This is a genomic window from Segatella copri (assembly GCF_015074785.1).
GTDB lineage: Bacteria > Bacteroidota > Bacteroidia > Bacteroidales > Bacteroidaceae > Prevotella.
Genome location: NZ_CP042464.1, coordinates 2,451,029 through 2,508,699 on the forward strand (window position 1 = coordinate 2,451,029; position 57,671 = coordinate 2,508,699).

At 44.9% G+C, this 57,671-nt stretch carries 32 protein-coding genes (1 of these 32 cut by a window edge); 12 read left to right on the forward strand and 20 right to left on the reverse strand.

Features of this window, described 5'->3' with window-relative positions:
- Positions 1-1,712 carry the 3' portion of an alpha-L-arabinofuranosidase C-terminal domain-containing protein gene (locus FO447_RS10440; RefSeq protein WP_200756240.1) on the forward strand. The gene continues 730 nt to the left of window position 1, outside the view, so the window shows 1,712 of its 2,442 coding nt (coding positions 731-2,442); the start codon falls outside the window, past its left edge; its stop codon occupies positions 1,710-1,712.
- A 143-nt stretch (positions 1,713-1,855) separates the two neighbouring features.
- On the opposite strand, the gene FO447_RS10445 is transcribed toward FO447_RS10440, so the two are convergent.
- Complete coding sequence (locus tag FO447_RS10445; protein ID WP_022121461.1) at positions 1,856-3,160, reverse strand: NCS2 family permease; 1,305 nt, start codon at positions 3,158-3,160, stop codon at positions 1,856-1,858.
- Between the two features lie 267 nt (positions 3,161-3,427).
- Here FO447_RS10445 and FO447_RS10450 point away from each other — a divergent pair, with 267 nt between their 5' ends.
- A complete protein-coding gene (locus FO447_RS10450; RefSeq protein ID WP_118079168.1) occupies positions 3,428-4,993 on the forward strand; it encodes an ATP-binding protein in 1,566 nt (521 codons plus the stop codon).
- Positions 4,994-5,414: 421 nt separating this feature from the next.
- Here the strand turns inward: FO447_RS10450 and FO447_RS10455 are convergent, their stop codons facing one another.
- On the reverse strand, positions 5,415-6,854 hold the full coding sequence (locus tag FO447_RS10455) for an AAA family ATPase (protein ID WP_200756241.1): 1,440 nt from the start codon (positions 6,852-6,854) through the stop codon (positions 5,415-5,417).
- Between the two features lie 438 nt (positions 6,855-7,292).
- On the opposite strand from FO447_RS10455, the gene FO447_RS10460 reads away from it, so the two are divergent.
- Entirely contained in the window at positions 7,293-8,183 is an 891-nt protein-coding gene (locus FO447_RS10460) for an Abi family protein (protein WP_234698984.1), read from the forward strand.
- Between the two features lie 581 nt (positions 8,184-8,764).
- Here FO447_RS10460 and FO447_RS10465 read toward each other — a convergent pair.
- From FO447_RS10465 to FO447_RS10535, 15 genes are all read right to left on the reverse strand, one after another.
- The gene (locus tag FO447_RS10465; protein ID WP_437182712.1) at positions 8,765-9,808 is read right to left on the reverse strand and encodes a family 43 glycosylhydrolase; all 1,044 of its coding nucleotides are present in this window, start codon (positions 9,806-9,808) and stop codon (positions 8,765-8,767) included.
- A 31-nt stretch (positions 9,809-9,839) separates the two neighbouring features.
- Positions 9,840-12,521 (reverse strand): glycoside hydrolase family 43 protein, encoded by a 2,682-nt coding sequence (locus FO447_RS10470; RefSeq protein ID WP_200756242.1) that lies wholly within the window; start codon positions 12,519-12,521, stop codon positions 9,840-9,842.
- Positions 12,522-12,621: 100 nt separating this feature from the next.
- Positions 12,622-14,448, reverse strand: a complete 1,827-nt coding sequence (locus FO447_RS10475) for a RagB/SusD family nutrient uptake outer membrane protein (RefSeq protein ID WP_200756243.1) — start codon at positions 14,446-14,448, stop codon at positions 12,622-12,624.
- A gap of 21 nt (positions 14,449-14,469) precedes the next feature.
- Entirely contained in the window at positions 14,470-17,721 is a 3,252-nt protein-coding gene (locus FO447_RS10480; protein WP_200756244.1) for a SusC/RagA family TonB-linked outer membrane protein, read from the reverse strand.
- Positions 17,722-17,742: 21 nt separating this feature from the next.
- The gene (locus tag FO447_RS10485; RefSeq protein ID WP_117695559.1) at positions 17,743-19,539 is read right to left on the reverse strand and encodes a RagB/SusD family nutrient uptake outer membrane protein; all 1,797 of its coding nucleotides are present in this window, start codon (positions 19,537-19,539) and stop codon (positions 17,743-17,745) included.
- Between the two features lie 27 nt (positions 19,540-19,566).
- Complete coding sequence (locus FO447_RS10490) at positions 19,567-22,656, reverse strand: SusC/RagA family TonB-linked outer membrane protein (protein WP_200756245.1); 3,090 nt, start codon at positions 22,654-22,656, stop codon at positions 19,567-19,569.
- 20 nt (positions 22,657-22,676) lie between these two features.
- Entirely contained in the window at positions 22,677-24,569 is a 1,893-nt protein-coding gene (locus tag FO447_RS10495; protein WP_147329730.1) for a hypothetical protein, read from the reverse strand.
- Between the two features lie 306 nt (positions 24,570-24,875).
- Positions 24,876-27,866 (reverse strand): two-component regulator propeller domain-containing protein, encoded by a 2,991-nt coding sequence (locus FO447_RS10500; RefSeq protein ID WP_200756246.1) that lies wholly within the window; start codon positions 27,864-27,866, stop codon positions 24,876-24,878.
- A 219-nt stretch (positions 27,867-28,085) separates the two neighbouring features.
- Positions 28,086-28,283: a DUF6722 family protein gene (locus FO447_RS10505; protein ID WP_118066256.1), complete on the reverse strand. Its 198-nt coding sequence runs from the start codon at positions 28,281-28,283 to the stop codon at positions 28,086-28,088.
- Positions 28,284-28,421: 138 nt separating this feature from the next.
- Positions 28,422-30,347, reverse strand: coding sequence for a glycoside hydrolase family 13 protein (locus tag FO447_RS10510; RefSeq protein ID WP_200756247.1), 1,926 nt, complete (start codon positions 30,345-30,347; stop codon positions 28,422-28,424).
- Between the two features lie 26 nt (positions 30,348-30,373).
- Complete coding sequence (gene pulA, locus FO447_RS10515; protein ID WP_200756248.1) at positions 30,374-32,344, reverse strand: type I pullulanase; 1,971 nt, start codon at positions 32,342-32,344, stop codon at positions 30,374-30,376.
- 131 nt (positions 32,345-32,475) lie between these two features.
- Positions 32,476-34,611, reverse strand: a complete 2,136-nt coding sequence (locus FO447_RS10520; RefSeq protein ID WP_200756249.1) for a glycoside hydrolase family 97 protein — start codon at positions 34,609-34,611, stop codon at positions 32,476-32,478.
- Positions 34,612-34,789: 178 nt separating this feature from the next.
- Complete coding sequence (locus FO447_RS10525; RefSeq protein WP_200756250.1) at positions 34,790-37,465, reverse strand: 4-alpha-glucanotransferase; 2,676 nt, start codon at positions 37,463-37,465, stop codon at positions 34,790-34,792.
- Between the two features lie 178 nt (positions 37,466-37,643).
- The gene (locus FO447_RS10530; RefSeq protein ID WP_200756251.1) at positions 37,644-38,978 is read right to left on the reverse strand and encodes an MFS transporter; all 1,335 of its coding nucleotides are present in this window, start codon (positions 38,976-38,978) and stop codon (positions 37,644-37,646) included.
- Between the two features lie 20 nt (positions 38,979-38,998).
- A complete protein-coding gene (locus FO447_RS10535; protein WP_200756252.1) occupies positions 38,999-40,024 on the reverse strand; it encodes a LacI family DNA-binding transcriptional regulator in 1,026 nt (341 codons plus the stop codon).
- A 343-nt stretch (positions 40,025-40,367) separates the two neighbouring features.
- Here FO447_RS10535 and FO447_RS10540 point away from each other — a divergent pair, with 343 nt between their 5' ends.
- The 8 genes from FO447_RS10540 (at position 40,368) to FO447_RS10575 (ending at position 53,144) form a co-directional block, all read left to right on the forward strand.
- Positions 40,368-43,415 carry a SusC/RagA family TonB-linked outer membrane protein gene (locus tag FO447_RS10540; protein WP_200758558.1) on the forward strand — a complete coding sequence of 1,016 codons (3,048 nt, stop codon included), beginning with the start codon at positions 40,368-40,370 and terminating at the stop codon, positions 43,413-43,415.
- A gap of 20 nt (positions 43,416-43,435) precedes the next feature.
- Positions 43,436-45,115 carry a starch-binding outer membrane lipoprotein SusD gene (gene susD / locus FO447_RS10545; protein WP_200756253.1) on the forward strand — a complete coding sequence of 560 codons (1,680 nt, stop codon included), beginning with the start codon at positions 43,436-43,438 and terminating at the stop codon, positions 45,113-45,115.
- Between the two features lie 38 nt (positions 45,116-45,153).
- Positions 45,154-46,347, forward strand: coding sequence for a SusF/SusE family outer membrane protein (locus FO447_RS10550; RefSeq protein WP_117695723.1), 1,194 nt, complete (start codon positions 45,154-45,156; stop codon positions 46,345-46,347).
- A 16-nt stretch (positions 46,348-46,363) separates the two neighbouring features.
- A complete protein-coding gene (locus FO447_RS16105; protein WP_234698985.1) occupies positions 46,364-47,764 on the forward strand; it encodes an Outer membrane protein SusF domain-containing protein in 1,401 nt (466 codons plus the stop codon).
- Positions 47,765-47,952: 188 nt separating this feature from the next.
- Complete coding sequence (locus FO447_RS10560) at positions 47,953-48,822, forward strand: Rpn family recombination-promoting nuclease/putative transposase (protein WP_200756254.1); 870 nt, start codon at positions 47,953-47,955, stop codon at positions 48,820-48,822.
- 223 nt (positions 48,823-49,045) lie between these two features.
- Positions 49,046-50,161, forward strand: a complete 1,116-nt coding sequence (locus FO447_RS10565) for a PDDEXK nuclease domain-containing protein (protein WP_200756255.1) — start codon at positions 49,046-49,048, stop codon at positions 50,159-50,161.
- A gap of 337 nt (positions 50,162-50,498) precedes the next feature.
- Positions 50,499-51,638 carry an AAA family ATPase gene (locus FO447_RS10570; protein ID WP_200756257.1) on the forward strand — a complete coding sequence of 380 codons (1,140 nt, stop codon included), beginning with the start codon at positions 50,499-50,501 and terminating at the stop codon, positions 51,636-51,638.
- Between the two features lie 363 nt (positions 51,639-52,001).
- Positions 52,002-53,144 carry an ISAs1 family transposase gene (locus tag FO447_RS10575; RefSeq protein WP_118139234.1) on the forward strand — a complete coding sequence of 381 codons (1,143 nt, stop codon included), beginning with the start codon at positions 52,002-52,004 and terminating at the stop codon, positions 53,142-53,144.
- 256 nt (positions 53,145-53,400) lie between these two features.
- On the opposite strand, the gene FO447_RS10580 is transcribed toward FO447_RS10575, so the two are convergent.
- The 3 genes from FO447_RS10580 to FO447_RS10590 form a co-directional block, all read right to left on the reverse strand.
- Positions 53,401-53,781 (reverse strand): Rpn family recombination-promoting nuclease/putative transposase, encoded by a 381-nt coding sequence (locus tag FO447_RS10580; RefSeq protein WP_262893215.1) that lies wholly within the window; start codon positions 53,779-53,781, stop codon positions 53,401-53,403.
- Positions 53,782-53,825: 44 nt separating this feature from the next.
- The gene (locus FO447_RS10585; protein WP_200756261.1) at positions 53,826-54,032 is read right to left on the reverse strand and encodes a hypothetical protein; all 207 of its coding nucleotides are present in this window, start codon (positions 54,030-54,032) and stop codon (positions 53,826-53,828) included.
- A gap of 250 nt (positions 54,033-54,282) precedes the next feature.
- Positions 54,283-55,776 (reverse strand): RNA-binding domain-containing protein, encoded by a 1,494-nt coding sequence (locus FO447_RS10590; protein WP_200756263.1) that lies wholly within the window; start codon positions 55,774-55,776, stop codon positions 54,283-54,285.
- A 582-nt stretch (positions 55,777-56,358) separates the two neighbouring features.
- Here FO447_RS10590 and FO447_RS10595 point away from each other — a divergent pair.
- Positions 56,359-57,501 carry an ISAs1 family transposase gene (locus FO447_RS10595; protein ID WP_118139234.1) on the forward strand — a complete coding sequence of 381 codons (1,143 nt, stop codon included), beginning with the start codon at positions 56,359-56,361 and terminating at the stop codon, positions 57,499-57,501.
- The last annotated feature ends 170 nt before the right edge of the window (positions 57,502-57,671 follow it).

Here is a 57,671-nt window from a genome sequence, read left to right on the forward strand (position 1 = left end):
ACGTAGAGGGACAGGAATCTCCAGAGAATGCATTCCACTGGGAGAAGACTATCGGTCCTATCGAGGAACGTCCGGGCCATAAGAACGTAAACTGGCGCTACCGTACCAGCGATGGTATGGGATTCGACGAGTATCTTCAGCTTGCCGAGGATCTGAACGCCAAGCCTCTCTATGTTGTAAACGTAGGTTTGTGGCACGGCGGTATGACTCCTGTAGACAGCATCCAGCCTTGGATTGACGAGTGCATGAATGCCCTGGAGTATGCCAACGGTCCTGTTACCTCTAAATATGGTGCGCTCCGAGCTAAGAACGGTCATCCGGAACCATACAATATCGAGTATCTGGAAATTGGTAATGAGAACAACCAGCCGGATCCTGCGGCTCAGAGCGACCATTACTACGAGCGCTTCAAGAAGTTCAAGGATGCTGTATTGGCGAAATATCCTAAGATGCACCTCATTGGTAACGTGGTGGCTTGGGGCGATGACAATCCTAAGTGGGAAAGCAACGAAAGCGTAGAACTCCTCGACGAGCACTACTACAGAAATCCTGCCTGGTTTGCCGAGAACTTCAACAAGTATGATAACTACGACCGTAAGGGCAGCGAGATTTATGTAGGTGAATATGCCGTAACCCAGGGCTTCGGCAATATGGGTTCGCTCGATGCAGCACTCGGTGAGGCTGTCTATATGATGGGCATCGAGAACAACTCTGACATCGTGACCATGGCATCCTACGCTCCTATCTTCGCCAACCTCAACAACCGTATGTGGGCACCGGATATGATTCAGTATACATCAGACAAGGTATTCGGAACTCCATCTTACTACGTTCAGAACGTGATGGCAAACAACATCGGTACTCGTGTACTGAAGGTGAACCAGGAGAATCCATACAAATATGAGCAGACTCAGGTGAAGCCAGCTATCTGCCGTGTAGGTATGGGAACATGGGGCACTCAGGTTTCTTTCGAGGACAAGGGATACAGCGATGAGAACGGAAAGGCGCTGCCGATGACCTTGCAGGAGTTGCCTACCGATATCCGTGGACAGTGGAAGACTGAGGGTAGCCTCATCAAGCAGACCAGCAACGAAGAAAGCTGCATCCGTCTGAACCCAGGCGAGATTACCAGCAACGGCTATATATATAAGGTACGCGCGAAGAAGGATGCCGGAAACGAAGGTTTCCTCATCATCTTTAACTACGTGGATAAGAACAACTACTGCTGGTTGAACCTTGGTGGCTGGAACAATACCCAGCACGGAGTAGAGTCTATCGTGAATGGTGCCAAGAGTCAGATTGCTACTACCCCAGGCGGCATCGAGACCGGCAAGTGGTATGACATCGAACTGAAAGTAGTAGGCGACAGCATCTTCGCCAAGTTGGATGGCAAGGAAGTATTCTCTACCAAGTTGAAGGCAAACACCCTTCCTGGCATCTTCTCTACAGCCACACTTGATGAGCAGACGGGCGAGGTAATCCTGAAGATTGCCAACACCAGCACCGAGCACACCACAGCGAAGATTAATCTTCAGGGCAAGGAAATCAAGAATGGCAAGCTCATCCGCCTTTCTGCCAAGAATGGTCTGGAGGAGAACACCATCGACAATCCTACCAATATCTATCCTGTAGAAAACTACGTAACTACAGAGAAGAACGGTGCAACGGTAGAGATTCCAGCCAGCTCGCTGAATATCATCCGTTTGAAATAACAGACTACATCCAGGGCAGGATGCCCTGGGATCCATATATAGGTAATAACATTTTGAATAGTTGATAAGAAAGTTAGTTAGAAAAGAGAAGGCGGCAACCTGCGTGATGCAGTTTGCCGCCTCGTTTTTTATCTGTCGTTTAATTAACCGAAAACATAATTGAAGAGCAGGAAGATGCTCAGGATATACAGCGTAGGATTCAGATCCTTGAACTTGCCCACCATCATCTTGATCAATACATAGCTCAGAATACCAAGGCAGATGCCATCGGCAATACTGTAGCAGAGTACCATCGTAATCATCGTGATAAAGGCAGGGAATGACTCGGAGATATCCTCCAACTCAATCTTCTTGAACGAATCAATCATCAATACACCCACCATTACCAGGGCCCCACTGGTGGCTGCGCTCGGAATCAGGAGGAAGATTGGAGCCAGGAAGATGCTCAGGATAAACATCAAACCCACAAAGAAAGATGTCAAGCCCGACTTACCACCCTCGGCAACGCCCGAAGCACTCTCCACATAAGTGGTAATGGTAGAGCTACCCAGCAATGCACCGGCTGTAGTACCGATGGCATCACTCATCATCGCCTCCTTCACACCCGGAATCTCGCCCTTCTCATTCTCCTTGACACCGAGTTTGGAAACCAATCCCAGAACTGTTCCGATGGTATCGAAGATGTTGACAAGCAACAGGGAGAAAACCACCATGAACATCTTTGGGGTAAAGAAGCCCGTGAAATCAAACTGGCAGAAGATAGGAGCTATGCTGTGAGGGGTAGATACCGGCATCCAGTTGTCAGAGAACTGGGTTACGCCCATCGGAATACCGATCAATGTAGAGATGATGATGGCGATGAACAGGGAGCCCTTCACTCTTCTCGCCATCAGACAGCCGCAGAGCAGGATGCTGATGAGACCCAGGATGCTGACTGGTGTAAACTTGCCGAGCTGCACGAAAGTATCCGCATTGGCAGTAATGATGCCCGCATTCTTCAAACCGATAAAAGCGATAAACATACCGATACCGGCAGAAATGGCGAATCGGAGATTCTTCGGAATACACTCCAATATCTTGTCACGGATATTGAGGAAGGTGATGGCTAGGAAGATGATACCCTCTACGAGCAACACCGCCAAAGCCTGCTGCCAGGTCAAGCCCATAGCCTGACAAAGGGTGAAGGCGAAGAAGGCATTCAGTCCCATACTAGGAGCCTGGGCGAAAGGCAACTTTGCCATGAAAGCCAGCAGGAAGGTGGCGATGGCTGAAGCGATGGCTGTGGCAGTAAAGAGAGCTCCCTTGTCCATACCCGTAGTGGCGAGAATGGTAGGGTTTACTGCCAGGATGTAACACATGGTCAGGAAGGTAGTCATACCAGCTATCAACTCCGTCTTGACCGTAGTAGTCTTTGGGTCGAAACCCAATAATGCTTTTAATTTGTTCATTTCTTATATTTAAATTTATCTCTATTTTCTCTTTCCCCCTTTCCACAACCCAATCCCGTTGTTTTTTCAGGGCGAACAAAGATAAGAAAAAATAATGAGGAATGCATTATTTTACATGTTTTTAACTCATCAGAGTGCCTTATTTTATATGTTTCGGGGTATTCAGAACGCCTTATTTTACAAAGCATTTTATTTTTAACCATTATGCTTGGTTAATTCGGATTTTCTTTGTAACTTAGCAGCGCAAAACGTAAAGCATGTAGGATTATGGCAAAAATAGTAAATAAATATCCTGTAGGAATTCAGACTTTTGAAGAAATTCGCGAGAAAGGTTATCTCTATGTAGATAAGACCAAATACATCGTGGATTTCAGAGAAAAAGGTATGAAGTATATCTTTCTGAGCCGTCCAAGACGATTCGGAAAATCGCTCTTTGCATCTACCCTTCAGGCCTATTTCGAGGGAAGAAAGGAACTGTTCGAGGGATTGGCTATTGCTGAATACGAGAAGGAATGGGTGAAGCATCCTGTGCTCCACTTCGATATGAGCGGTGCCAAACATTTTGATGCAGATGGCTTGAACAATTATCTGAATCTGCAGCTTTTGCCTTACGAGAAACTTTATGGTAAAGGAGAAGGGGAAATTTACCCTAACGAAAGGTTGGATGGTATCGTAAAGCGTGCTTATGAGCAGACGGGCGAAAAGGCTGTTGTCATCATCGACGAATACGATGCCCCATTGCTGGATGTGGTACATGAAAAGGAAAACCTGCAACCGCTCCGCCGCATTATGCAGAACTTCTACAGTCCTCTGAAAAAACTCGATCCTTACCTGGAGTTCACCTTCATCACGGGCATCACCAAGTTCTCGCAGCTCAGCATCTTCAGCGAACTCAACAACCTCGACAATATCAGTCTGTTCGACCAGTACTCAGCCATCTGCGGCATCAGCAAAACCGAGCTTACCACGCAGATGAAACCAGATATTGAGGCTATGGGCGAGGCACTGAACATGACGTATGAGGAGTGCCTGAAAGAGCTGACGCAATTCTACGACGGTTATCATTTCAGCGAGAAATCAGAAGATATTTTCAATCCGTTCAGTCTTGTAAAGGCAATGAATGCAGGCAAGATTGCTCCTTACTGGTTTGGTTCCGGCACTCCATCCTTCCTCTTGAAACTCTTGGATAAGTATCATGTCAATCTTTCTACTTTAGAGAGTCAAGAGACAGTATTGAGTTCCTTCGACCAATCAACAGAGGAAATGACAGAAGCCTTGCCATTGCTTTACCAGAGCGGCTATCTGACCATCAAGAAATATGAACCGATGTTTCAGGAATATACGCTGGGCATCCCAAACAAGGAGGTACGCGACGGACTGCTCAACTCATTGATTCCTCATTATGTGAACCCTCGCCGTTCTGACAACAATGCCTTCCTCTTGGGATTCTGCAAGGCGGTTTATAGAAATGACATAGAGGCGGCACTGGAGCACATGCGCACCTATATGGCTACGATACCATATGATTTGGAGAATCACAGCGAGAAGCATTATCAGACTATCTTCTATCTGATGTTCAGTTTCCTCAACATCTATATCCGCACAGAGGTGAAGAGTGCCATCGGCAGGGCTGATGCCGTGATGCACATGCCAGATACAATCTACGTCTTCGAACTGAAGGTAGATAAGAGTGCTGATGAGGCTTTGGCACAAATAGACGAAAAAGGCTATATGCTGCCATATCATACAGAGGGCAAGCGACTGATAAAAATCGGTATCAGTTTTGACAGCACCCAGCGCACTATCAGCGATTGGAAGATTAAGGAAGAATAAAGAAAAAATCCGAAACAGAAGCTTACCAAGTTATCTGTTTCGGATTTTTTGATGCTTATTTCGTTTGGATAAGCCAAGGGTTTCAAACCATCTTGAATTGTTAAAAAAAATAAGTCATAGTTTTCTCCCCCACAACTCATAGTTTCTTTCATCATAACTCATAGGTTTCTTCCCAGCATCTCATAGGTTTCGGCATCATATCCCAAGGTTTTCAAGCCAAAAAGGGCTAAAAAAAACAAACGGACAAATTGAATTTGTCCGGACAAATTGCCCGCAGCCTCACAAGATTCTTATTTTCAAGAACTTACAAGCTACCGGACAAAAGAGCCGGACAAATTCAATTTGTCCGTGTTTTAAAAATCGAGGCTATTCCAGCGTCAGCCATTACCACAAAGTATAGTTTTAGAACCAGACAAACTCATTAAATAAACAAATCATCTAGTGTTACTGAAGCCCTGAATATATCGGAGTATTCATTACTCACCAGTTCTGAATTTCCCACATACGTAAGGAGGAATGTCTTGGCAGGGTTCTTTTCTTCCAAAGCCTGTAAGCGGCTATTCAGCACCTGAGCATAGCCCTTGGTAACGGCATAAGGAGCCTTATAGAATTTCATCTCGCAAACATTCACCGCATCATCAGCCCTGTCGATCAGCAAGTCTATCTGCATGCCATCAGTCTCCTCGCTTCCCTTCACTATGAGCGAAGATTCCAGCGAAGACACAGCACCAATATGAAGAGCATATTTTATCTGTGAAATATGCTGCAAACAAACCTCCTCGAAAGCAATACCACGCCATGAGGCAACATCGCTTTCCTTCAAATGCTGTTGCCAGTAATCAGTTTGATTTACAGCCTTCTTCTCCTTAAAATGAAGCCAGAACCAGCAAAAGGAATCAATAAGCTTATAATACTCCTCTCGCTGACTGAAACCGAAAGGAGTATATTTCACCACAAAATCACTTCCCAACAAGGCTTTCAGCATCTTGGTAAAATCACCATTCGGATTCAAACCGGTATGCTCTGCTATCTCCTTACGGGTGAAACCAGCATGGCGGGTACCCAAAAAGCGAACTATCTTCATACAGTCTTCGGCATTATCAAACACAGAATTGAAAAGCCTGTCAAACTCATCCCCCAACTTCGCATGACGGGCAAAGAACAAGGCATCTATATTCTGAGCCAGACTATAGGAAGGGTTAAAGAAATTCATATAGAAAGGAATTCCGCCCATAATCATATAGGCCTGCGTAATATTATAACGGGACATCTTGATGCCACGGCTCTGATAAAACTCCTCACATTCTTTCAAAGTAAACGGTGACAGTTTAATCTCGCCAGTCAAACGACCGTATAATCCACCTTTATTACTGATTAGATTATCAAGCATCCAGGAGGTGGCAGAACCACAGACTACGAGCAACAGATTGTGGCGCATATTGCCCCAACCATTCCAGAAAGCCTCTAATGCCGTAAGAAAACCGGAACGAGCCGTATCCATCCAGGGCAACTCATCGATAAATACCACCTGTCGGGACCCATTATCGCAAGTTTCCAAAAAACGTTCCAGCAAAAAGAAAGCCTCCATCCACGACTTAGGCTGCGCGATATCCTCCATACCATGACGAAGAAGCGAGAAATAGAAATTCTGCAACTGGTCTTTCAAGGTTACCTTCCGACGACGGTCGTAAGGCGACAATCCTGTATGATGAAACACCATATCATCATGAAACACCTCATCAATCAAGAATGTTTTACCGACACGGCGACGACCATACACAGCCACAAACTCAGCTCTACCACTTTCGTAGTAACGCTTCAATTCTGCTATTTCCTTTTTTCTACCTATTATTTCACACATAATCATACCCAATGGTTCGCTGCAAATATACGACTAATTTCGGAAATAGCGAAAGAAAATAGCGTTTATTTCGCTACGAAACCATTTTTTTGCCGTTCGTAGCGGAATAAACGCTATTTTAACTCCATTTTAACACTTCAGTTCCTTACTCATAGAGTATTTAGAGCCTACTTGATTTGTTTACAAACCTAAGCCGTTCCAGTTTGGCCTTTGCTTGAATATCAAGAAACTGGGCGTTTGCCTATATAATAGTAGGTAACAATCTGGAAACGAGCGAACTTAATTTAGAACTTTTTGCGTTAAATTTTCTATCTTATAAACAGATTTCTCTGAAAACATTTGGAGAATTCAAATTAAAAGCGTATCTTTGCAGCACTAGAATCCGCCACGCTTCCCATAGAACAGCGTACCAGGGCGGAACTTTTTGTTTATATGCGTATGGAATATATTAATCCACCACTTGGTACAGCAACCCTTTTAGCCAATCTTCAAAATGAGGGATTAGTGATTATGGATGAGAGAAAAGCATTTGCTTTCCTTGAGAATGTCAGCTACTTTAGATTTGCAGCATATTTGCGTCCTTTCAAGGCATTGGATAAACATGGCTATAAGGAAAATGCTACCTTTGAGAAAGCTGTGAGACTTTATGAGTTTGATGTCAAACTTAGAACCCTACTATTTTCCGCTATTCAAAAGATTGAGATTTCTTTGCGGGCAAAGGTTATCAACCAGTTTTCTTTGAATTATGGAGCTTTTTGGTTTATCAATCCCGATTTAGCTGTTGACAAGCATAAGTTTGCAGAGAATCTTTCCTCTTTGGATAGAGAACTGCAGCGTTCCAAGGATGATTTTATTAAAGAGCATTATGTAAAGTATGGCAAGGAAGATTTTCCACCAGCTTGGAAACTAATAGATTTGACATCGTTTGGCTGCTTGACAAAATTGTATTTCAATTTCGCCAATGGTGCTGCCAAAAAGAAAATAGCTCGTTCCTATAACGTTCCTCAACAAGAGATACTCGAAAGTTGGATGAAATCCATCAATGCGCTTCGCAACTGTTGTGCCCATCACGGGCGTGTATGGAATCGTGTGATGCCTGTAATGCCCCAACTTCCGATGAAATTAAAACAAGCATGGATAATGAATAAGCCAGAAGTTGCTAATCGACTATATTCCGTTCTTTGCTGCTTGTTATATTGGCTCAATGCCATTGATCCACGAAATGAATTATGTGCTAAGTTCAAGGACTTATTGTCACAATATCCAGAAGTCGACACGAATGCCATGGGATTTCCTAAGCATTGGCAAGATGAGCCATTGTGGAGATAGCAGTTTGGTATTCGGACTAACTTATCCGAATACCTGCTGCCATAAAGTTTTGTTGCTAATGATGATTCTTACATCTGCTTACATATACTTTTGTAATACAGACTCTCTGCTATTCCCTTGTGTATGAATCGTAGCTGTTGCCACAAAATAGTTGCCATCTTCCTTATGTACAAGCTTGGTACTAGGCTGCTTTAGAGCTTTATGTTAAAAAAACTAAGTCATAGTTTTCTCCCTCACAACTCATGGTTTCTTTCATCATAACTCATAGGTTTCTTTCCAGCATCTCATAGGTTTCGGCACCATATCCCATGGTTTTCAAGCAAAAAAGGGCTAAAAAAACAACACGGACAAATTGAATTTGTCCGAACAAATTATCCACAGTCTTATAAATTACTTATTTTCAACAACTTACAAGCTACCAGACAAATGAGCCGGACAAATTCAATTTGTCCGTGTTTTAAAAATAAAGCGTAAGCGTCTCCACTTGCCGATGTTCCCGAAATTACGTCACGACGTAACATCTGAGGCGTCACGACGTAGCAATCGACGCGTCACGACGTAGCGACAGATACGTCGCGACGTTATTCCAGCGTCAGCCACCCATCTTCCGTCCAGTTGATTTTCTTCTGAACCAGGATGCTGGCACCATTCTTGGCTACACTGTAACCATGACAGAAGAAGAAATCGCCATCAGAGAAAGAGTAGGCAGAACAATGACCCATCGCCTCATATTCCTTCTTATCGCCTTCCAGAATCAGCGTACCACCGCCATTGCGCATGTCTCTGCCTGCCTTATCCAAATAAGGACCAGCCACCTTCTTGCTTCTGCCCACGGCAACACGATAGTTGCTCTTGATGCCACGGCAGCAGTAATCCCAGCTCACGAAGAGATAGTAATAATCACCATGTTTCATGATGAAAGGAGCCTCGATGGCATTGGTGCCGGCAAACTTAGAAGTAGGATTCGGCTCTACAGAAGTATCGCCCACGGCATGACGACGGGCGATGGTCTGAGGCTTGGCACCCTTCTTGACATGCATCGTCTTCTTATCCAACTTAATCATCTGGATACCATCCCAGAAAGAGCCCCAGGTAAGCCAAGGGGTTCCCTTCTCATCAACGATGAAATTCGGGTCGATGGCATTCCAGTTGTCTCTATCACCCTTGGAGGCGACGAGGCAGCCCTCATCCTTCCATCCATCCTTATCAGATAAGGAAGTATTGCTCAGCAAGCCGATGGCAGATGTGTTCTTGCCAAAGGTAGAACAGGAATAAGCCAGATACCACTTGTTCTTGAATCGGATAACATCCGGTGCCCAGATATGCGTGGTAAAACCCGGCACACTATCATGCGTCCATGCCGGAATCTCGCTGTTCTTGAGCACGCCCTGAGGAACGATGGTCCAATGCTTGCGGTCGGTGGAAGTCATCTGCGTGATGCCATGACCTGTGCAGTAGAGATAGTACTTGCCATTCTCATACGCCATCACGGGGTCGTGGACAAAAGGAGTATCTACCACAATCGGTTCCTGCGGAGCATTCTGTGCCATCATCTGGCAACCACCTTTTACAACAGGAGCAGCAATGAACATTGCTGCTCCCAATAGTATTTTAGAAATCTTCATATAATTACACCTTATTATATATATAAGAGAATTACTTGTTCACAAATTTCTTTCCGTTCACAATCACTACACCCTTGTATCTCTTGTCTACCTGCTGACCGGAGAGGTTGAACCACTTGCCGTCATTCTTCTTCTGAATGATGATAGGGTTCGAGATGCCTGTAGAAAGGCTTGAGCCGTCGATGTAAGAGTTCTCACCGGTAAAGAACACGTTAATCTCAGACGGCTTATCTGTAATAGTCTTTGTATATGAATAATGATACACCTTATTATCCGTTGTGGTAATCACAGCAGTCATCTTGAATGCGCCTGTAGCTGCATATTCCACGGTCATATCTACCAAAGAACCATTCATATCCTTCGCAAATGTATCCCAGTTGTAATCGCTGACACATCCTTTGTTGCTCCAGGCAATATTTTCAAAGTTGTCATTGCGTAACATAACATACTCCTTATAGCCAACAGCGCCATGAGCTACGTTAGAAACACCCAATACCCAACTCTTGTAAAATTCTGCACCCACAGTATAGTTATAGAACTTAAACTGTGCCTTATTGCCAGCCTTCACAGTATAATCCTGGCTCAGGTTAGTAGCATAGGCATTCGTTGTATTCTTTTGTGCAGAAACAGGATAGTAAACCGGAGTCGTTTCCTCTGCCTCAGCATCGATGTTCAGGGTATAATCCTTAGTATATTCATAACCGTCCTTGCTGACAGTCATGGTCATGGTGACCTTACCCTTGCCTTTTACTACGCCCTCATCGGTCAGAATAGAAGGATTGCTTGACTTCCATGAAATGGTAGCACCGAGATGCCCCTCTGTTGGGAGGTTTGGCATAGAATTCAAAGTTGCACCATCTGCGAAAGGAACGCTGGTCTTATCCAATGTATATTTGATAGCCGCCTTGGCATCAGCCTTGCTTCCCCAGATACTCAAGCCGCGAGTCTGCAAACTGGCACCACCCGATGTAGCCAAACCGTCAGAAGAACTGAGGGCTGTAAAGCAGAGCGCCTTGATATTGGTATAATCAATGGTCTGCTTGGTAAGCACACCCTTGAACTTCACCTCAGCATTGGCTGTAGCAACACCCTTCAAGGTAAGATTGATGTAGCTTGTACCGCTCACCAGTTCCCATTTTCCGGTATACTCGCCTGAGATAGAACCATCTGCATTGAGATGTATGGTAACAGGCTTCTCATAATCCATTGCTGCCGTATTCTGACGGTAAGGATGAGCTATTATCTGATAATCACCCTCTACCTTTGTTGCATCATAGAGCTGCTGGGTAGCAATATCATTATCAGTATAAGTTTCGCCGCTAAACTCGTAAGGAGCAGCAACCAGCCAACCGTCCTGGTTAACGAAGAGCTGATGTACACGAACCTCATGCTCCTCATCTCTGTTCATGAAGCGGGTATGGTAAACGATGAGTGCTCGTCCCTTATGGTCTACAATGGCTGAGTTATGTCCCTGAGCCAGTTCGGCATTAGGCATGGTTTCCCACTGGTAGTTGCCGAAGAGTTTCACACCCTCGTCGCGCTTGGCATCGCTACCGAAGTTGAGAATATACTTGCCATACATGGCATCAATGCCCGTTGAAGTAAGACAGTCCTTATAAGGTCCGTCAGGCTTCTCTGAACGGAAAACACGAATCTGATAGCCACCGGCAGCCGTCAAGCCGCCATAGCTCATAAAGAGATAATAGTACTTACCTACCTTCTGGATATAGCTAGCCTCGCCGGAAACACCCCAGCCACCAGCTATCTTCTTGCCGAAATAGGGGTCGCTGGTAGCATTTGCATTTGCCGCTCCCGCTGTAGTTGTTACTCCCTTCACCTGGTATGGGTAGGTATAAGTATAGTCACGAAGACCATTCTCCTTGTCAAGTTTAATCATGAAGATGCCTGCAAACCATGAGCCATAGCTCATCCAGAGATTGTCATCGTCATCATAGAACACGCATGGGTCGATACAGTTGGGACCATAAGGATTCCATTCGTCCGTGTTGTATCGCTGAGGCAGGGATGTGCAACCTGTAGCAATCGCCAAGTCGGTATTCTTCCAGTCACCTGAGGCTGCGAAACCATTGTGGGCATATCTTCCCGAAAAGCCTGAGCATACCACTGGTCCCTGATAAATCCAAGGTCCCTCGAGGTCGTCGGATATAAAGCACACGATGGTAGAGCACCAGTTGTCGCCATTCAGACTCATATACATACACCATTTCTTCATGGTCTTGTTGTAGATGACGTCTGGTGCCCACTGCATGCCTTTCACATTATTGCCTTTCGCCTGCCAGGCATGGGCATCGAAGTTAGGAAAATCGACTTCCTCGCCCTTATAGTTCTTCACCTTCTTCACCATTTGGGTAGAATAAGCGTCCTTAAAGTTCACTAGTTTACCATTCACGTCAGCAAAAAGACTGTTGCTGGTTCCGGCATTCTCCTCACCCGTCTTAAAGGTGTTCCATATCTGATAGTTGCCCGTAGCATAAGTCTTGGCTCTGCCAAGATGCGAACCGTAGATATAATATTTAGGGGTAGTGGTAGAGCCCGTAACATCCATCACGATAGAAGGGTCATGCACCGCGATGCGCCCTGTTATCGTTTGGGTAGCGTATGCATTAGCCAGATCATTATCGCCGACAGCCGTCTGAGCCATAGCTCCGTTCATCGCCATCAGACTCATGATAGAAAGTAATAACTTCTTCATACGATTTCAAGTTTAAGATATGATTTTTTTAAACCAAGGAAGGTCTATGGTGTTTTCGCCATAGACCTCACCTAAAATATATAATGTATATTGACAAAGATTACTTACCGGTTGTTTCACCCTCAGTAGTCTCGCCACCTTCAGTGGTGTCGTCCTTCTTAGGAGCATCAGAGAGTTCCCAACCTGCATTCTGTCCTAAGTTAGGATTCTTCTTGTAAGTGTCATCAGGCACTGGGAAGTAATAATTCTTAGGAATAGAGAACGCACGAGTAGGATGGGTATTATCGTTGCGATAAGTATATACCTGGCTCTCATTAGGAGTTACAACAACGCTATAGATGTTGTAAACCTGCTTGTAGCGTGGCTCACTCTTCTCTGTAGCAGCACTCTTGCCATCAAACAATTTCCAGCGGCGCTCATCGAAGAAACGGTGATCCTCGAAAGCCAACTCGATGCGGCGCTCGTTGCGGATACGCTCACGAAGCTGTTCCTTGGTCATACCCTTGTAAGCAGGCATACCCACACGGGCACGAACCTGGTTTACATAGTCGTAGGCAGCCTCAGGACCCTTTGCCTCGTTCAAAGCCTCAGCAGCATTGAGCAGAATCTCCGCATAGCGGAAGATAGGGCAAGCGGTAACGTATGTGGTAGGGTTCTTGAAGCTCATATTGTGAACGAACTTCTTAGAGTAGTAACCGGTAGTGGTACCACCATGAAGATCCTGGTAGTCTTTGCCACCTACAGATACATCCACGGCACGCTCCTCGTCCTGACTCTTGTCTCCCCAGATACTTCCCTGGTGGAAGATGGTCTGCTCCAGACGTGGGTCACGGTTCTTGTATGGATCCTGGTCGTTGTAAGAAGGATCCTGATCGATAGGAAGACCATTGATGGTCTCGTAAGAATCAACCAGATTCTGTGTAGGGTTTACGCGACCGGTAGAGTTCACATTACCGGAGAAACCACAAGGAGTGTTGAACATCTCAATTTCTCGTGTATTCCACTCACTGCGGCTGAGGATATACTCAGGGTTCAGGTGAGGGGTACTGGTGAAGCACTCATAATAGTTCTTGTTAGGGTTGTTATCGCTTGTAGTGTACAGACGATAAGGATTGGCAGAACTCTTATTGGCATTGATGAAAGCGAGGGCTGCATCAGCAGCTTCCTGCCACCAGGTAACATCATTTGTAGGATTGTTCAGTGCAGAAGCACGATAGAGCAATGCTCTTGACTTCAATGCATAGACAGCAGCACCATTGATACGTCCCCAGTTCTCATTTTCATTGCTGTAACGGAATGGGAGCGCACCGCTCTGGATGATGGCATCGCATTCATCAGCTACCCATTTCAATGCTTCAGGAGCTGGAGTACGGGCAATAGAAGCAGCCTCTGCATTATCCAACACATGATCCTCGATAGGCACTGCACCGAAATAGCCAATCATATCGAAATGAAGGATGGCACGGATGAAACGCGCCTCTGCCTTGTAACGGTCGCAGAGTTTGTTGTCGTCACCGCTCTTCTCTGCATTTCCGATGACACTCTCACGTGCCTTTGAAATGAAGTCGTTGCAGACACGGATGCCCTTCAGATCGTTGCTCCAATAATTCTCAGCAAACCAGTGGTTCTTGGCATCATATGAATCGTTCAACACACTGTGATAGTAATGCACATTCCAGTAAGAGATGGCATTATCGGTCATACAGTCACGAGAAGCAGCACGGAACTGACCATCGGTATATCCCGCAAAGGCATCAGGCAAATAGGTATAGGCATTTGCCAAGACACCACGGGTACGGTCGTAGTTGCTGTAGATGTTCTCGTCAGTATAAGTCAAGTCGACTTCCTTATCGAGGATGTCGCTGCAGGAGGTCATACCTCCTACAGCCAGCATCGCCAATGATATATTAACTAATATCTTTTTCATATTCGTTTTTGATAAAATTGATTAGAAACCAATGTTAATACCAAATGTAAATGACTTTGTCTTTGGATACCACCAGCAGTAGCTCAATGGCTTCTCTGGGTCTACATCATCTGGCAGACTGCTAAAGGTAGCAATATTGTAAGCGCTGAAGTAAACGCGGCACTTAGTCATCCACAACTTAGAAATCAACTTAGCAGGCAAAGAGTATCCTACCTCAATATTACGGATAGACCAGAAGTTACCATTGCGTACCCAAATATTGTTCTGGTAAGAACCTGTAGCACGGTCTGAATCAACTGCATCGAATCCATTATAAACAGGACGTGGATAAGTAGCATTCACGTTGCGAGGATCAGAAGGGTCATCAGTATAGTAACCCCAAGCCTTTGTTACCTCATGGGTACCCATGTTACTCCAACCACTGTAGCTGATAGCTGGTGAAAGGAATACAGAGCGACGGAGATAAGCATTCACAATCATGCGGGCATCGAAGCCCTTGTACTCGAAACCGAAGTTGAAGGTAGGAATCATCTCAGGAATGATGGTGTATGAATCTGGCACCATATCCTTTGAGTCAATCACGCGGTCACCATTGATATCCTTGAACACCGCTGTACCCAACTGCTGTGCTCCATTAGAGAAGCTGTTGTATGGATACTTTTCCGGATGGTCGATAGCATCCTGCTGAGAGGTTGCAATCAGGTTTGGATCTGAAGCCCACTGGTCGAACTTATAGATGTTCCATCCACCCACACGGTTGGTACCTGTCTGAGCCTGCTCATAGAGTTCGGCTACCGAAGTATTGTCATAGATTCTATGACCTGCCTTGCGCTGCCACTCTACATCTGGTGCAGTTTCATCGATATCGGTAATCTTGTTGGTATTGAAGGTAAGCTGCCCCTCGATGAAGTACTTGAAGTCCTTGCCGATATTGCCACGATGTCCGAGAACGAGTTCGTAACCGCGGCTTTCAACCTTACCATATGAATCCTGTGCTACAGGCACACCAAGTATGGTTTCTGGCACGGTTGAACGGGATACCAGGATGTTAGAACGCCACTCCTTGAAGATATCGAAGCTACCATAGAGTTTGCTGTTCCAGAGGTTCCAGTCAACACCGAGGTTTACCATCTTGGAGATTTCCCACTTACTGTTGGCATTACCGGTCTTGCTCTCAGCATAGCCATTCACAAGAGTTCCGTTATAACCGAAACCATAACCGGTAGCTGAGCCATAGATACTCTGATATGGGTAACGGCCTGCACCAGTAGAAGACTGACCAGCCTCACCATAAGAAGCACGGAGCTTGAGAAGATTGACAAAGCCAAGTTTCTTCATCCAGGATTCCTCAGAGAGTACCCATCCTGCTGATGCCCCCCAGAAGGTTCCCCAACGGTCGTCTGGTGAGAAGTTATCACATCCCATACGAGAGAGGTTGACTGAGGCAATATACTTGTTGGCATAGTCGTATGTTCCCTGGAAGTTGTATGCCAGATAGCGGTTTGAAGATGCACTCTGCTGGGTAGAGTAATCTGAACCTGCTTCCTCATTACGGTAGTAACGGGCAAAGGCACGGGCATCTACATTGTGCTTACCGAAACTGTTCTTATAACTTACACCACCAAACAGATTCAGGTTGTAGTAGTAACCACGCTGATTAGCTGATGGGTTGCTCAAAGCTGCCTTGGTTGTATATTTGGTATACTTGAACTGGCTGACATCGGTAACCGCCAGGTTATCGTAGTCGTAGTTCCATGAATCCATCTGAGCAGTCTGTGTTGACTCGAAAGTCTCGTATGCATCGAAGCTGACTGTACCGAACAAGCCTAAGCCCTTCAATACAGGACTCAAATCGTACTTGGCATTCAAGGTAGAATACAAGTTACGGCGGCGATTCTTCTCCAAACCGGAACCACCCAGGTAACGTACCGGGTTGTTGGCTGTAGATGAAGAATAGATACTTCCGTCAGGGTTATGGGTAGGAGCCATAGGGTTTGCCTCAATTACACCGAAGGTAACGAGGTTGAACACGCCCTCAGTAGGCTGAGAGATGTTATCTATACGTCCACCCAAGTCGAGAGATACATTCAGATACTTGGATACATCGATATCGATGTTAGAACGGAGATTCCAGCGGTTCAGTACGTGCTGAGTGCTGTAACCATCATTCATTTCAGTACCCTCGGTATTCCACATACCCTCCTGGCGCAGGTAAGAGAAGCTTACATAGTAGCGGGCACGCTGGTTACCGCCACTAATCTGCAGGTTGGTGCGATACTGCGGTGCAGCTTCACGATACAACTGGTCTGCCCAAGATGTATTGAAGTACTGATACTTGCGGATATCATCGTCAGCAAACTTTCCACCATTGCATACATACTTGTAGTTGTCGAGCTGCTCCTGGGTGTACATCGGATCCATACCGCTCAGATAGCGTACCTGGTTACGGGTCATCGCCATGTTGTAAGAGTTCTGAACCTCCATCTTGTTGGCGAGGGTCTGGAAACCGACTTCCTGAGTGAAATCAATCTTAGTCTTACCGGCATTACCGCGCTTGGTAGTAACCATAATCACACCATTGGCACCACGCATACCATAGATAGAAGAAGCGGCAGCATCCTTCAATACGGTGATGCTCTCGATAGGATAAGCATCGAGGAAGGAGAGGTCACGCTCTACGTTATCCACGATGATCAGTGGAGAACGGGCACTCTGGTTGGTGGTACGGATACCACGGATAAAGAGGAAACTCTCCGACCATCCTGGCTCAGAAGACCACTCGTAGGTCTGCACACCATTCAGTGTTGAGGTGAAGGCATTCTGAAGAATAGTAACAGGATGCTTCTGCAATTCCTCGCCTGAAACAACCGAACGGGAATCTGTCAAGATTTTCTTTTTCTGCTCGCCGAAAGGAACAGGAGCGAGATGCTCATACTCGTCTGCATCATCTTCCATCTTGATGACGTATGTGCCGTCAAAAGTGGTCACCTTCTCCTGAGCATTCTTGTAACCTACGCTACTAACGCAGATTTCATCGCTAGGAGTTACCTTCTTCAATGTAAAGTAACCATCCTTGTCGGTCAGGGCAATGCGGCTTTCCTCTGCCACGTTGACAACAGCTCCAGGGATTGGTTCACCCTGGCTGTTGACGATTCGGCCTTTGAGCACCTGCTCCTGTGCCAAGACTGAGCTTGAAGCACAGAGAAGTGCACTCAGCATCAAGACTTTGCTTGATGAAGATACCTTATTATATATATTCTGAATATTATTCATACGATTCTATCATTAAAAGAGTTATTCTTTCCAACCATCGTTCTGGAAGTCCTGACCAATCTTCCAAACCTCAGCCTCTGGGATTGGATAGAGGTAGAACTTGTCTTGCCACTTGCGCTTCTGGGCTACCTTACGGGTAATGGTGCCATCTGCTGCCACGTTTACACCGTAGATATCACGGCCGAGCGCATCGCCTGCTACGTTCCAGCGACGTACATCCCACCAGCGGTGCTCCTCGAAAGCAAGTTCGATGGTACGCTCCTTGTGGATGAAATTGCGCATAGCTGTCTGGGAATTCAAGTCTGCACGGTCGGCTACATTACCGATGATACCGCCACGATGACGAATCTGGTCGAGCAGGTTGCAAACCTGTGTCTTGTTGCCTGCATAATCAGCCTCGTTCAATGCCTCAGCATAGTTCAGAAGCAGTTCACTATAGGTAAAGATCTTCCAGAGGCGCTTGGCTGTACCGCTGTGGTTACTGCTCAGGATGGTCTCAGGAATATACTTGCGTACATAGTAACCTGTTGGAGTAGCATTCTGGTTACCGATAGGATTATCGCGATGACCATAAACAACATCAATGACATTGGTCTTGGTGCTGGTAGCCTGACCCCACTCACAACCATTGTAAAGAATGGTAGCTGCGAGGCGTGGATCACGGTTCTTCCACATCTTCTGCTCTGTATAACCGCTCTCTTCGTTGATGACAGGCTTGCCGTTTACATAAACCGGAGCACCTGTTGCATCATACTGCTTGAAAGGAGCTGAACCATCTTCCATATCATACATATCTACGAGGTTCTGGCTTGGGCAAAGACCACCCTGTCCACCTTCACCTACAGGAGTATCGGTAGAAATACCGCTCCAACCGATAGCTACATCGTTGCGGAAGAAGATAACCTCAGGGTTCTTGTCGGTATAAGTGTTGAGCAACCAGGCATTGTTGTAGGCTGCTACACCACCATTGGTACGATCTTCCAACTTATAGTTCTCACCATAGTCAGCGATGAAGCCCGCAGCTGCGTCTGCAGCCTGCTGCCAGGTAACACCGCTCTGTGCTGAGTAGCGTGGACTTGCCATGTAGAGCATCATGCGAACATAGAGGGCACGTGCTGTAGGCTGGTTTACCTCACCTGCATAGGTAGCATCGCTGGTCTCTGCGTAAGTCTTCAAACTGCTCTCGCATTCCTTCACCTCCTTGAAGAGATAATCCATGAAGGTCTTGAGGTCAGGGCGCTCTGTATAACCTGTCATCAGGTCACCGTTAGGGTCGAGCTCGGTTGTAACCAATGGCACCGGACCATAGCGGAGAAACAGTTCCCAGTAGAAATAGGCACGGAGGAAACGGGCCTCTGCAATATAGTTTGCCTTACGTGAATTGTAAAGTTCTACGTCAACATCTGCAGGGCGAAGCTTGTTCTCAGTGTCCTGCTCCAATGTGTTGATGGTGATATTGCACTTGCGGATACCACGATAGCGGCTCTCCCAAGGAGAAGTCAGCTCTGCTGCACCGCCACCACCATAATAGTTACCGATATTGAATGTGGTACGTGTACCTGATGTACCAATACTTGACTCAGCCAGATCGGTAGCAGCATCCATCCATGAGTTGTTCACGCGGTTGGCACCGTGAAGCAGGAAGTTGTAAGTATCATTGTGGTTCTCTTCCAACAGAGTGAAGTTACCCAACACCTCAGCTTTTGTCAACTCATTGCTTGGCTGCTTGTCGAGGAAATTGCCAAAGGCGTCTTCGCAAGAGGTGAGCGTCATTGCTCCCATAACGAGCGCCAAAGCAAATATACTATATTTCTTCATTTTCGATTCTTTTTGAATGTTCTTGAATTAGAATACGACATTGAAACCTACGTTGACGGTCTTCAAGAGTAGATAACGGTTTGAACCGTTACTCTCCGGGTCAACCAAGTCGTCGAGATGATCCCATGTAAAGAGGTTGTTGGCATTGATGTAGAAGCGGACATTGCTCATACCGACATGCTTAATCAACTCCTTAGGGAATGTATAGCTCAACTCGATGTTCTTCAGACGGACGAATGAACCGTTCTTCAGGAAGAATGAGTTCTGGCGCTGGTTGTGGTCACCGTTGCTTCCGTAATGGAGCAATGGATAGGTAGCAGTAGCCAGGTTCTCTGCCTCGCTCTTTGCAGGGTTCCAGCGGTTCAGGTGGATATCCTTTACCTTACCGTTGTTTTGGAAGGCGAACATCGCATCGCTGTCGTAGTAACGGGATACATGATCTACACCCTGGAACATTACTTCGAAACCGATGCCCTTATAGTTGGCGCCGAGTGTCAGAGCGTATGTGTTCTCTGGAATATCGCTGTAGCCGATGAATGTCTCATCACGGTCATCGATGAAGCCATCGTTATTCATATCCTTGTACTTCAGGTCACCAACCTTTACGTTTCCGTAGGTTGATACAGGGAAGTTAGGATTATCCAAGTCGGCCTGTGTTACGAAGCCCTCGCATACCAGACCGAAGTACTGGTTGATTGGGTGACCTTCGCGCTTGCGATAAGCGGTCTTGTAAGCAGGCTCATCCATATTCTTGATCTTGTTGGCTGCATGAGAGAAGGTTGCACCGATATTATAGGTGAAGTCCTTGCCGATGTGATTGAAGTGATGGAGTTCCAACTCGTAACCCTTGTTCTGGGTCTTACCGAGGTTTCCGGCTGCCATGGTTACACCTACCCACTGTGGACGGCTCAAGTACTCGGTCAGGATATCGTTACGGTTCTCAACGAAGTAGTCGAAGTTACCAGTCAGCATACCGTTGAACAAGCCGAACTCAAGACCTACGTTGAACTTCTTGGCACGCTCCCATGTTACACCATAGTTAGGATACTGGCTCTCGAAAATACCGGTTTTACCAGTATTACCGAAGTAGTAATCGTTGGAAATCTGGTTCCACTTCTCCTCATAGAGGAAGCGCTGAGCCACACCACCTACGGTATATACGTCGTTACCAACCTCACCGTAAGATGCACGGATCTTCAGGTTGTTCAACCAGTTTTCTGTTGGCTTCATAAACTCTTCCTGAGTTACACGCCAACCGAGTGAGAATGCTGGGAAGAAACCGAAGCGTTTGCCCTTGAGGAAGTTCTCTGATCCGTTGTAACCAACGTTAACCTCAGCCAAATACTTGTCATCATAACCGTAAGTTACACGACCTACGAGACCCTGATAGCGCTTAGCCAGGTCTGAGTTGTAACGGTAGTCATTCTGGTTGTAAAGTACCATACCTGTAACATCGTGCTTACCAAACTTGCGGGCGTAGTTGATCTGACCCTCCATATAGAGCTTGTAAGTAGTAGAAGAGCCCTTAGAGTAAGCCAGGTCGCCATCTACATTATATTTGGTATAAGCATCTGCACTTGTAAAGTTGTTACGGTCGTTCAATTCGTAAGTTGCAAAAGCAGCTCCGAATGTCTTCTTGTAATATGAGTCGTAGTCGAACGAAACCATACCGCGGGCAGAAAGACCAGGAGTCAACCAGTCCATCTTGTAATCAGCAATGAAGTTGGTCTCATTGATGGTATTGGTTCCGCGATAGTATCCACCCTTGGCAAGGGCAGCCACTACGTTGTCCTGATATACGGCTGTACCACCATAGAGAGTCTTGGTTGTCTCACCATTCTGTACCTCATAAGATACAGGGAAGATCCAACCTGGAGTATGGTTGATACGTGCGAAGATATCATAGTTGGTAGAACTCTCGTTAGTGTTTGAACCATGACGGTTCTCGAAACGAGTACCGAAGTTTACGCTGAATGTCAAATCCTTAGAGAGGAAGAAGTCCATGTTGGCACGGAAAGCGTAACGGTTGTAGCCTGGGCTTGAAGAGTTACCGTAGGTATCCTGGCTGAGGTTCTTGATCAGAGAACCCTGGTTGTAGATTTCACCAGAGACATAGTAGCGCATACGTTTCGTACCACCACGTACACTTACATTGTAGCGCTGAGAAGGAGCCCAGTTGTTGAGCACCTCATCATACCAGTCTACATTAGGATAGAGAAGCGCATCAGCACCAGTCAACTCGCCGGCGCAGCTCTTGCGGTACATCTCGATATCAGAAGCTGAATACTGTGATGGAAGACCATCATTCTTCAAAGCCTCCTCGAGGAGAGTAACAGAGTCATAAGAGTTCAGATAGTGAGGCTTACGGGTTGGGGTACCCCACATGAAATTGCTTGTCAAGCTAACCTCTGGCTTCATATCCTTACCACGCTTGGTAGTAACAAGGATGACACCATTCGCACCACGCACACCATAAACGGCTGTAGCAGAAGCATCCTTCAATACAGAGATGCTCTCGATATCATCAGGAGCCACCTGAGAGAAAGCACGCTCTACACCATCTACCATGACCAATGGAGCACCGTCGCCAGCGAAGGTTGCACGACCACGGATGTTGATGGTAGCGTCATCGGCACCAGGAGCACCAGAAACCTGAGTTGTTACGACACCAGGAATCTTACCGGCAATAGCCTGCGTAACGTTGGCTGTAGGAGTATTCAAGAGGTCGTCTGAACTAACCTGAGAGATAGCACCTACGACACTCTCTTTCTTCTGATGACCGTAACCAACGACTACGACCTCATTGATTTTCTGACTTTCGTCCTTGAGAACCACCTTGATATTACGCTGATTGCCTACACGGATGTTCTGAGCAACCATACCGATATAAGAGATTTTCAAAGTAGCGTTCTCGTTCTTCACCTGAATCTTGAAGTTACCGTCGAAATCAGTAACAACACCATTGGTTGTCAATGCTTCCATAACAGTAGCACCGATGATAGGCTCACCCGATTCATCTGACACATTACCTGATACGGTAACCTGTGCTGATGCTCCTAAAGTAAGGAGCACCAGTGTCAGGGTCAAGAATAACTTATGCAATATGTTATTGTTCATTGTTTATTCTATTTTGGTTATTATTCTGCAAAGTTAGTATTGAACCATGGATATGTTCTAACCTGCTTGATAACTTGATAAGACTTTTCATTTGTCAAGAAGACATAAAGCGGTTTACCCTCAAGTCCATCAACAAAGAAAGACATCTGAGGCAAAGACTCTCCCTGAGCTGTCACAACATCAGCTGTCATATCAACTCTATCACCAACACGTTTGAAATCAAGAGTAACAGTAGCACCATTAATATCTGTCTTCCAAGTATCCCAATTGTAGGTAGCTGTTACATTATCTCCATTCGTTGGTATATTAGCTCCCCATGTCCAAGCATCTGCTCTACAAACTGCATACTCTAAATATCCAGCCTCACCAAAAGGAGTGTTTGTGAATGCAACTACATAATTTTCCCAATTCTCTCCACCTGCAGTTGTATTGACAAATTGAATTGTCAAACGTGAACGCTCTGCAGAAAGGTCATACATTTCAGATTTCTTATCAAAGAATGCTGAAGAATTATCATCAGAACCGATTGTATATGCACCATCTTTATAATTAACAGATGTATAAGTCTCGGCCTTTTCAAATGTCAAGAATGACTTTTCTAGAGTTACAAAAGTACCCCATTCTTCTGTAGGAGCTTCCTTTTGAGTATCAAATGTACAAACTGGTAGTTTAGAACCACTTGCAGTTGTCACATATTGTTCAACATGGAACATTTTACCAGTACGAGTAACATAAAGGTCTACTGTTGCTCCCTTCATATCAGCAATCCATGAATCCCAATTATAACTTGCAGAAACGCCTTGAGCATCGCCATCGAGGAGTGAACCCCAACTCCAAGCATCACCACGACATATCTCATATTCAATATATCCATTATCGCCAAAAGCTACACCATTTGTTATGGCAAGAACCCATGTTTCATAATTTTTTGCAGCATTATTATTGCAAGTAAAACGGTAATGAACAGTACCATTACCTTTCATTTGAATATTTGGAGTTTTAGGATCAAAGAATCCGGAACTAAAATCTTCATTACCGATAGATTCTTGTTCTTTCCAAATGAAACCGCTACCTCCATTACCTCCAATGGTCTTGTTCCAGTCTTTCTCTTCCATCATGTTACGGATCAGGGTAACATTGTCGATAGATACGGTGTTGGTCTCTTCGGCTGTCAACTTGCTGTCTCCACCTATATATATATAAGGTAAAGAGTTGATGGAATCAACCAAAGTCTTGTACTTGAAAGAAGTAGCACTTGATGATGTCTGATAACCGGAAAGGCTCTTCTTACCATCTACGTAGAGCTGGTAACCTTCAGTAGAAAGCTGAAGGGCTACGAAATGCCACTCATTAGGAGAGAGAATACCTGTCTTCACAGAAGCAGGATCATTCTCATTCAGGTTCAAACTCTGCAACTGGGTAGGCTTGTTGTAAACCACCTGACCATTGGCAGTGATATAGAAGTGAGCACTGATATCATTACCAGCAGCATCCTTCTCATCTGAACCAAATGAGACAAGAGGTCGGGTCAAGTCAACATCTGCGACTGTTCCGTCCTCAGCTACGGCTGCATCAATCTTTACAGCGAAAGTGATGGCAGCGCCATTTTGCAACTTCACACCATTGAAAGGATTGGCAATCTTGGCACCACCCTTACCATTGATGTGCAATACATTACTTGCGAGGGTCTCATCATTGGTCACCTCACATGACTCATCGTGACTTATCATGTCTGAATACTCAGGTTTCTCTTCTGAATACTCAAAGTCATAAGTTGCCACTGTTGCCTTAGATGGGTAAATCTGTCCGCCAGCAGGATCGTCCTGTCGGCCCCAGTCATCACCACAAGCAGTGAAACTTAATGCCACCATGATAGCACAAGCAAACGAAAGTAAAGTTTTTCTTAACTTCATAACTTAACGCCTTTAGGTTGTTTGTTTACTATTCAAATAGGTTATTTAAAATTCTTAAATCCTTTTTCAGTGGCAAAAGTACAATTAATCGGATTATATAGGGTGGACAATTGGGTTTTATAGGTGGACAAAACACATAAACAGTGGATTTTTAAGGATATTACGTGCTTATCCACCAGTTGTGTACCCACACACACAAAACAAGGGGTTACTTGACTTATATCAAGTAACCCCTCGGTTTTATTTTATTTGCTTAACAAATTATCACATCCAGGAACATTATTTCTCCGAAGAATCCAAGGAGAACTATCCCATATCTGAACCCTGAGAATCCAACTGATCCTTATATGCAGTCGGCGAGATGCCAAACTGCTTGGTGAAGCAACGGGTGAAATACTTCGGATCGTTGAAGCCTACACGGTAGGCTATCTCCGTGATATTTCGGTTGGAAGTTTTATCAGCCATCATCTTGCGCGAGATGTCGAGACGGTAGTTGCGGATAAACTGGGCTGTTGGCAAACCTGTCTCCTTGGAGAGATTCTTGCTCAGTACACTGCGTGATATACCCAAGGCATCTGCCAGTTCCTGAACTCCGAACTCAGAATTATCGTAATTCTTCTCCATCACATCCATCACTTCTTCCATGAATGGACGCGTATTCTCCTCTACCATCTTCCTGTCAGCCTCAATGCTCTTTATCTGACTGTCCTGATAACGCTTCTGGTTCTGCAGAATCATCTGGATGCGACTCTGCAGCTTTTCTGGTTCATCACTTTCCTTCATCGCTGCCTCGATAGGACGGTACAAAGCCTCAACTTCCTCTTCGCGCATCTTGTTGAGACGGCGCACATAAGCATATTGGAGCAAGGCAATGATACCTATTATAATAAGGGTAACAAACCACCAGCTCTTCCAGAAATAAGGAGTAATCTGAACTTCTACAGAGATCACCTGCTCCTTGTCGGAATTGATAGATGGGATATATTTCACCTCAAACTTATAGTCTCCAGCCGGCAGAGTGGAATAACGCACACTATGCTGACCAGCCTTGAGCTGAACCCACTCATTCTCGTATCCCTTCATGCGATAAAGGTACACGCCCTGTGTCTCGCTGCCATAATTGAGCGCTGAGAAAAAGAGGGTAAACGACTTATCACTCTCATGGATACGTAACTTTCTGGCGACAGAAATGTCTTCTTCCAGATAATCGCTGCCGGCAAAGACAGGCTGGTTATCTACCAAAAGTTCGGTAAAGCACAACTTACCCGTCTGGTGCACAGAACGGTTTATGCCCTTTACAGCCATCATACCCGCATCGGTGCCCAGGAATATCTCGCCCTTGGCATTGCGGATGGCTCCATTGAAATAGAACTGCGAACTGATCAGACCGTCTTCACGGGAGAAACTGCAGAATGCCTCGGTCTTCGGATTGAAGATAGAGAGTCCGTTATCGGTAGCTATCCACAGCATACCCTGGTTATCCTCTACAATACCCTTCACGATATTGTTGGCAAGTCCGTTATTGGTGGTATACGACTTCACTTGAGTCTTTCCGTGTTTATCGCTGGTATAGCAATACAGACCGTAGCCGTTACTGCCCATCCATATCTTTCCATCCTTAGCCTGGCAGAAAGACAATATCTTATCGAAGACTCCACTCTTCGGATTGTCGAGTTTATACTGATGATACGTCACAGCGAAATCGCCCTTGCCATGAGCACGCGACTTGAGATCGACCTCTACCATTCCCTGCACGCACCCCATCAGGAGTTTGCCCTTTCGGGTTATCAGAGAACCGATGCAGCCGCGCACATTCAGGCATCCCTTGAAAGGTTCAATGAGTTGGCGGCGCTTCATATCATAGAAGAAGAGACCGTCATTGGTTCCGAGCCACATACCATCATTGATAGGATCGTAAGCCAAAGCACCGGCAAAGTTAAGTAAATGCTGATGCTTAGCATCTATCACCAGAGGAATAATCTTGTCCGGCTGACTGAGATTCATCACAGCAAAGCCCCTTCCCCAGGTACCAATCCAGAGCTGATTGCGGTTATCGGCTGCAAGAACCGAGACGGTATTATGCGGCAAACCGGAATTTGCCACCGTATAATGAACAAAGTTCATGCTGCCTGGAGTCAAGGCATTGAGACCTCCCTCTACTGTTCCTACCCACAGGGTTCCGTCGGCTGCCGCATACATGGCATTGACCGCATTAGGAGAGATACTGCCCGGGGTGGCGGGGTCGTGACGGTAGAATTCCAAATTCAGCTGACGTGGAGCCAACTTGATAACACCACCTGTCTCGGAACCTACCCATATCTGTCCGTTCTTAGAGAAAAGACTGTTGATAAAGTTGCTGCTCAGCGGATTCACAGCCGTAGCAGTGTTCCAATGTTCTATCTCTCCGGTCTTATCATTGAAGATATCTACGCCACAGAGCGTTCCTACCAGAAGTTTGTCATCTGGAGAAACGGCAAGGCTCGTCACTACTTCGTGCTGGAGCGAATGGTCGGTAGCAGAACAATGGAATTCCTGCTTACCACTATTAAACAATCCGCGATTCGTACCCATCCATATCTTGCCATGATAATAAATAAGCGCCCCCCCATACCGACCTTCGAGCGGAGGGAACAGGGATGAGATATTCTTTGCTACAAGCTGATTGTTCTTCACAGAAAACTCGCTCACTACTCCATTGTTGCATAATACAACCGTTCCTCTGCGATAGACATCACAGATTCCGAGGTCGGGAGCATTATAAGGATAGGATGTGGACAAGACGCTGCTCACCTCGCCCTTTTCGTTAAAGCCGAAACGGGTAAGCTGATTGACAGACAGCATCCATATATTGCCCTTTGCATCACAATATATTCGGGTGCAAAGGTTCTTGAATACTTTGTTGAGTTGTGCCTCTACCCGGCTGTTCTCACAAAGTGGAACAACAGGTTGCATGGTATTGAGGTCGAGTACCTGCGGACCTTCCTCGAAAGCTATCCAAAGGCGCTTGAACGGATCTTCGCAGACATTACGGCAACTGTTGCTTCGCAGACTGATTCCTACAGACCCCAAACCGAAGTTCATAAAGTTGAAACCATCGTAGCGCACCAGTCCACCACCATGCGTACTGATCCATACGAAGCCGTAGGAATCCTGAAAGATATCATCAGCAAAATTATTCGGCATACCTGCAGCCATATTGAGATAGCTTACATTATAGCGACTAGGCAGCCCACCTTGCGCCCAACTGCTCAAGGTTATGAAGAGAATGCTTATTATAGAAAGAATGTATCTAATCATTAACTATTCTTTTGCTCTTTTCTGTTCTTTGCGATCATCAATTTTGGCATAAATAAATATTCCTGCTGCCAAAAGCACCAAAAAGCCATACATAATAAACAATCCTGTATCCATACTTATTTCTCCTGTCTTTTTCTATCAGACATTTTAGAATAAATAACTAATCCTGTTGCGAACACAGCAAGGAAAATATACATTGCTAATAATCCATTACTCATTTTACTTCCCTTTCTTATTTTTATCTTTTCCTTTTTTAATTAAATAATATCCCAATGCAAACAATAGAACAGCCAATAAGACTGCACCAATAAATGACCACCAGGAATCATTATCTTTACCAAACATTTGCGATAAGATATAAGCAGTAATTATATACTTGGATATATCTAATAGCCATTTGCCTATTTCTTCATCCATTTTTATTAAGTTTTTAAACTTCTGCTTGCAAAAGTACGAAGAAAAAATGAAACGAAAGAATTTTTATCAAGAAAAAAACGTTCCTAGAAGTGTAAATTTACAACTCTAGGAACGTTCATATAGGAATATACTTGCGTTTTAGAACTCAAGAATCATGCTCTGGCGAGGACGGAGCTTCACGTTCTTGTTGATAAGAACGGTGCGACCATTTGTAACATCCGTAGCCTTATCATGAGAACCGATAATCTCTGCATAACGGGAAACATTCAGCTCGTTTGCCTCGTTCTTGCCGTTGATAACCGTCATCACATTCTTACCCTTATACTGGCGGGCAATGACATACACACCCTTCTGTGGACAGAACTGGGTCTGCTTGCCCTTGGTGATAACCTCGTTGCCCTGGCGCCAATGCAATAATCGGCTGAGCCAGTTGAACATCTGGTTTTCTGCCTGTGTTCTACCCTCTGCTGTAAAGGCATTGTGCTTATCACCAGCCCAACCGCCAGGGAAGTCCTTGCGTACATTGCCATCGGTCACGCTCTTGGTACCGTTCATCAGCACCTCTGTACCATAATAGAGCTGAGGAGTGCGATTGATGGTAAGAAGCAATGACAGCGCCTGCTTCAAAGCCAGGGTATCCTTGCCTTCACCCAGGAAGCGGTCGGTATCATGATTCTCGATGAATGCCATTACGCTCTTTGGATTAGGATAGAGATAGTCGTAGCAGAACACGTTGTAGAGACGGTTCATACCATTCCACCAGTCATCGGTCTCCTCTTTCTTTGCACTATTGATGCGGTCGAAGAAGGCGAAATCCATAACGGTTGGCAGATAGCTGTTCTTCTCTGAAAGTTTGCTGTCCTTCTGCCAGGCTGCAGTATAGGCAGGTTCGGTTACCCAAGTCTCGCCTACGGTATTGAAGTGAGGATACTCCTCGCCCAGCACCTTCATCCAGTGTGCCATCGCATCGCGGTCGGCATAAGGATAGGTATCCATACGGATGCCGTCGATACCTGCGCTCTCTATCCACCACTCACTGTTCTGAATCAGATACTTGATAACGTGTGGGTTACGCTGGTTGAGGTCAGGCATAGTTGGAACAAACCAGCCATCTACGGTTTCTGTGAGATCAACCTTGCTGGCGTATGGGTCAAGTACCGGAGTCAGTTTATAACTGGTCTGCAGATACTTATCGTTCACCTTAGCAGCGCCATCCACCGTACCGATGTTCTTCTGATGCTCGGCAGTCTGATTTTCAGGAGCCAGCCATTCTGGTTTATTAAACCAGTCCTTTGAAGGCATATCGGCAACCCAAGGATGTTCGAAGCCGCAATGGTTAAAAATCATATCCATCACAATCTTCAAACCTTTCTTGTGAGCCTCATCTATCAGCTGCTTATAATCGGCATTGGTTCCGAAACGTGGGTCTACACGATAATAATTGGTGGTAGCATAGCCATGATAGCTGCTGTTCTTGCCGTTACTTGGACTGTCGTTCTCCAAAACCGGGGTAAACCACAGAGCGGTTACACCCAACTGGTTAAAATAATCCAAGTGCTGGCGGATTCCCTCCAGGTCGCCACCATGTCGCAGACTAGGCTCTGCACGGTTGCAGGTCTTATCACGCATCGTCTTAAAGGCATCATTCTTCAGATTGCCGTTGGCAAAACGGTCTGGCATCAGCATATAGAGCACATCCTCGTTAGAGAAACCGATGCGCTTGTCGCCCGCCATCTCACGGTTCTTCAACACATACTTCACCTTCTTCGACTGTTTGCCCTGCTTGAAGTTGAGGGTCATCTCACCAGCCTTTGCCCCATTGAGGTTAAGATAAACCAGGAGATAATTAGGAGAATCAAGGCGGGCGATGCTGTCTACCTTCACACCCGGATAGTTTACCGTTACATCGGCATTCTTGATATCCTTGCCATACACCATCAGCTGGAGCGAAGCATCTTTCATGCCCACATACCAGTCGGTAGGTTCAATGCGGCTTACGTTAACTGCCGCGTTCATACTTATTGCGCTACCCATAAGCACTAATGAAGCTATTATCTTTTTCATATTACACCTTATTATAAATATATAAACTATTTCTGATAAAGAATCAAGGCTGACTGAGGGGCAATCTCAGCTTCCTTTCCCGAAACAAAGCCTAAGCCTTCCTCGTTAATCACGCCGTTGCAGCAAGCCACAGTATAGCTACCCTCAGGAATCTGCATCTTCTTTGCCTCCTTATTGAAGTTATAGATCACGATGATGTTCTTCCAGGCATCAATGCCCTCCAGGTTCTTAAGCTGGAAACCTACGAGGCAAGTCTGCTTGTTGCCATTGGCATCCTGACAAGGCAGGAACTCCAGATGCTGACGTACCTTATCGCCTGTTGAAAGACGGAAGGCTGGATGATTCTTGCGGAGCTGGATCAGACTTTTGTAATAAGCAAACGCCTGCGGATACTTCTGCAGATTGGTCCAGGTAAACTGGTTGATGCTGTCAGGAGAATTATAACTATTGTGTACTCCCTTCTTGTCGCGAAGCATCTCCTCGCCGGCAAGGATGAAAGGAACACCCTGGGAAGTGAAGACGCAGGTCTGCGCAAGCTTATCGATGCGGAGCAACTCGGCTGTACGCATTGCTTCAGGGATATTCTTGTCGGTAAGAGATGCGATGCTTGCCTTCAGACGGTCTACCAGACACATATCGTCGTGGCAGCTTACATAACTGATCTGCTCGGTAGGATTGTTGGTCCAAGGCTTCTTGTCATAGTTCACCTTTGTCATATCCACCTGCGGATGAGCAATGCCACCCACAATACCGAACTTCAGGCTCTCCTCCTGACCTGTAAGACCAGCCAAAAGCGCACCCTGATGGTCATCAGAGAAAGGACCACGGAGCGCATCGCGCATATCATCGCTGAAAGCACCAATGCCCTTGAGCTGCTGGGTATTCGCCTTCACCGCCAGTTTTTCGGTAGGATAAGCACAGCTGCCTGCACTCCATCCCTCACCATAAATATAGATGCTAGGATCGATGCGGTTTACCATCTCACGGATAGCCTGCATGGTTTCGATGTCATGAACGCCCATCAGGTCGAAACGGAAACCATCGATATGATATTCGTCTATCCAGTATTTCACGCTCTCCAGCATAAACTGGCGCATGAGAGGCTTCTCTGAAGCAGTCTCGTTGCCACAGCCAGAACCGTCAGAATACTTACCATCCTTGGTCTTACGATAATAATAATCAGGATAGGTACGCTGGAAATTGCTGCCGTTGATATCGAAAGTATGGTTATATACGGCATCGAAAATCACTCGGATGCCTGCCTTATGCAGCGCCATCACCATCTCCTTGAACTCCTTGATGCGGGTTGCTGGAGAATAAGGGTCGGTAGCGTAACTGCCTTCCGGCACATTATAGTTCTTCGGATCATAACCCCAGTTGAACTGTGGTTTGTCGAGTCGGGTCTCATCTATAGAAGCGAAATCGAATACAGGCTGGAAGTGGATGGCGTTGATGCCCAGATTCTTGAGATATTCGATGGCCTTAGGCTCGGTGAGGGCGAGATATTTACCCTTATATTTCAAGCCGGATGTAGGAGAAATGGAGAAATCACGCACGTGAAGCTCGTAGACAACGAGATCGGCTGGCGATTTCAGGGCAGGACGCACGTCCTTATCCCATCCAGATGGATCAGTATCATACAAATCTACGATGGCGCCACGGTTTCCGTTCACACCTACTGCTTTGGCAAATGTACCTGGTGTTTCACCCTTGCCAATATCAAAGGTATAGAACTTTCCCTTGAGGTCGCCCTTTACGGTAGCCTCCCAGCGTTCATCACCCAACTTCTTCATTTTCAGCGTTTTATAAGCCTTTCCTCCCTGACCTTGCTTATAAAGTCGGAGGGTTACAGAAGACTTTTGGGCTGTTGGAGCATTCAGGATAAACATGGTTTTCTCCTTGGAATACATCATCTCATTGAATGTCTGTTGGGCATTCAATGAAGTTGGTAAAACGGTTGCTGTCAATGCTGCAATTATTAGTTTTTGGATATTCATATTGTTAAGTTATTGTTATACAGGACATTAAAGCGAACTGAGCGAAGAAAACTGTGACAGATTATCTACGCTCATTTTTAGCGTATTTCCGACCAACCGGACAGTTGGACGGAAATACGGAAATTATAGGCTTATTTAGCGAGCAAAGAGATGGCGAAACCACCACCACGTGCTTCTTTAATCTTCAATACATCACCCTTCTTCACAGTCTTGTGAATGATCTGGTAAGATTTAGGGTTCTTCTCGTAGTCAGCATTCTTGCCGTCCTGATAGATAGCGCAAGCATACTTCTTGCCCTTATCCAGGAAGTCGAGTTTTACTACGGCTGTGCGGGCTGCATCAGTCTTACCGCCTACAAACCAGTTATCGGTACCCTTAGCCTTGCGGGCTACGGTGATATACTTGGCTGGCTCTGCCTCCAGATACTTGGAGTCATCCCAGTCGCAAGCTACGTCGCGGATAAACTGGAAGGCATCGTCGTACTTCTCATAATGCTCAGGAAGATCGGCAGCCATCTGCAGCGGACTGTACATTACGAGATAGAGAGAAAGCTGACCACAGAGAGTGGTATGAACATAACTCTTATTGTTGCTCCACTCAGAAAGCTTGGTCTCGAAGATACCAGGAGTGTAATCCATCGGACCACCCTGCAGACGGGTGAATGGCAACATCACAGTATGATAAGACTTGTTACCGCCAAATGCCTCATATTCTGTACCACGTGCACTCTCGTTACCAACCAGGTTAGGCCAGGTGCGGCAGATACCTGTAGGACGGGTTGCCTCGTGGGCATTCACCATGATATGATGCTTGGCAGCGGTCTCGATGACACGCTGGTAGTGATTGTTCATCAACTGGCTGTAGTGATACTCACCTCTTGGGATGATATCACCTACATAACCGGTCTTCACGGCATCATAACCATATTTGTTCATCAGGTTGAAGGCATCTTCCAGGTGGCGCTCGTAGTTGAGAGCTGCAGAAGATGTCTCGTGGTGCATCATCAGTTTCACACCCTTAGAGTGAGCATATTCGTTGAGCATCTTGATATCGAAGTCAGGATATGGAGTCACGAAGTCGAAGACATCGAGCTTCTGATGACCGAACCAGTCTTCCCAACCTTCGTTCCAGCCTTCTACCAATACTTCCTGCAAACCGTTCTTGGCTGCAAAGTCGATGTAGCGCTTTACTTCCTCGTTGGTTGCACCATGAGTACCGTTAGGCTTGCACTTGCTGTAATCAGTTACACCGAGGCGAACAGATGGCAGGTCGTTGGTATAGCTCCAGGTCTTGGTGCCTACAATCATATTCCACCATACACCGCAGTACTTGGTAGGATGAATCCAGGATGTATCCTTAATCTTGCAAGGCTCGTTAAGGTTCAATGTCAACTTGCATGAAAGCATATCACGTGCATCATCACTTACCATCACGGTACGCCAAGGGGTATTGAATGGAGTCTGGATAAATCCCTTTCTGCCTACAGCATCAGGAGTAAGCCAAGACTCGAAGGTCAATGTTTTCTCATCCAGATTGAGGTGCATGGTAGGATAATCCAGGCAGGCTGCCTCGTGGATGTTGATATAGAGTCCATCCTGGGTCTTCATCTGGAGAGAGGTCTGAACGCCGGTATCAGAGAAGACGGTAGTAGATGAATTGCTCTTGTAAGCTTCACGGTTTTTCGCAATAATTGGACGGATACCTGTCAACGGAGTAATGTTGTAATCATACTCCTGTGTATCATAATCACCAGGAATCCAGTAAGCAGTATGATCGCCTGCCATGGCAAACTGGGTATGCTCCTCCTGGATGACAAAATAGTTCAGACTTTCCTGTTGTGGGAACTCATAGCGCAAGCCCATACCATAATCATATACACGGAAACGGATGGTGATGTTGCGCTTAGAAGAAGCCTGGTTCAGGTTTACCTCCATCTCGTTATAATGGTTGCGGATGGTAGCGGTTTCGCCCCATACCGGCTTCCAGGTTTCGTCGAAAGTCGATGTCTTGCTACCAGTTTCAGTAAAACCATCCATAAGGCTGGTTTCCTCCATACCCTTAGAGGCATGTTTATCCTTAGCCAGTTCCAATCCTAAGTGGGATGGCTTGCATACAGTCTTTCCCTTATAGCTCATCTCATAGGTAGGCTGTCCCTTTTCGGTCAAAGAGAAAGTTACCGAGACGTTGCCGTTAGGTGATTTAACGGTCTGGGCTGCTGCCAACATAGGAAGCAAGAGGCCCATCACTAATACATTCAGTTTTTTCATACTGTTCAGTCGTTGTTTATTCTTGTTTTTGAATCTTCGTTAGTTTATCTCAATAATTATCTGTTTATTCTTAAGATAGTGCAAAGATACAAAAAACAAAAATACCCTCCACATTTGGGAGGGTATTTTTCTGCAAATGAGTGTGCAAACGTTTGCACTGTATATATAATCATGTTAGTTAGACTCTTCCAGACTGCGAAATCATCTCTGTGATATTCTGCACGAAACGCTTGTCAGCAGCCAGATCCTCTATGTTGAGGTGCATGCGGTAACGCCAGTAATGCTTAGGGTTAGCCGGGATATTGATACGCTCGGCATCGGCAGACGGCAGACGGAGAGCCTCATCGGTAGCCAGCCAGTCCTGGATGCTCAATATGCAGAGCATGGATGGAGAGGTGAGATGGCGGCTGATGATGTCACTAGCCAACCAGCCTGGGAGTGGATGAGGTGCTGGTCCCTGACGGTAGAGCATCGTATTGTAATACTCCTGGGTACGCTGGATATTCTCATCCCACCACATGCGCAGAGTAGGCATATCGTGGCTCGAAATAGTACATACCGAGCGGTATGGGTTACGGCTCAGATATCCGAACTTAACCGATGGATCCTTGGGCATGCTCTGGAGTTCCAGACTCAAAATCTTCAGTTCATCCATCACCCATGGCACACAATCAGGCACCATACCGAGGTCTTCTGCACAAACCAGCATGCGGGTAGCCTGAACCAGCTTAGGCAACTTCTTCATCGCCTCCTGATACCAGAACTGGTTGTTGCGGCGATAGAAATAGTCGTTGTAAAGGCGGTTGAACGCAGCCTTGTCATTATCATAGAGCGACTCGTAGATAAAGTCAAGCTGGGCTGAGATACGTGGATGGAAGACGCCAGGGTTGGTATGATCACGTACGAAGAGTACATCGCTGATCAGGGCATACAAGCCATCACGCAGCCAAAGTTCCTTCTCATCTGTTGCATCAGCAAAAAGAGCCTCTACCTTGCGCTGGGTATCTACCTCAGGCTTCATCTGATAACGCTCGTCATCCAGACGGTCGAGATACTTTTCCTTTACCTCGCCGGCACGCTCATGGAACACACGGTCCAATACCCAATCGGTAATGAACGGACGGGTAAAACGGTCATCCTGGAAGTGCAAACCATAGCTTTCTATCTCTTCACGGCTCATGGCGAGCGCAGGTGCAAACTGTCCGAGCAGACCATGCACGCTGCTTACCGGAATCTCCCAGATACGGAAGAAGCCCAATACGTGGTCGATGCGGTAAGCATCAAAATATCTTGCCATGTTCTGGAAACGGCGGTTCCACCACTGGCAGCCATCCTTCAGCATCTCAAACCAGTTATAGGTAGGGAATCCCCAGTTCTGACCATTGGCAGAGAAGTCATCAGGTGGAGCACCCGCCTGACCATTGAGGTTGAAGTATTTTGGTTCCATCCATACATCGCAACCATTGCGGTTTACGCCGATTGGAATATCACCCTTCAAAATAACGCCCTTAGCCTTGGCATGCTCGTGAGCCTCCTGCATCTGGCGGTCCAGTACGAACTGTACGAAATAGAAGAACGCCACGTTCTTGTAAGCTGCAGTCTTAGGGTCGGTAAGTGCCTTGCGCTCAGCCTCATCCCATACCTGATGATCTGGCCACTGGTTGAAATCAGCCGTACCATTCTTATCACGCAGGTATGAATACTGTGCGTAAGGAACCAACCACAGTTCAGTATCCTGAAAGAAAGCCTTATATTCGGCTGTCTTCATCATCTTTCCACCTTCCTGATTGAAGATTTGGCGCAAGTAATTTATCTTGAAATCATTTACCTTTTCGTAGTCTATCTTATCCAGTGCGTTCAACTCAGCACGTGTCTTCTCAGCCTCAGCACGAGCCTTTGCATCCTTCAACTCAGGAAGAGCATGAAGGTTGGCATACTGCGGATGAATGGCGAAGACGCTGATGCAGCTATATGGATAACTGTCGGTCCATGTATGAGTGATGGTGGTATCATTGATAGGAAGGAGCTGGAGCACCTTCTGACCGGTAGAAGCCACAAAATCTATCATGGTCTTCAGATCACCGAAGTCACCGATACCGGCACTCTTTCTGGTACGCAATGAGAACACAGGCACCAGCGTTCCGGCAAGTTTGCGGTTATACAGAGCGAAGAAAGCCTGGTCGAGTTCATAAGATACCAACTCACCTGCCTTCATCTCCGGCAAATCCACGGTTCTGTTCATGCTGGTTTCCCAGAGAAGCTCGTTCTTTGCATTTCTGAAAGCCACGAACTTAAACTCCAGATGACTGCCCTCAAGATGAGCCGCATCAATATCAGCCACCCATTCATTATAGGTATGCTGAGTCATCGGAAGAATCTTCTGCACATCCCAAGCGCCCAATGCTTTATCTGCACCCAATACACCCAGACGCTCACCATCACGAAGCTGAGGAGCACGGACTATCAGACGCACAATCTTGCTGCCCGTTTCCGGCTTCATCTCCTGTGGAGCCTGATGATTGATACAATCGGTAAAGGCGCTGCTGTAGAGGAAAGCATCCTCAGGCATAGCCTTCCAATGATCGTAAAGGGTATAAACCGCAGCCTTCCTGGCATTTACATCGAGCTGATGCTTAATCATAAGCCATTCGGTCTTGACTGCTCTTCCTTCACGTTCTACACTATAATAATAGGTATACGATTTCTCTGGTGATTCTACACACCAGTCGCATGCCCATCTTTCACCATCTGTTGTCTCGAGAGGAAGTTTCAGTTCACCTTCCTCCGTCTGAATGTTTACGACGATTTGTTCGCCGAACATTACTTTATACTTAATATTAAACTGTACTGTCATAAGACTCTTAAAGGCTCTTGAAAATGTTATAATTTATATTTGCTGCTACAAAGGTAAGAAAAACGTATGAAAAACGTATCAGAAATTTGCATTTTTTTCTCACACAAACCTTGCAAACGTTTGCACATTTTCCACTCCGCAGAAACAATCAATTAATCGTTTACTCTGCTACTTACACCTATTTCTTATCCTTGATGATGCTTACAGACAGCGCACCCGCAATCAGCAGAATACCTGCCACAATCATCATATCGCTCTGATGAGAACCCACCAGACTCAGGACAGTTCCACCGCAGATGGCAGCCACAATTTGAGGAATACAGATGGTTCCGTTAAACAGACCGAGATAAGCACCCATGTGACCATATCCCTGCAAAGCATTGGTAACAAAGGTGAAAGGCATCGCCAGCATGGCAGCCCAACCGGCACCAATCATCAGGAATGGGATAAACTGCAAGTACTGGTCATGCAGGAATGGAATGAGAGCAAAGCCCACGCCACCAATAATCAAGCTGACAGCGTATGCCACCTTCGTATTCTTAAACTGAGGGAGAACGACAGCCCAGATAACACTACCTACAGCCTGAACTGCAAAGAGAATGCCCACCCAGTTGCCTGCCTCCTGGAATGCTTCAGAAGCAGGGTCGGTAGTATTCCATACGGTTTCAGCGATGGCTCCCGTAGAATAATTCCAGAGATAAAGGAAACCAGCCCAGCAGAAGAACTGAACCAGTCCCACCTTCCAGAAGGTAGATGGCGCCTTGCGCAGCAAAGTAATCCAACCAGCCTTGTCTTCAGAAGCCTCAGCATTAGAATTCTTCACTCCTCCCTCTTCACTCTTCGCTTCATTATAGTCCGCATACTGCTGTGGATTCCACTCCTTCACCTTCATCGTGGTGTAGATAACACAGAGAATCAGGATAGCCGCACCGATATAGAACGACCAGATGACAGAATCAGGAACCACACCCTTCTCAGCATAATTCTTGATACCGAGGAAGGTAAAGAGGAATGGGAAGATATATCCGGCTACAGAACCGGCATTGCAGAGGAAACTCTGGATAGAGTAAGCCTTTGCCTTCTGTTTTTCATTTACCATATCGCCTACCAGCATCTTGAACGGCTGCATCGCCATGTTGATGCTCGTATCGAGGAACATCAGCGCTATCAGTCCGAAGAGCATCGCACCGCTCACGGTCAGTCCGAGCGAACCGGCATTCGGCAGCAGGCACATCACCAGGACGGCAATCGTAGCACCCACAAAGAGATAAGGGATGCGGCGACCGAAGCGGCACCACGTCTTATCGCTCAACGTGCCCACGATAGGCTGAACCAGGATTCCCATCAGAGGAGGGAGAATCCAGAAATAACTCAAGTTGTGTGGGTCAGCACCCAACGTTGCAAAGATTCGGGAGATGTTGGCGCTCTGTAGGGCGTAGGCAATCTGTACTCCGAAAAATCCGAAGCTCAAGTTCCAGAGCTTCCAGAAACTTAAATCAGGTTTTTGTTTCATATTGTTATGCTTTTATATTTTTATCTTGTTGTTCCTCTCACCACGAGTCGTGTTCTCACCACTCGTTTCTCCACCTCATCTCTAGGAATGGAGCCTTCCACCTGACCAATCAGGATATTGGCAGCTTCCTCGCCTACGGCAACACCTCGCTGCTCAACCGTAGTAAGCATCGGGTCGCACGCCTTGGCACGGTCACCATTGGTGAATCCGCAGATACTGATTTCTTCAGGCACCTTGAGCCCCATCCGCTTGGCGGTATAGAGAATGCCGATTGCCGTATCATCATTGATGGCGAAGAACGCATCCGGACGATCTTCCCCTATCAGAATATCCGGCGTTATTGCTTCGGCACTGGCACGGTCATCGCAGATCTTCACCCAGTCAGGGTTCTCCGTCAAACCATGCTTTACCAGCGCATCATGATAACCGTTATATCGGTTCTTGGAGATTTCCAGATTCATCGGCGAGCCGTAGAAGGCAATCTTCTTGCAGCCCGTATCAATCATGTGGGTAACGGCAGTAAAGGCACCCATATAGTCATCTACCACCACTCGCGAGCAGTTCACGCCCGTACATATTCTATCATAGAAGATGAGCGGCACCCCATTCTGCAGCAGTTTTTCGAAATGATCATACTGCTTGGTATCCTTCGCCTGTGAAACGATGATGCCACAAACCTTGTTCTGATAGAAGTCTTCACAGATGGCCACCTCCTTATCGTAACGCTCGTTACTCTGCGCCACCATCACACGGTAACCTCTGGCTCTAGCCTCTTCCTCTATACCCGAAAGCACCGACATGAAGTAATAGTGCACCACCTGAGGTACAATAACTCCAATCACCTTCATCGGCTTCACCTTATTATGTCTTAAAGCTTCACCCAGGAAGTTAGGGAAGAAGTTATTTTCACGCGCGTATTTCTGAATACGCTCCTTTTGGGCAGTACTGATACGAGAACTGTCCTTCAATGCTCGGCTCACCGTGGCAACACTTACGCCCAGATCGCGAGCTATATCTTTCATTGTTATTGTTTCTTTATCGCCCATTGCTATTAGTTGTGCTGCAAAATTACGAAATATCCTTAATATCAGTTCAAAGTTCTTGACTTAAATCAAGTAATTTCTGTGCAAACGTTTGCACAAAATAAATAACGGAATTAACATAAAAATAGTACAACATAAGAGAAAAGAACTTAATTTTGCACACAGAAACGACAAGTTTATGGGCAAACGCCCCATTCCTACCTTATATAATATAAGCAAGATGCCAGAAAGACCCCGAAAAGAGCCAGAGCGGTATTTTAGAGTAGGAACGATGACAACTTAAGCCGAAAAGAACGAAAAAGTAAATAATTTAATATAATACATTAACTTAAAAATCAAGCAAATGATGAAGCAGGTAAAAATTAAATTGCCTCTCAGAGCGTTGACCCTAGCAAGCGGTCTGCTTCTGACGGTGAGTTCCTTTGCGCAGAGTAATGCAATTAAGGGACATGTGAAGGATGCTTCTGGTGAGCCTATCATGGGTGCTACCATTACAGTTAACGGTAAGGCAGTGGGCATTACCGACATGGATGGTAACTTCTCAGTTGATGCAGCGCCAGGTGCTAATCTTACTTTCACTTATCTGGGAATGACTCCAAAAACAATCAAAGCAACATCTAACATGATGATTACCTTGGTTGACGACCAGAAGTCTTTGAACGAGGTCGTTGTCATTGGTTATGGTCGCGCTAAGAAGAACGACTTGACTGGTTCTGTTACAGCTATCAAGCCAGATGAGATGTCAAAGGGTATCACAAGCAGTGCCTCTGATATGTTGGTAGGTAAGATTGCCGGTGTAGATGTACAGACTGGTGGCGGTCAGCCTGGTACCGGTGCACAGATTCGTATCCGTGGTGGTGCTTCTCTGAGTGCTTCTAATGACCCTCTCTACGTAATCGATGGTTTGGCTATTGACAACAATACCAACAAGGGTATGAGTAACGTCTTAGCCATGATTAACCCTAACGATATCGAGAGCTTCACTGTATTGAAAGATGCTTCTGCTACAGCAATTTACGGTTCCCGTGCTTCTAATGGTGTCATCATCATTACAACCAAGAAGGGACGTTCTGGTCAGAAGCCTTCTGTTACTTATAATGGCAACGTAACACTGTCAACCATCCAGAAGAAATATGATGTGATGAATGCCAGCGAGTACAAGCAGGCTCTTACCTCTCTTGGTATCGACACAAGCACATTAGGCAGTTACGATACAGACTGGCAGAATGAGATTTTCCGCACCTCTGTTTCTACTAATCACAACATTAGTATTCAGGGTGGTCTGAAGAATATGCCTTATCGCGTCAGCTTAGGTTTCGAAGACAACAATGGTATTGTCAAGACAACATGGATGAAGCGTTTCAATACATCTGTCAATGTTGCTCCTTCTTTCCTCGATAAGCACTTGAACTTCAACTTCACAGCAAAGTATATGTTCGAGAAGGACCGCTATGCAAAAGTTGGTGATGCTATCGGTAATGCATTGTCAATGGATCCTACACAGCCTGTATATGGAAATGGTGAAGACTACAAATACGTTGGTGGATATTTCCAGTACTTGCAGAACAAGAGCGACCAGATTAGCGATCCTGATTGGAAGAAGATGGCTGCCTCTCAAGTTACACAGAACCCAGTTGCAGTTCTCGACAACTACAAGTGTATAGCAAAGTCTAATGATATTTCAGGAAACCTTGAGGTAGACTACAAGATTCATGGCTTCGAAGACTTGCATTTGCATGCTGCCATCGGTGCCCAGTATACAGATGGTAAGCAGAATGAAGACATTTCCAAGTATTCCTTCTCTAACAACTATTTTGGATATTATGGCACTGACCATCAATACAAATATAGCATCGAAGGAAAAGCTTTTGCTGAATATGCACACAAGTTCGGTGTTCATGATATCGACATCATGGCAGGTGCAGAGCAGAGCCACTACCACAGAACAGGCTATAACTACGGAAGTGGTATTGATGAGTACTTGAGAGACAACAATCCTCAGTTCGTTGAAGCAGATGGTAAAATGAACTATATATATAGTCCAACGTATCAGAAGAACACCATGTGGAAGGCTCACAACTCATTGGTGTCTTACTTCGGACGTTTTAATTACAACTTGTTAGATCGCTATTTGCTTACAGCAACATTCCGTGCCGATGGTTCTTCTCGTTTCAAAAAAGGCAAGAAGTGGGGTTACTTCCCTGCTGCAGCCTTTGCTTGGAAGATTAACAACGAACCTTTCTTGAAGGACGCAAAATGGCTTGATGAGTTGAAGCTCCGCTTGGGTTGGGGTATGACTGGTCAGCAGAATGGTATTCCAGACTTCTACTATACTCCTGTATATACAGTCAGCGATACTTATGCACAGTATCCATTTGGTGACAAATATTATATAACCATGCGTCCATCAGCATACAATCCTGAATTGACTTGGGAAAAGACAACAACCTACAATGCTGGTTTAGACTTCACCGCTCTCAATGGTCGTTTCGGTATGAATGTGGATGGTTACTATCGTAAGACTACCGACCTTCTGTCAACAATTGCCATCGCCGGTGGTACTAACTTTGGCGACCAGCTTCTGAAGAATATTGGTTATTTGGAAAACTATGGTGTTGAATTGGCATTCGATGTCAAGCCTATTGTTACAAAGGACTTCATATGGGATGTAACCTACAACGTAGGATGGAACCACAACGAAATCACACAATTGGATGCAGGTTTGCAAGACTGGGTATGGACTGGAGATAAAGTATCTCGAGGTAACAACACCAAGATTCAGGTAAACAAGGTAGGCCAGCCTATCAAATCATTCTATGTTTTCCAGCAGGTTTATGATGAAAACGGCAAACCTATCGAGGGTCTGTATGTTGACCGCGACGGAAATGGTACAATCGATGATGACGACCGCTATTGCTACAAGAGCCCAGCTCCTGACGTAATCATGGGTCTCACCACCAAGTTCATCTATAAGAACTGGGACTTCAGTGCAGCATTCCATGCCTCTATCGGCAACTATGTTTACTACGATTTCTTGAACGAGAAGGCAGTTTTAGCCGACCTCAATAAAGACAACATCTTCAGAAATACTACAGCAGAAGCTGTTGATCTTGGTTTCTGGGGTAAAACCTCAAAAGCAACCAACACCAGTGACTACTTCGTACGCAATGCTTCTTACTTGAAGTGTACAAACATGACATTGGGATATAGCTTCCCTGCATTGATTAAGGCTGGTGCTGAGAAGATTTGCAGTGGTCGAATTTTCTTCACAGTTCAGAACCCATTCATCATTTCCAAGTATAAGGGTATTGACCCTGAGGTAAGCAGTGGTATCGACAGTAATCCTTACCCACGTCCAATAAGCTTCCAGCTTGGTTTGAATCTTAACATCTAAAAATAAAAAAGGAGACAATTATGAAAAAACTATTTATAACGACTGCAATGGCAAGTATGTTGTGCATGGGCTTTGTCTCATGCGCAGACGAACTGAATATCAAGTCCATTGATCCACAGTCTTCCCCAACATATACTGCGGAGGGCCTCTTGGCTAAACAGTATGCAACCCTCGGTCTTACAGGTCAGAAAGGTCCTGCTGGTTCAGCAGACTTGAGTGGAGACGAGGGTGAGAGCGGATTTATCCGTACCGTCTTCAACTTGCAAGAATTAATGACAGACGAAATTTTGTGGGCATGGCAAGACAATGAAGGTATTGCCGCTATTACCAACATGAACTGGGATAAGAGTAATGCACGAGTAAACTGGGCATACCAGCGATTAATTTTCGACATCACCCTGTACAACCAGTTTATTTCCGAGCAGACAGGTAAGATGAGCGAAGATAAGATTGCAGAAGTCCGCTTCCTCCGTGCACTGAACTACTATTATTTCCTCGACCTGTATCGCAAGGCTCCTTTCAAGGAAACCTTCGACAGCAATCTCCCTATTGAGAAAAGCGGCAAGGATCTCTACGAGTGGCTTGACAACGAGTTGACTACCATCGAGCCTATGATGGCAGAGGTGGGTGCTTATAATAACAGTGAGAATTTCGGACGTGCCGACCGTGGTGCAGCTTATGCCCTCCATGCTCGTTTGGCACTTAACTCAGCTGTTTATACAGATGGTCAGGTTAAGGACTACCAGAAGGCTATCGATTATTGCGACAAGATTATCAATAGCGGCAAATATGACCTTTCTCGCGAAGCAAAGAATGGCTACAGCGGTTACCAGCAGTTGTTCATGGGCGACAATGATTGCAATCCAGAGGCTATGAAGGAAATCATCTTTGCTGTTCGTCAGGATGGTTTGAAGACTCGCCAGTATGGCGGTTCTACTTATCTCGTAGCAGCCTGCACAAAAGCTGGCATGCCATCAGCAAGTACCGCTGACCCTTGGAAATGTATCTTTGCACGCGAAGACTTGGTTAAGAAGTTCTTCCCTGACGGGAAAATTCCTATGGCAACTACAGATGATGTTTTACCTAATGCAACAAAGGATCAGATTATCGCAAAAGATAATGAGAAAGGCATCGGCACAGACGATGTTATAGCACAGGCAAAAGACGACCGAGCTTTGTTATACATGGGTGTAGGTGGCTGCGAAAGTGGAAAAGTTCGTACACTCAATCCAGGTGATGCTATCACAGACCCTCTGAACGGTGCGGCTATCGTAAAGTGGAGCAATTTCCACGCAGATGGTACAGCACAGCATGACCAGAACTTTTCAGACACCGACATCCCATTGTTCCGCCTGGCAGAAATCTATCTGACCCGAGCAGAAGCTAAGTTCCGTCTCAACGGCAGTCAGGAAGGTTTGGCTGACATCAAGTTAGTTCAGGACCGTGCTCACCGTGGGACAGAAGCTACATCAGTAGATAATCAGACCCTTATTGACGAATGGTGCCGTGAGTTCTATTTGGAAGGCCGCCGTCGTTCAGACTTGGTTCGTTTTGGCTTGTTCAGTGGTTCAGCGTATCTCTGGAGTTTCAAGGGTGGTGTACCTAATGGTGCAGGTATTGAATCGCATTTCGATATCTACCCTATCCCAGGTAATGAGACTAAGAACAACCCTAACATGACACAGAACCCAAAATACTAATTGTTAGGTTAACAGATTAAATTAAAAAAGAAAGAATTATGAAAAAGATATTCAAATTCATGCTGTTGCCAGCATTGGTACTCCCTTTGCTCTTTACATCATGCGATGATGACAGAGACAGCAACCCTACATTGGACTTGAGTCATGTTGCAGATGGATTTGTATTGAACACTCCTGCCGTAGCAGAAAACAATACTTACGATCTCATCAGTGCAAAAAGTTTAAGATTGACATGTTCTCAGCCAAACTATGGTGGAGTACCTTACTCTATGAGATATTACGTACAGGTATCTATCGATCCAGCATTCGTCAGCGATGGTACTGCAACTCACACAGAGTTAGCGACATTCTATAGAACTGCCGATATGCAAGTTAATGCAACTGAAATAAACAACGCTATAGTAGCTCTCTTCCAGGCTGCAAATCCAGATACAAGTGTTCCTGCAGAAATGCCTGTTTACATTCGCTTGCGTGCTGTGATTGGAGACGCTACTGATACAAGTTTGGGCGAGACATTCTCAAATACCATCACCTTGCGTTCTGTGAAGGCTACTTATGAGGCTCCTGATGCTAAATTCACTGACAACCTCTACTTGATTGGTAGTTCTATTCAGGATCCATGGAAGAGTTGGAAACCAATTCCTAAGGTCTTTGGTTTGGAAGGTAACTACTATGGTATAATCTACTTGCCAGCTGGTGGTGAGTTCAAGTGGGGTACCGAGAACAATGACGACCGCGGTTACAACCGTATCAAGGAAATCAACGATGAGGCCAACGCCGGTATCTCAGAAGGTGAAGAGCATAGAATCAAGGTAGCAAACGCAGGTTGGTACACTCTTCACTTCAAGGGTAAGATTACAGAAGACAAGAAGAATATTGACTGGACACTGACTGTTTACCCAACAAAGGTTTACATCTTAGGTGGTAGTGTCGAGATGTCTGGTACTTGGGCATTTGATGACGCTTATGCTCTGACAGCTCCAGCAGATAAGAATGGCAAATGGGTTTCTCCAGCATTCACTGCCAGCGCAGAGCTTCGCGCAGCTGTCAAGGTAGGCAAATTAGATTGGTATCGTACAGAGTTCACTCTTTACAAGGGCAACGTCTTCTGGCGTAGATATGATATCGTAAACAGCTGGGCTGAGACTGAGGGCGCAGATTACTCTGTAACTACCCAAGTTGGACAGAAGTTGTATATCGACTTTGATAATTACACAGCAGAAGTTAAATAATTAAGACCAAAGCACAATGAAAAAAACATTATTATATAGCTTAGCAGTCTTGGCAAGTGTTACACTTGCCAGCTGCAACGGCGACTACGATGATTGGGCTAATCCTCAGACCAATCCACAGGAGGCCTCAGCTGCCAAATACGGAATTACTTTCGCAGCAGGTACTGAAGCTGAAAGTAGCTTGCCAGACGATGACGGTATTATCAATCTCGTCACAGTCAATTCATCAGATGCAGATGTTACAGGTTTCACACTCAAAGACTTGAAAGTAAATGGCGAAGCCATTAAAGGCGAAATCAACGGTAACAGCATTCAGGTAGACGCAACAGAATTGGAGAAGATTCTCTGCAGCCAGAACAAATCACGCGCAAGCGTTGCTCGTGACATCAACGTTGAGTCAAAGGTTTCTGCCAACTTGGCATCAGGTGATGCCGTTGCCATCAATACCGTAGGTACGACTACAGCCAAACTTAAGCCATCCCCAACTCCTGCTATTGATGAGAAAGGTTACTACATGCTCGGTGAAGTTAATGGCAATGGATGGAAGCCAAAAGAACCTGTATGGATGAACAAAGTGTCTGATGGTGTTTACCAGCTCAAGGTCACCACAGAGAAAGATAAGAACTATTTTAAGTTCTACGAAGGTAGCAAGTGGGATGAAACCGGCAACTGGGATGTTATCAACACAGGTGTCTTGGGTTGCGAGAAAGACGGTAGCGAAGATGCTTCTGGTACAATCTATTATACTGGCGACAGCTGGGGTACTCCACAGTCAATGGTTATCGTAGGTACTGGTACATGGATTGTAACTCTCGACATGAACAACCTGTCTTACTCTGTAGGCAAGCCTATCCTCTATATGGCAGGCGATGCTAATGGCTGGGCAACAAATGACTATCTCGCAGGTGAAGATGGTGTAAAATTCACTGGTTACATGTACCTGAACCAGAATGGTTTCAAGTTCTGTACTCAGCCAGAGTGGAAGGGCACCAACTATGGCGCAGACTTCAATACAGCTCCAGATGCAGCCAACATCACTATTACAGAACCTGCAGGTTACTATCAGGTAGATGTTGACTTATCTGAGAAAACTTACACTCTGACTCCTATTACATCTATTGGAATCATTGGTAGCGCATCACCTAATGGTTGGGAGTCAGACGTAGATATGACTTACGTTCCTTACAATAAAGATACCAAGGAAGTTAATGGCTACTGGGAAGTTAAGAACATCACATTGAGTGCTGGTGAAATCAAGTTCCGCGCCAACGACGATTGGGCCATCAGTTGGGGTGGAGAGTTAGATAACCTCACAACAAAGAATGGTGGAAACATCACTGTAGAAGCAGGTACTTACAACATCAAGCTTTATGCTTGGGCTGAAGGCTTTGCTAAATGTGTGATGACAAAGAAGTAAGCATTTGCTTCATCAAATAAACTTAAAATTAATAGGCGGCTCTCAATTCCGAGAGTCGCCTATTTTTTTTCTTTCTCCTCATCCTTTTCAAGTATTTTTTCCCTAAAACCTTGGAAGTTACGAGGAAAAGTCGTATCTTTGCCAACGAATAGCAATATTGCGTCCACGACCTTATAAAGCGTAAGCAGATGGCAAGATTTATAGACCCACGTGTCGATTGGGCTTTCAAGCGAATCTTTGGAAGCGAGGACACGAAAGAATGTCTGATCACATTCCTCAACGGACTGTTTGAAGACGAGTTGGTAATCAAGGACGTGACGTTTGCCAAGACCGAAAAACTTGGCTTGCGCCCCGATGACCGCGGTGTGGTCTTCGATGTCTATTGCATCACAAACGAAGGCAAGCATGTCATCGTAGAGATGCAGAAGAAAGAGCAGGAATACTTTGCCGACAGGGCATTGTATTACACGGCACGTGCCATTGTGCAGCAAGGCATCCGTGGAATCTGGGACTACCACTTGGCTCCAGTCTATACGGTATGTTTCATGGACTTTGTATCGCAAAGTCCGATATTAAAGGAGTTTCGCACCGATCTGGTGCTTACCGACTTGCAGACACGCCAGCGAGTGTCCGACAGGATGCGTATTGTGTACCTCCAACTGCCATTGTTCGACAAGCATACGGAGGCAGAGTGTATGGATATATTTGATTGTTGGATTTATATAGTGAAGAATATGAACATGTTTGAACAGATGCCATTCAGCGAGAAGTATCCAGTCTTCCGCAAATTGGCAGAGATAGGCGACCTCCGCAAGCTTTCCCGCGAGGAACTAGAGCTGTATGACGAGGACATCAAGAATATGCGTGATATATATGCCACCAGAAAGTTTGATGAGAAGAGAGGGATGGAAAAAGGTATGGCGAAAGGTATGACGAAAGGTATGGAAAAAGAAAAGCTAGCCACAGCTCGCCGCCTTCTGTCAATGGGCCTTTCTGATGAGCAAGTATCAACAGCCACCGAACTCCCACTGGAGGAAATCCAGAAAATGAAGGAATAAGAAGAGATTACTAGGCGGTTCTCGAACATATCGGGAGCCGCCTATTTTTATTTTCTACTGCCACATTGTGCCACGCTATCATATCAAACAGCTATATCTACAACTATTGCCATCATGGGTACCTTTACCACAAGTCAAAGAATAAGATTCCTCCCTCAAATCCTTGCGAGTTTCAAAATAAAGTCGTATATTTGCAGACGAAACATTCTTAAACTTAGAAAACATGGAACAAGAGCATAAGCAAGGAGAATTGAGCATAGGTAACTTTCAAAAGTATCCTGTATTGCTGAAGCAGATAAAGCAACGCATTTCTTTTGCCCAACAGAAAGCCATGTACGCAGCCAACGAGGAGCTGCTACGCATGAATTGGGACATCGGTGAAATGCTTACCAAAAGCCAAGAGACTGATGGTTGGGGCAAGAAGACTCTACAGCGCCTAGCTGTAGATCTTAAGAATGAGTATCCTGAAAGGAAAGGATTCTCCGTAAGAAACATGCAGTGCATGATGCAGTTTTACCAGGAGTATAACAAGGAGCTAACTTGGGTAAAAATGCATAATTATGCAATTGCGCAACCATCGGTTGCGCAATTGGAAGGTAGTAATAAAGAACTACCTATCAAGCATTTATCTTGGACTCACAACATCATCCTTATCCAACGAGTAAAAGATATAAAAGCTCGATATTGGTATATGATACAATGCATAACTAGTCATTGGTCTAAAGAATACTTGACAGAAACCATCAAGCTGGACTATTATGGCAAGCATGGAGCATTGGCTAATAACTTTGCCACAACCCTCCCTGCAAAGGAAGCCCAAGAAGTACAGTCTTTACTAAAAGACCCTTACATCTTCGACATGCTTACCTTTACTGAGCAATATGATGAGCGAGACATAGAAATCGGTCTTATCAAGCACATAGAGAAATTCCTCGTAGAAATGGGGGCAGGCTTTGCTTTTATGGGAAGACAATATCACATTGAGGTCTCAGGCGATGACTATTATATCGACATGCTGATGTATAATACATTCATGCATAGATATATGGTGATAGAACTGAAAGCTACTGAGTTTATGCCAGAATATATCGGCAAACTAAACTTCTATTGCTCTGCCATAGATGACACGCTTTGCAGAGAAGGCGACAACAAGACTATCGGCCTGCTTCTCTGCAAGACCAAAGACAGAATAAAAGCAGAATATGCACTTCGTGATATACAGAAGCCAATTGGTGTATCCGACTATGAATTAGGTCAAGCTCTGCCGAAAGATTTTCGCAGCAACCTTCCTTCCATTGAAGAAATCGAAAAGGGACTCAACGAATGGAATCAAGAATAACATCCAATAGGCGGCTCTCGAACATATCGGGAGCCGCCTATTTTTTATCTCCACCCCTTCTATTTTTACTACCTCGTACCAGAGTTTTGTTCCTCACGACGGCACCTTTGTGCCCTCGCTATGGCAAAGGAGTGCCCTCGGGAGGAATTTTTCACGACATCCTCAATGCAGATATCCCCATACCTTGTTGCAATTGTGACCACCTCCATAACATTCAGCTTTAGTAGATAATTATTATTAAAAAACTAGAAAACATTTGGCGGTCTCGTTTTTTATTGCGTAATTTGCGTTGCGTAAAAAGCGCAATGAACGTTTGTATAATGAATGATAACAAGATATGGCAAGATTGAACAATCCTTTTGTGGTATATGGCTATAAGGGCGCAGAGTATTTCTGCGACCGCCAGAAAGAGACGGAGAAAATGATTTCTTCGCTGCATAATGAACGTAACATCACGTTGGTTGCCCCACGCCGTATGGGTAAGACGGGATTAATTCATCATGTATTCCATCAGATGGAGGAGCAATATGCGGAAGTGAAGTGTTTCTATCTCGACATCTTTGCCACCAAGAATCTGGAACAGATGGTGCAACTGATGGCTTCTGAAATCATCGGAAAGCTGGATACTGTTTCCCAATCAGCCCTTCGGAAGGTACAGGAATTCTTCAGCAGCTGGCGTCCTACTCTGACGATAGATGAATTGACAGGCATTCCTTCTTTTTCTTTAGACTTGAAACCGAGTGAAGGGAAGGAGAGTTTGAAGCGAATCTTTGAGTATTTAAAGCAATCGGGAAAGCGATGCTACATTGCCATTGATGAGTTTCAGCAGATATTAAGTTATCCGGAAGATGGGGTTGAGGCGATGATCCGTTCTTATATCCAGTTCTTGCCGAATGTATATTTCGTGTTTTCGGGCAGTCAGCTGCACATGATGCAGGAGATGTTTCTGTCGGCAAACCGTCCTTTCTTCCAGAGTTCGCTGGTGTTGTCTTTGCCTTGCATCGGGGAGCAGGTGTATCGGGAGTTTGCCAATCGCTTGTTGGCATCTCAGCACAGGTCGATAGATGAATCTACCTTTTCTTATATTTATCAGCAGTCTGATCGTGTAACCTGGTATGTGCAGTCGATATTGCATGGCATCTACGAGCATGCTTCTTCCGAGATTACGAAGTCTCTGGTAGATGAGGTGATTCTGGAACTGATTGAGGAGCAGGCGATGACTTATCAGAACTATTGTGCCTGGCTAACCGAGAACCAGCAGATGCTTTTGGGGGCGATAGCTCGTGAGCATTTGGTATCTTCGCCGTTGAGCCAGCAGTTTATCAGCACCCACCATCTTCCAGCTACGAGCAGCGTGAAAACAGCATTAAAGGCATTGGTAGATAAGCAGCTGGTAAGCAAGACTCCTACTGGCTATCTGGTTAGCGACCGCTTCTTTGCGAAATGGCTGGTGAGAGGAGGAATCATAGCCAACTGAGGAAATGAAAATTACGTCCCGATGCTTGGCTATGGTGAGATGGATGATAACAATGCCGCAACTTATACGATGCAAGGAATCAATTATAACGATGCAAGGAAGCCTTTCTTGCAATTGCGTGACATTTGTCATGCGTTTATACGACACTTGTCGTACGGCCGGATGACAAATGTCGTATAATCACATGACATATATCAAAGTATAAATAAACCTAATATTTCAGGGCAGACGCATTAAATATTTTATTCGTTAACATCTGCGTTGTGCAGTTGTAACTTACTGAATATTAACATTATATATTTGTATATATGAAATATTTTTTGTACCTTTGTAAAGAAATAATTAACAAATAAAAGGTACAAAATGAGCATTATTAAGTTATCTAAACAAATAGCCGACCCACGAGTTGCGGGTCGAACTGTCCATAAAATGGAACATATCATTTACATTACAATCGCTGCGGTAATTGCAGGAGCTCAATCTTGGAACGAAATTGCAGAGTTTGGAAAAAGTAAGTTAGACTTCTTCAAAAAGCGTTTGCAGGGGTTGGAGACTATTCCAAGCCATGACACCTTCAATCGTTTCTTTTCTATCTTTGATCCAAAAGGATTTGAAGAGATCTTCAGAAACTGGGTTAGAGAAATTGTAGGGGAAGTCAAAGGTGTTGTTGCCATTGATGGCAAGCTTATGCGTGGATCAAGCAAGTGTGATGCCGAGCACACTATTGGTCAAGCTGACTTCCGCACATGGATCGTATCTGCTTGGTCAGCAGACAACAGCATATCACTTGGGCAAGAGAAAGTCGGTGAAAAAACAAATGAAATCACGGTCGTTCCCAAGTTGCTTAGTGCTATAGACGTGTCAAATGCCATTGTGACAATAGATGCTATGGGATGCCAAACTTCTATAACAGAGAAAATCATAGAAGGCAAGGGGGACTATATTATCGCCTTGAAGGAAAATCAGAAGAAAAGTTACGAATTTGCTAAGGACATGATTTACGAGCATGAGTATAGAGGCAATTGTAATGTAGTGACAAAACATTATTCCTTTAATGAGGGACATGGTCGTCAGGAAGAAAGAACCTGCATTGTTGTAAGCTATGGGGACATAATGCAGAGAATGTTTAAGAACAGGTTTGTTGGGTTAAGGTCTGTTGTCGGGATTACCTCAAGAAGATCTGTTGCGACATCTGGTGAAACATCTGAGGAAACAAGATACTATATAACTTCCTTAAGTAATGAAGACCCCGAAAAGATAGCAAGCGCCATTAGGCAACATTGGTCCATAGAAAACAACTTGCATTGGCAATTGGACATTACTTTCAGAGAAGACGAAAGTAAGAAAGTCAAAAATGCAGCGAGGAACTTCTCTACCATAAGCAAAATGGTCCTCTCCATCTTGAAAAATGACAAGACGACCAAGGGAAGTCTCAACCTGAAAAGATTGAAGGCAGGCTGGGATGAAGAGTACCTGTCAAAACTTTTGGAGGGCAGCGCAATTTAATGCGTTTGCCCTGCCTAATATTTTACACCAAAAGATACAAGTTATCACATTATTATATATATATGCATCATCTTTCATAGAAGACAAAGAATGCGAATTCAACAAGCAAGTGCAAAAATCCATCCCATTGTCTGTTAAAGAATATAATCATAAAAATCTTGAAAACGTGCAGAAGGCTTAATACGATTTGCATAACGTAAAGGCATACAAAAAAGGCGGCTCCCGATATGTTCGAGAACCGCCTAGTAATCTCTTCTTATTCCTTCATTTTCTGAATTTCCTCCAGTGGGAGTTCGGTGGCTGTTGATACTTGCTCATCAGAAAGGCCCATTGACAGAAGGCGGCGAGCTGTGGCTAGCTTTTCTTTTTCCATACCTTTCGCCATACCTATTTCCATCCCTCTCTTTTCATCAAACTTTCTGGTGGCATATATATCACGCATATTCTTGATGTCCTCGTCATACAGCTCTAGTTCCTCTCGGGAGAGCTTGCGGAGGTCGCCTATTTCTGCCAACTTGCGGAAGACTGGATACTTCTCGCTGAATGGCATCTGTTCAAACATGTTCATATTCTTCACTATATAAATCCAACAATCAAATATATCCATACACTCTGCCTCCGTGTGCTTGTCGAACAATGGCAGTTAGATTAATTATAATACAATGTTTGTAATAGAGTATTTCATTCTAAGCACTGTTTGATTAAGTCGTGAGCATCTTTTGCATGATATACTCTGCCAGCTTTAACATCTTCTAGGGCTTCTTCAATTCCACTTTTCTTTTCGGTTTGAATAACCCAGCCAAACTTCTTTGCCAGTTCCTTTAATAAGTTGAAGTCAACTTGCGGAACAGTTATAGTTGTTTTTATATTATTTATAGCTACATTCATATTGCTTTCCTTTTAATGTTATTTTTAATGCTACCGCAAAGAAAATGCAAACGAGCGCAAAGAAAGCTTGCTTTCAATTTGCCGAGTGCAGCTTTTCTTATGCAAAGATACGACTTTTCTCTTTAATATCCAAATGTTTAAGTGAAAAATACTTGAAAAGGGGGAGGAGAAAAAGAAAATAGGCGACTCCCGGAATGGAGGAGAGTCGCCTATTGAATATTGTTGTTTCGATGATGAAACGAAGGATTATTTATTCTTTGATTTTCCAATGGCCTCCAAATGTAGAAGAACCAACACGCTCTATTCTTTTTTGAGCCTTTAGCTTTTCTATATGTTTTTGTATTGCACTTGCCTTGATAGCTAGTTTGTCCACGAGCTCTTGTCTTGTTATATACGGATTGTCTTTTATTAATTCAAAAACCTTTTCAATTGTTTTTGGTAATCCTGTTTGACCACCAGTTTGACCACCAGTTTGACCACCAGTTTGACCACCAGTTTCATTAGGAATAGGTAATCGTAGTTCTACCTCTTGTAACTCGTATTTATCTATTAATTCAGGCTTACCCCAACCTGCCTTTTGCCAAGCAGAGATAATTTTTGGAAATCCAGAACCTATATTCTCACCATATCCTATCATACGGAGCATATTCTGTATTCTTGGGTTGCGTGCTTTTGAAACCCCACCTTCATAGATGTTTTCTATCGGAAGTTTCAAATTTCCTGGATTCCGTAAGCATAGGCAGTCATCATGCTTTTCTATCCTTAAGATACCACTATCCAAGAATAGGTCAGAGTGAATAATCGAGTTGGTAAATCCTTCTCTTACAGCTTTCATTTGTGGTGTGTCATCTACACGCTGATAACCTACCATATGAAAAGGGTGAGGTAAGTCGAATGTCAACTTAGGCATAACAATTCTAAAGAATTGATACAAGTTGTTCTCCCAACGCCCATCGTAAGTTAGTCTGTCTCTATATCTTTCCTCACCTTCTAGATGGCTCATGTCGAGATAGTCCATGCGAAAATTTCCAAATCGCTCCCTTATGGCTACCCCTGTTCCAAACATCATTAGTCCTGCTACCGTCAGTCCTTCTTTTCCTGTTTGTCTATTCTTAGTATATCCACCTAAAAGTCGCAAGAATTCTTTATCGTCCTTATCGTTCCATTCATGGTCGGCATTTAGTATTCTGAATTGATTACGGTAACCATGGAGTGTATTTGTATCAATGTCATCCAGAGTAAAACCATCTAGTAATCCTCCGTCATTGCCATCTTCGTTAGCATCACGAATCATGGCTCTTACTTCCATTTCTGTGCAATGGTAATCACCTTCATGGTTGCGTTTGAAGGAACCTTTGTAAGGATTTTCATTTAAGAAGACAGGCTTCATTCGCCAATCTGCTTGTGGCACGTGGATACATATAATAGATTTCCCGTCTATTGTATGTACCTCTACATCTGAGTCAAGCAAAATGTTTCTATTTACTTTGTTACTATTGATGGTGTTCCATAAATCAGAGATAAGCTTAGGGATATTGTCAACTCCGATGATAGTAAAACGTTTGGCAACATCCGTTTCTTTTCTATTTTCGTCTATACCTAATAATATATAGCCACCAATAGTGTTGGCAAAAGCGGAATATGACTCCCAAACAGATTTTGGGAGCTCCGTCTTTGCTTTTTTGCATTCCAGGGTAAGTCGTTCGCCTTGGGCAAGCATTTGCTTAATTTCTGTTTCTGTCATGCCTTGTCTTTGTTAGTTGGTGGCAAAGATACGTTTTTTTCTCGTAACTTCCAAGTTTTTTAGGGAAAATGTGGGGATGATGATGATGAAAAAATAAGTGTTTCTTTTCGGGGCACCTGCATAAACCTGTGTTTAGGCATAAATGTTAGTAAGTCTAAACAGGAAGAACTTGGGAAGCCTTTCTTACGATTGACGTTTTGCGGAGCCGCTTATCATTATATTACGGTTGTACAACTAAAAGGGTTATAGTTGTACGACTATAAAGCTACGGTTGTACGACTAAAGGGTGTATAGTTGTACGACTAAAGAGGTTATAGTTGTACGACTAAAAGGTGTTGTCACTAGGCTCAGCAGAGGTGCTGACTGCAGTCAGCAGACCTGCTGACTAGGCTCGGCAGAGCTGCTGAGCCTAGTGGCAATGTCTGAGAAGGTATATTCCCAGGGCAGACGCATTAAATATTTTATTCGTTAACATCTGCGTTGTGCAGTTGTAACTTACTGAATATTAACATTATATATTTGTATATATGAAATATTTTTTGTACCTTTGTAAAGAAATAATTAACAAATAAAAGGTACAAAATGAGCATTATTAAGTTATCTAAACAAATAGCCGACCCACGAGTTGCGGGTCGAACTGTCCATAAAATGGAACATATCATTTACATTACAATCGCTGCGGTAATTGCAGGAGCTCAATCTTGGAACGAAATTGCAGAGTTTGGAAAAAGTAAGTTAGACTTCTTCAAAAAGCGTTTGCAGGGGTTGGAGACTATTCCAAGCCATGACACCTTCAATCGTTTCTTTTCTATCTTTGATCCAAAAGGATTTGAAGAGATCTTCAGAAACTGGGTTAGAGAAATTGTAGGGGAAGTCAAAGGTGTTGTTGCCATTGATGGCAAGCTTATGCGTGGATCAAGCAAGTGTGATGCCGAGCACACTATTGGTCAAGCTGACTTCCGCACATGGATCGTATCTGCTTGGTCAGCAGACAACAGCATATCACTTGGGCAAGAGAAAGTCGGTGAAAAAACAAATGAAATCACGGTCGTTCCCAAGTTGCTTAGTGCTATAGACGTGTCAAATGCCATTGTGACAATAGATGCTATGGGATGCCAAACTTCTATAACAGAGAAAATCATAGAAGGCAAGGGGGACTATATTATCGCCTTGAAGGAAAATCAGAAGAAAAGTTACGAATTTGCTAAGGACATGATTTACGAGCATGAGTATAGAGGCAATTGTAATGTAGTGACAAAACATTATTCCTTTAATGAGGGACATGGTCGTCAGGAAGAAAGAACCTGCATTGTTGTAAGCTATGGGGACATAATGCAGAGAATGTTTAAGAACAGGTTTGTTGGGTTAAGGTCTGTTGTCGGGATTACCTCAAGAAGATCTGTTGCGACATCTGGTGAAACATCTGAGGAAACAAGATACTATATAACTTCCTTAAGTAATGAAGACCCCGAAAAGATAGCAAGCGCCATTAGGCAACATTGGTCCATAGAAAACAACTTGCATTGGCAATTGGACATTACTTTCAGAGAAGACGAAAGTAAGAAAGTCAAAAATGCAGCGAGGAACTTCTCTACCATAAGCAAAATGGTCCTCTCCATCTTGAAAAATGACAAGACGACCAAGGGAAGTCTCAACCTGAAAAGATTGAAGGCAGGCTGGGATGAAGAGTACCTGTCAAAACTTTTGGAGGGCAGCGCAATTTAATGCGTTTGCCCTGGGTATATTCCACAGGGCAGACGCATTAAATATTTTGCACCAAAAGATACAAGTTATCACATTATTATATATATGCATCATCTTTCATAGAAGACCAAGAGCGCGAATTCAACAAGCAAGTGCAAAAATCCATCCCATTGTCTGTTGTTATGGACTTT

What these genes read in the sequence shown, in the direction of transcription:
- FO447_RS10470 (WP_200756242.1), bottom strand. Translation starts at nt 12,521, where the DNA reads ATGAAGAAGTTATTACTTTCTATCATGAGTCTGATGGCGATGAACGGA.
- FO447_RS10550 (WP_117695723.1), top strand. Translation starts at nt 45,154, where the DNA reads ATGAAAAAGATATTCAAATTCATGCTGTTGCCAGCATTGGTACTCCCT.
- FO447_RS10450 (WP_118079168.1), top strand. Translation starts at nt 3,428, where the DNA reads ATGGCAAAAATAGTAAATAAATATCCTGTAGGAATTCAGACTTTTGAA.
- FO447_RS10485 (WP_117695559.1), bottom strand. Translation starts at nt 19,539, where the DNA reads ATGAAGAAATATAGTATATTTGCTTTGGCGCTCGTTATGGGAGCAATG.
- pulA (WP_200756248.1), bottom strand. Translation starts at nt 32,344, where the DNA reads ATGAATATCCAAAAACTAATAATTGCAGCATTGACAGCAACCGTTTTA.
- FO447_RS10505 (WP_118066256.1), bottom strand. Translation starts at nt 28,283, where the DNA reads ATGGATGAAGAAATAGGCAAATGGCTATTAGATATATCCAAGTATATA.
- FO447_RS10540 (WP_200758558.1), top strand. Translation starts at nt 40,368, where the DNA reads ATGAAGCAGGTAAAAATTAAATTGCCTCTCAGAGCGTTGACCCTAGCA.
- FO447_RS10560 (WP_200756254.1), top strand. Translation starts at nt 47,953, where the DNA reads ATGGCAAGATTTATAGACCCACGTGTCGATTGGGCTTTCAAGCGAATC.
- FO447_RS10530 (WP_200756251.1), bottom strand. Translation starts at nt 38,978, where the DNA reads ATGAAACAAAAACCTGATTTAAGTTTCTGGAAGCTCTGGAACTTGAGC.
- FO447_RS10460 (WP_234698984.1), top strand. Translation starts at nt 7,293, where the DNA reads ATGGAATATATTAATCCACCACTTGGTACAGCAACCCTTTTAGCCAAT.
- susD (WP_200756253.1), top strand. Translation starts at nt 43,436, where the DNA reads ATGAAAAAACTATTTATAACGACTGCAATGGCAAGTATGTTGTGCATG.
- FO447_RS10445 (WP_022121461.1), bottom strand. Translation starts at nt 3,160, where the DNA reads ATGAACAAATTAAAAGCATTATTGGGTTTCGACCCAAAGACTACTACG.
- FO447_RS10490 (WP_200756245.1), bottom strand. Translation starts at nt 22,656, where the DNA reads ATGAACAATAACATATTGCATAAGTTATTCTTGACCCTGACACTGGTG.
- FO447_RS10575 (WP_118139234.1), top strand. Translation starts at nt 52,002, where the DNA reads ATGAGCATTATTAAGTTATCTAAACAAATAGCCGACCCACGAGTTGCG.
- FO447_RS10495 (WP_147329730.1), bottom strand. Translation starts at nt 24,569, where the DNA reads ATGAAGTTAAGAAAAACTTTACTTTCGTTTGCTTGTGCTATCATGGTG.
- FO447_RS10480 (WP_200756244.1), bottom strand. Translation starts at nt 17,721, where the DNA reads ATGAATAATATTCAGAATATATATAATAAGGTATCTTCATCAAGCAAA.
- FO447_RS16105 (WP_234698985.1), top strand. Translation starts at nt 46,364, where the DNA reads ATGAAAAAAACATTATTATATAGCTTAGCAGTCTTGGCAAGTGTTACA.
- FO447_RS10585 (WP_200756261.1), bottom strand. Translation starts at nt 54,032, where the DNA reads ATGAATGTAGCTATAAATAATATAAAAACAACTATAACTGTTCCGCAA.
- FO447_RS10510 (WP_200756247.1), bottom strand. Translation starts at nt 30,347, where the DNA reads ATGAAAAAGATAATAGCTTCATTAGTGCTTATGGGTAGCGCAATAAGT.
- FO447_RS10455 (WP_200756241.1), bottom strand. Translation starts at nt 6,854, where the DNA reads ATGTGTGAAATAATAGGTAGAAAAAAGGAAATAGCAGAATTGAAGCGT.
- FO447_RS10520 (WP_200756249.1), bottom strand. Translation starts at nt 34,611, where the DNA reads ATGAAAAAACTGAATGTATTAGTGATGGGCCTCTTGCTTCCTATGTTG.
- FO447_RS10590 (WP_200756263.1), bottom strand. Translation starts at nt 55,776, where the DNA reads ATGACAGAAACAGAAATTAAGCAAATGCTTGCCCAAGGCGAACGACTT.
- FO447_RS10525 (WP_200756250.1), bottom strand. Translation starts at nt 37,465, where the DNA reads ATGACAGTACAGTTTAATATTAAGTATAAAGTAATGTTCGGCGAACAA.
- FO447_RS10595 (WP_118139234.1), top strand. Translation starts at nt 56,359, where the DNA reads ATGAGCATTATTAAGTTATCTAAACAAATAGCCGACCCACGAGTTGCG.
- FO447_RS10475 (WP_200756243.1), bottom strand. Translation starts at nt 14,448, where the DNA reads ATGAAAAAGATATTAGTTAATATATCATTGGCGATGCTGGCTGTAGGA.
- FO447_RS10570 (WP_200756257.1), top strand. Translation starts at nt 50,499, where the DNA reads ATGGCAAGATTGAACAATCCTTTTGTGGTATATGGCTATAAGGGCGCA.
- FO447_RS10500 (WP_200756246.1), bottom strand. Translation starts at nt 27,866, where the DNA reads ATGATTAGATACATTCTTTCTATAATAAGCATTCTCTTCATAACCTTG.
- FO447_RS10565 (WP_200756255.1), top strand. Translation starts at nt 49,046, where the DNA reads ATGGAACAAGAGCATAAGCAAGGAGAATTGAGCATAGGTAACTTTCAA.
- FO447_RS10465 (WP_437182712.1), bottom strand. Translation starts at nt 9,808, where the DNA reads ATGAAGATTTCTAAAATACTATTGGGAGCAGCAATGTTCATTGCTGCT.
- FO447_RS10535 (WP_200756252.1), bottom strand. Translation starts at nt 40,024, where the DNA reads ATGGGCGATAAAGAAACAATAACAATGAAAGATATAGCTCGCGATCTG.